Raw genomic sequence first — 57148 nt, forward strand, 5'->3', positions numbered from 1 at the left:
CACCTTCCCCGCCGGCAGCGACTCGGGCACCGCCAAGAGCTTCACGGTCACCACGAAGCGCGGCGCGAAGGCGTCCACCGCCAGAACCATCCCCGTGGAGCTGACCGCCGAGGGCGCGCGCGTCACCGACGACCTGCCGGTCGTCGTGATCAACGCGCACGGACTGCCGTACCAGAACGCGAAGCTCCCCGTCCGCAAGCGCGTCGCCGACCTGCTGTCCCGGATGACCCTGGACGAGAAGATCGGCCAGATGACGCAGGCCGAGCGCGGCGCGCTGGAGACCCAGGACGACATCGCCGGCTACGAGCTCGGCTCACTGCTCTCCGGCGGCGGCTCCAACCCGGCGCCCAACACCCCCGAGGCCTGGGCCGACATGGTCGACGGCTTCCAGCTGCGCGCCCAGCAGACCCGGCTGCAGATCCCGCTGATCTACGGCGTCGACGCCGTCCACGGCCACAACAACGTCGTCGGCGCGACGATCTTCCCGCACAACACCGGCCTCGGCGCCGCCCGCGACCCGCGGCTGGTCGAGGACGCCGCGCACGCCACCGCCAAGGAGGTCCGCGCCACCGGTGTCCCGTGGAACTTCAGCCCCTGCCTGTGCGTCAGCCGCGACGAGCGCTGGGGCCGGGCCTACGAGGCGTTCAGCGAGGACCCCGCGCTGGTCACCCGGCTGGCCACGGCCGTCGAGGGCTACCAGGGCGCCGCGGACGGCAGCGACCTGAAGGACGCCGACCGGGTGCTGGCCACCGCCAAGCACTACGTCGGCGACGGCGGCACCGAGTTCGGCTCGGCCGCCACCGGCACGTACACCATCGACCAGGGCATCACCAGGACCACCCGCAAGGAACTGGAGGCCGTCCACATCAGGCCCTTCGAGGAGGCGGTGGACCTGGGCGTCGGCACCGTCATGCCGTCCTTCTCCAGCGTCGACTTCCTCGACGACGAGGCGGGCCCGGTCAAGATGCACGCCCACGCCGACCTGATCACGAAGGTCCTCAAGGGCAAGCTCGGCTTCGACGGCTTCGTGATCAGCGACTGGCAGGCCATCGACCAGATCCCCGGCGACTACGCCTCCGACGTGCGGACCTCCATCAACGCCGGGCTCGACATGATCATGGTCCCGTACGACTACAAGACGTTCGTGACCACCCTGCGCGAGCAGGCCGACTCCGGCGCCGTCCCGCTCTCCCGGATCGACGACGCGGTCTCCCGCATCCTCACCAAGAAGTTCCAGCTCGGCCTCTTCGAGAAGCCCTACGCGGACCGCACCCACCTGGAGTCCGTCGGCTCCGCAGAGCACCGGAAGCTGGCCCGCGAGGCCGCGGCCGACTCCCAGGTGCTGCTGAAGAACGACGGTGACCTGCTGCCGCTGAAGGGCGACGAGAAGCTCTACGTCGCCGGCTCCAACGCCGACGACCTGGGCAACCAGGCGGGCGGCTGGACCATCACCTGGCAGGGCACCTCCGGCGACATCACCGAGGGCACCACGATTCTGGAGGGCATCCGCCAGGCCGCCCCGGACGCCTCCGTCACCTTCAGCGCGGACGCCTCCGAGCCCACCGGCGGACACGAGACCGGCATCGTGGTCGTCGGCGAGACCCCGTACGCCGAGGGCGTCGGCGACGTCGGCAACGGCCACGACCTTCAGCTCTCCGAGGCCGACAGGAAGGCGATCGACACCGTCTGCGGTGCCATGGACTGCGCGGTGCTGATCGTCTCCGGCCGCCCGCAGATCATCACCGACCAGCTCGGCGACATCGACGCCCTGGTCGCCTCCTGGCTGCCGGGCAGCGAGGGCACCGGCGTGGCCGACACCCTCTTCGGCGAGCGGCCCTTCACCGGCCGCCTCCCGGTGAGCTGGCCCCGCTCGGCCGAGCAGGTGCCGGTCAACGTCGGCGACGAGGAGTACGCCCCGCTGTACCCGTACGGCTGGGGCCTGCGCACCGACGGCGCCCGCGACCGGCTCGCGGACGTCCGCGCCGAGCTGCGCGAGAGCCGCGACGTCGCCTCCCGCGCGACGGCCGCCCTGCTGGGCCTCGCCCTGAACCGCCACCACTGGAAGGCCGACGGCACGGCGCGGCACGCGGGCGTGACCCTGACGGTGCTGGGCCAGGCGGCCCGGCTGCTGGAGAAGTCCCGCGGCGACTCCTACGTCCAGGCCGACGAGCTGGTCTCCGTCGCCCGCGACCTCGCCCAGAACGCCCTGCTGAAGGCGGGCGGCGACGCTCCGGAGCGGGCCCTGGCCCGCACCGCGGACGCCGACCGGGCCCTGGCGTCGGGCCAGTACGCGAAGGCGGTGAAGTACCTGGCGGAGGCCCACCGCCTGGCCAGTCGCCGCTGATCCCCTTCCCGCACCACCCCTGACCCGGTCCGCCGGGCACCCCGTCAGCGGGGCGCCCGGCGGACCGGCGCTGTTGCCGACCGCTCCCAGGACAGTCCCGGTAAGTAGTGAACTCCTCGCCGGTCCGGGCCGGGCCGGGCCGGGCCGGTCTGCGCCGGACAGGCGCCGGCCCGGCCCTGGTCGTCACTCCTGGGCGGAACGGTGACGGTGTCCGGCGCCGCCCACGGGAAGCCGTTCGTGCCGAAGGCTCAATCGCCGCGTGGCGACGTGTTCCCTTCGGGACTCACCGCGTAGCCGGGGTGGCGGCGCCGTCGGAGTGCAGCCGGCCGTGCGCCGGTCCGCTCTCACACCGCCGTGGCGGGGCGTGGCTCGCCGCGGAAGACCTGACGGAGGTGCCAGTCGCGGTGCGCGGCCGCGACAGGGCGCGTGCCGGACCGCGGGCCGAGGAGCGGACGGCCCGCGAGGGCCGTGACGTACTCGCGGGCGGCGGGGCTGCGGCCGGCGAAGCGCTGCGAGACCAGGACGCGGTGGTCCTCGCCCACCCCGAGGACGCCCTTGTCGAAGAGCTTGTGGTGCAGCGAGCACAGGCACAGCCCGTTCTCGACCTCGTCGGGGCCGTCGAACGCCCACCAGCGCACATGGGCGGCCTCCAGTCCGACCGGCACCGGGCCGAGCCTGCCGTCGTAACCGCAGAACGCGCACCGGTGTTCGTAGGCGGTCAGCACCAGTTCCCGCATCCGCCGGTCCCGCTGCCTGCGCGCCGCCGGGAGGTACCCGGTCCCCGCCGGCTCCAGGTCCAGGCCGACGGCCTCGCACAGCTCGCCGTGGAGGGACGGCGGGAAGTGCAGATCGAGCAGCGAGCGCGCGATCCTGCCGAGCAGCGCCGGCTCGCGCCGCAGCGCCGCTCTCAGCTCCGGTGCGAGCCGTCCGGTGGCACCCGCCCTCCGCAGCTCCCGCACCCCGCTTCCCGGGCTGCCGGGCCCGTGATCGGTGCGCACCTCCCACACACCGTCACTAACCAGGTGGTGGAAGGGATAGGCGGGCGTCGTCCTGTTCGGCGGGCCGTACTCGGCCAGGAGCCGTTCCAGGTCCCCCTCCACGGCGCTGTAGCGCAGGCAGTGCTCCGCGTCCTCCTGGAACCGGCCGAGGGCGTACAGGAGCAGCAGCGGCTTGTGCGGGGCGCGGACTCCGCCCCGGGTCCACTGCCGCAGGTTCGCGGTCCGCTCCAGCCAGTCCATGACGACTGATCGTAGGCGGGCTCTTCCGTCCGGCAGCCGGAGGGGAAGGACACGGGGCAGGTGTTCCGGCGCGCCCCGGCCGACCCGCGCCGGGGCGCCCCGGTCAGCGGCCGCAGCCGACGCGTTCGGTGGACAGCGCCAGGTCGTCCAGGCGCAGGTCGTAGGAGTCGGGGGTGGGGTCGCCCTGGTAGAGCTGCCAGCCGACGCGGACGGTGTCGAAGGCGGGGAAGACGAAGTCCACCGGGTTGCCGCCGTGCCGGGTGGTGGTGACGGTCATGTCGGGCTGGGGTTCGCCGTCGATCCACACCGCCACGCGGTTGTCCGAGGCGTCCATCTCCCACTCCAGGCACGTCCACCTCCCGGCCTCGGCCGGGGCGGACTCGCGCCAGTCGGTCCAGTCGCCCGTCGGGCCGCCGTCGGAGCCGATGCCCCACAGTTGCGTCCCGTCGCCGACGGTCGGCACGTACTGGCCGCCGATCGGCCGCACCACGCTGCCGTCGCCGCGGCCGCCGGCCTCGACCAGGGTGAAGTGGGCCCAGTCGGGCGCGGTGGGGAAGGCGTCGACCTTCACGCGCATCCGCCCGAAGAAGCTGTTGCCCGGCGCGGAGAAGTCGTCGACCTCCAGGAAGGCGTGACCGTTGCCCTCGGTACGCACCCGCAGTACCTGGTCCGGGCGGTGCCCACGGCTCCGCTCGCGCTCGACGGACAGCGCACCGTGCCGGGTGTCCACGCCCCAGTCCAGGCTGGTGCCCGTGCCGCGCGGCAGGTCCTCGAAGTCCTCGCAGAACAGCAGTGCCGTACCGGCGGTGTCGGCGGGGCAGCTGTCGTGCGGACGGTGGCCGGGCCGCTCGTGCGCGGGGGCGGCGGCACCGGTGGCGGCCACCGCGGTGGCGCAGGCCAGGGCGAGGGCGCCGAGCAGGCGCGGTAACCGGCGGGCGGGGGAGGAGGGGGAGGAGGGGGAGAGGGGAGGGCGCATGGATGTCTCCATCGGGTCAGGTCGGAGGGGCGTGCGGCCATGCTGGGAGCGCTCCCACCATGGCCGCCCGGCACCCTACGGCAACCCGCCGCCCGGCACCAGGAGTTGTCCGCGGCGAACCGGCGCCTCCCGGGGCACGCGGTATGTCCTCTTCCCCGCCGGACCACGGTGGTGATTCCGTACGGGGTGCGCACGTCAGCGCTTCCCGGATCACGCGTGGAGGAAAAGATGACGGAACGGCACAGCCATCCGACCCGGCGCACGGCCCTGACCCTCCTCGGAACGGCCGCCGCGGGAGCGGCGCTCGCCCCGTACACCACCGCCGCCGCTCGCCCCCGGCCCGGCGGCCGGCTCGACGGCGGGTTACGCGTCTACCTGGGCGCCTACACCGGCACCGACACCGCCCACGGCATCGGCGTGGCGAGCGGCGACGCCGCCACCGGCGCCCTGACGCTGGAGACGGTCGTGCCCACCGCGGACCCCTCCTTCCTCGCGCTGTCACCCACCGGCCGGGTGCTGTACGCGGTCAACGAGACCGTCGAGGGCCGGGTCTCCGCCTTCGCGCTCGCCGCGGACGGCACCGTGACGGAGGAACTGGGCGGGGCCGCCGCCGGCGGCGACCACCCGTGCCATCTGGCCGTCCACCCCGGCGGGCGCCACCTGTTCACCGCCAACTACACCTCCGGCACGGTCGCCGTCCTGCCGCTGGACCGCGACGGAGTCCCGGGCGACCCCGTCCAGGTGCTGGGCTACACCGGTTCCGGCCCCGACCCGGAGCGGCAGGAGGGGCCGCACGCCCACATGGTGCTGCCCGATCCCACCGGGGATCGGCTGCTCACCGCCGACCTGGGCACCGACACCGTCCACGTCCACCGCTTCGACCCCCGCACCGGAGAACTCGCCGACGGCAGCCGGGCGCCGATGCCGCCCGGCTCCGGCCCGCGTCACCTCGCCCTGTCCCCGTCCGGCCGCACCGTCCACGTCCTGGGCGAGCTGGACTCCACGATCACCTCGTGCGCGTACGACGCCGGCCGGGCGGTCCTCACCCCGGCCGCCACCGTCCCCTTCCTGCCCGAGGGCGCCGACCCGGCCGGCACCACCGCCGCCGAGGTGCTGGTCTCGGCGGACGGCCGCTTCGTGTACGCCTCCAACCGCGGCCACGACCTCGTCGCCGTCCTGGCCGTGGACGCCGCCGACGAGACGGTGCTGCGCCCCGTCTCCCACCACCCCAGCGGCGGGAGCTCACCGCGCCACCTGGCCTTCGACCCCACCCAGACGCTGCTGTTCGCCGCCAACCAGACCACCGGCACCGTCGCCGCCTTCCGGCGGGACCCCGACAGCGGAGGGCTGACCCCGGCGGGAGAGCCGCTGGCCTTCTCCCAGGTGGTGTGCGTACTGCCGGTGGCGGCGGGTACGCCCTGAAACCGGTGGCAGGTCACCCGACCGGGGAGGGAGCGGTGGTGCGGGAGCACACATGGGAATACCTGGCCTGGCTGGAGAGCCGGCTGGCGGCCGACGGCTGCGACCCGCGCCGGGAGGACTGGGCGGGCACGCCCGTTCTCACCGGCAGGCGGGCGGACTTCCGGATCTCCTGGCTGGCGACCAGCCTGCACCTGTTCACCTTCGCCGCCGCCGTTCCCGAGATCACCGCCCCGGCTGTCGAGTCCTTCACCCGCCAGGCGCTGGACCGGGCCCGGAAGCGCAAGGGCGGCCTCCCGCTGGGAGCGCAGACCGGGGTGGCGGTCTTCCCCGTCCTGGTGGGCGAGCGGGTCGAGCCGGCCGCCCTGCGGTGGGCGGGCCGGGGACAGCGGGCCCGGTTCGCCCGGATGGCGCGCCCCGTCGTCGCCGACGCCGGGCGGCGGCGGGTGGCCTTCTTCCGGGGAAGACCTTTCGTGGGGCGGCTCTACGCCTCCCATCTCGTCGAGAAGGGGGAACGCTGGTTCCGGGCCCCGGGGTGGGAGTGGGAGTCCGGCTGACCGCCGGGCCGCCCACCGGGTCAGCCGGATCCGCTCAGGGCCGCCAGGGCCGCGCGGACGGCGGCCACGGTGGTGCCGAAGTCGCCGTCCACCCGGACGGTGCGGTCGTAACCCATCTCTGACTCCCGGGATGCGGTGCCGTGCGGTGGTTCCGGGCTCTCGTCCCCGGACACCCGGGCGGGTACCCCCGGCAGGGGCGTCAGGCCAGGGAGAGGAAGAGCTTCTCCAGCCGGGCCCGCATCCGCTCCCGGTCCACCGCCCCACCGCCGTCCCGGCCGTCCGCGCCGTCCTCGGCCAGGCACTGCTGCAGGCCGGTGGCGATGACCGCGAAACCGGCCCTGTCCAGCGCGCGGGAGGCCGCGGCCAGCTGGGTGACCACCTCCTCGCAGTCCCGCCCCTCCTCCATCATCCGGATCACACCGGCGATCTGGCCCTGCGCCCGGCGCAGCCGGTTGATCACGGCCCTGAGTTCGTCGGCCGCCATCACCAGTTCCACGGCAACTCCTCTCGATACCCCGCCGGGTACCTTAGCCGCCGGCCTCACCCGGATGGCGCAACCCCGCGGTTTCCCGCCGTCCGTGTCAGGTGCGCCGGTGGTGTGTCCCGTCCCGCCGCGGGGGTACCGCGGAAGGACCACGGTCGCTACGGCACCGACCGACGGGAGGAAACACATGTCCCAGATGACAGCGGTACGGATGACGGCCTGGCAGAAATCCCCGGAGGTCGCCCGCGTCCCCGTGCCCGAACCCGGCCCGGGGGAGGTCCTGATCAAGGTGGCAGGGGCGGGGGTGTGCCACTCCGACCTGCACGTGATGGAGTGGCCCGCCGGAACGCTGCCCTACGGGCTGCCCTTCACCCTGGGCCACGAGACCGCGGGATGGATCCACACCCTGGGACCGGGCGCGCGGACGGCGGGCCTGGACGAGGGCGACGCGGTGCTGGTCTACGGCCCCTGGGGGTGCGGGGTCTGCCCCTCCTGCGCCCGCGGCGCGGAGAACTACTGCCGCCGTGCCGCCGAGATCGGCGCCGCCGGCGGCGGGCTGGGCGCGGACGGCGGCATGGCCGAGTACATGATCGTCCCCTCGCCCCGGCTGCTGACGCCGCTCGGCGACCTCGACCCGCGCCGGGCCGCACCGCTGACCGACGCGGCGCTGACCCCGTACCACGCGGTCAAGCGCTCCTTGCACCGGCTCGTCCCCGGCAGCACGGCGGTGGTGATCGGCGTCGGCGGCCTGGGGCACATGGCCGTCCAGCTGCTCAAGGCGCTGTGCGCCGCCGAGGTCGTCGCCGTCGACCTCTCGGCCGAGAAACTCGACCTCGCCGCCGGAGCGGGCGCCGACCACTGCGTGCCCGCCGGGGAGGGGGCCGCCGAACAGATCCGGGAACTGACCGGCGGACTGGGCGCCACCCTGGTGCTGGACTGCGTCGGCGCCGACCCCACCCTGGCCACCGCCGCCGCGGCCGCCGCCCCGGAGTCCGACATCACCGTCGTCGGACTGGCGGGCGGCACACTGCCGGTGCGCTACGGCACCCTGCCGTGGGAGGCGTCGGTGTCGATCCCCTACTGGGGCACCCGGCCGGAGCTGGCCGAGGTCGTCGCCCTCGCCCGTACCGGCCGTATCCGCCCGCATGTGGAGGTCTTCCCGCTCCAGGAGGCCAACGAGGTCTACCAGCGGCTGCGCGACGGCCTGATCGCCGGCCGGGCCGTCCTGGTGCCGGAGGAGTGACCCGCGCGGTCACTCCCCGTGCCGCCGAGCCATGCCGCCGAGCCGTGCCGCGGCCCGGGGAAGAAGGAGGTTCCGCCCGCCATGGGCCGGGCACCCACGGGTATCCGCACCAGGTGAGATCCGCACCCGACGAAGGAGGCGGTGGCCGTGGCCCGCAGAACAGACCGTGAATCGTCCGGTCCCGGTGACATCGGCCGGCGCCTGGCCCTCCAGCGCGAACGGCTCGGACTGACCCGTGAGGAGACGGCGACCCGGGCCGGCATGGCACCGGGCTACCTGGCGTACCTGGAGGAGCACCCGGCCTCCCCGTCCGGCCCCGCGCTCCTCAGACTGGCCGCCGCGCTGGAAACCTCGGTCGACTGGCTGCGGGGCGGAGGCACCGACCTGCCGCCCGGCCGCGGCCCGGCGGCGCACCACCCCCGGCTCGTCGAACTCGGCCCCGAGGACTGCCGCACCCGGCTCTCCTCCCACGGCGTGGGACGCATCGCGGTGACGACGCCCGACGGACCCGCCATCGTGCCGGTGAACTACCTGGTCTCCGACACCGGGATCGCCTTCCGCACCGCGCCCGACGCCACCCCCGCCGCGGCCGTGGGCCACGAGGTGGCCTTCGAGGTCGACCAGGTGGACGAGGCCATGCGGCGGGGCTGGAGCGTACTGGTCGTCGGGCCCGCCCGGACCGCCTCTCCGAAGGAGGCCGCACGGCTCGCGGAGCTGGCCCCCAGCGAGCCCTGGGCGGGCGGCGACCGCGAGCAGTGGGTGATCGTCCGGCCCGACCGCGTCACCGGACGCCAGATCCGCACCGGCTGACCGGCCGGCGGCACCGTACCGCACCGTACCGCCCGCACCCCGCCCGTGTCCCCGAACCGGGGCGCGGGCGGTACGGTGTACAAAAATAATGTGCCAAGCGGTCGACAAAAACCGGCAGAAGAGGGGGAAGCGGTGACAGCGGCGGGGAACGAGGCGGCAACGGCGGACGGTACGGACCGGGAGCGGTACCCGAGACCGACCGTGTCACCCGAGGAGGCCGAGTGGGTGTGGCGGACGCTGGCCTCGCAGGCGATGGAGGAGGATGCCAGGCCGGAGACGGTACGGCTGGCGGTGGTGGTGGGACTGGCCAGGGCCACCGGTGCCCGATACGGGGACCTGCTGCGGTGCACCGTGCGCTCGCTGGACCTGGGGACGGGACGGGTGGACGTCGAGCACGGCAAGCACCGTGTGCCGCGGCGCCACGCGCTGGACAGGGGCACGGTGCTGGTGCTGCGCCGCTGGCTGGACGTCCGCGCCGACCTGTGCGCGGAGCTGGAGGGCTCGGTGCCCGAGGCGCTGCTGCTGACGGTGCACCACACCCACGACAACGGAGTCACGGTCGCGGCCGGGCTGCCCATCACCCGGCAGGGCCTGGTGCTGTCCTGGCGCCGTTTCGTCCACCGCACCAACGCCGCCCACGCCGGGCGGCGCCCGCCGCTGCCCACCCGGTTCGAGCAGCTCCGCCGGGTCTGGAGCGAGGCCGCCGGGCCCTGACGGGCGGCAGGCGTACCGACGAGTACCCCGGTGCGGGAAACGGGCGGGGGATGCTTTACCGTTGAAACGGATGCGGATGCCGCCGGTGGACCGCAAGGTCCCGGTGTTCCCGCATGCCCCGGCCCCGGCCGAGTCTCCCCCGTCTCGGCCGGGGCCGGGGCCTTTCCCTGCCGGACGGCGCGCGCTCCGGTCCTCCCGGTCACCGGGGACCCGCCGTTTCCGGAGGCGTGGGAGGGGGCCGCGGGGGCGGTACGGCGCGGCGGGACCGCTCCGCGAGGGACTCCGGCACACTGGCCCGGGAGAGCGGACCGGACCCGATGGGCCCGGGGACCGCGCGGGCCGGGCGGAGCGCGAGGGAGACGGCGAACGTGGACAGCCGGGCGTGGGACGAGCGGTACGCGGCGACCGAACTGGTCTGGGGCGAGGAGCCCAACCGCTGGGTGGCCCGGGAGACCGGGAGCCTGCCGCCCGGGCGGGCACTGGACCTGGCGGCGGGGGAGGGGCGCAACTCCGTCTGGCTGGCCGCCCGGGGATGGCGGGTGACCGCCGTGGACTTCTCGGCCGTCGCCCTGGAGCGCGGCCGGCGGCTCGCGGCCCGGCAGCCCTCCGGGACCGCCGACCGCGTCACCTGGGTGGCGGCGGACCTGACCGGGTACCGGCCCGAGCCCGGGGCGTACGACCTGCTGCTGGTGGTCTACCTGCACCTCCCCGCCGGGCAGCGCCGTACGGTGCTGCGCCGGGCGGCGCGCGCCGTGGCCGCCGGGGGCACCCTGCTCGTCGTCGGGCACGACAGCGTGAACCTCACCGAGGGGATCGGCGGACCGCGGGACCCCGGGGTGCTGTTCACCCCCGGGGACGTACTCGCCGACACCGTCGGTGAGGCCGTCGGCCAGGAGTCCGTCCCGGATCTGGAGACGGTGCGCGCCGAGCGGGTCCGCCGTCCGGTCACCGGGCCGGACGGCGAGCCGGCGGAGGCCGTCGACGCCCTGGTGCGGCTGCGGCGCCCGCCCGCCCGCTGAGCGCCGTACGCATCCGGCGCGGCCTCACCGTCCGGCGACCTCCCGCAGCGCCCGCACGTCGATCTTCTTCATGCCGAGCATGGCCCTGGTGGCACGCGCGGCCACGTCCGGGTCCGGGTCGGTGACCAGTTCGACCAGTTCCCTGGGGACGATCTGCCAGGACAGCCCGTAGCGGTCCTTCAGCCAGCCGCACTGCGACTCCTCGCCGCCTTCGGTGAGCCTGGCCCACAGCTCGTCCACCTCCCGCTGGTCGGCGCAGTCCACCGAGAGGGAGACGGCCTCGGAGAAGGTGAACTCCGGCCCGCCGTTGAGTGCGCTGAACCGCTGCCCGCCGAGTTCGAAGGTGACCAGTGCGGCCGATCCGGGCTCGCCCGGCCCGGCCTCGGTGTAGCGCTCGACGCCCGTGATCCGGGAGTCGGGGAACAGGGAGGTGTAGAACTCGGCGGCCTCCTCGGCCCGGCCGTCGAACCACAGGCAGGTCGTGATCTTCTTGGTGGGGTTCATGGTGTGCTCTCCCGGGGTGCGGGTGTCGGACGTTCCACAGGGGTGGACCGGCCGGACCGCCGGAACTCATCGCCCGTGGCCGGATGACATCGCCGCCGCCGTCACCGCCGCGCTGTGGTGCGCGGGCCGGCGCGGGAAGCCGGGGAGGAGACCGGGCGGGGCCGTGCCCGGAGGGCCGGTTCCCGGTGTGCCCCGTACCGTTCCCCTGCTTCTGACGGGTGCGGACGTGCCGGTGGCGTGGCGGCTTCGAGCCGCCACGCCACCGGGGACGGGCTGATGGTGCGAGGTCGTGCTAGGAGGCGGTGCAGCTCACCACGCGGGGCAGGTTCCAGTTGCCGTTGGCCATCACGGTGAAGCCGAAGCCGGTGGAGGCCCCGGCGGCCAGTGTGCCGTTGCCGCTGGGCCGCACGGTCATGTTGCTGCCGCTGGTGGAGAAGGAGGCGCTCCAGGAGTTCTGGATCGACTGTCCTCCGTTGAGCTGGACGTTCACCGTCCAGTTGCTGATGGAGGTGGAGCCGGCCCGCACGGTGGCCTGGACGTTGAAGCGGTCGCCCCAGCGCTGCGACTCCTCCAGGGTGGCCGTGCAGGTGGCGTTGCCGGTACCGCCGTTGTTCCCCGCGGTGGTGCCGCCGTCGGTACCGGCGGTCGTACCACCGTTGGTGCCGGCGGTGGTCCCACCGTTGGTACCCGCGGTGGTCCCGCCGTTGGTGGTGCCGCCCGCGGTGGTGCCGGTGCCGTTGTTCAGCACCTCCAGGACGGTGTTGTACGCCTGCTTCTTGTTGTAGTTGCCGTCGAACAGCAGCGGGGTGTCACCCGAACGCCAGGAGTACTTGTCCGTCACGCCCCACACGGTGATGCCGGTGCAGCGCGCGACGTTCAGGCAGGCCTGGACGATCGTGCGGTAGTCGTTGGCCTGCTGGCTGCCGGAGCCGGCGATGTCCAGTTCGGTGATCTGGACGTCCACCCCGAGGTCCGCGAAGCTCTGCAGGGTGGTCTGGAAGTTGCTGGGCACCGGGTTGCCGCTGTTGAAGTGGCCCTGGAGGCCGACGCAGTCGATCGGCACGCCGCGCGACTTGAAGTCGCGGACCATGCGGTACACGCCCTGGGTCTTGGCGTGGCTCCAGTTGTCGGTGTTGTAGTCGTTGTAGCAGAGCTTGGCGTTCGGGTCGGCGGCCCGCGCGGTGCGGAAGGCCTCCTCGATGTAGCCGTCGCCGAGCTTCTGCTGGAAGGGGGACTCGCTGCGGCGGCCGCCGCCGGAGCCGTCCGCGAAGGCCTCGTTGACCACGTCCCAGGAGTGGACCTGGCCCCTGTACTGGCCCATCACCCGGTTGATGTGGTTGTTCATCGCCGAGCGCATGTCGTTCGCGGACAGGTTCTTGACCCAGTCGGGCAGCTGGGAGTGCCACACCAGGGTGTGGCCGCGCAGCATCATGCCCTGGCTGCGGGCGTGGTTGGCGATCCGGTCGGCGGTGGAGAAGTTGAACGAGTTGCGGGAGGGCTCCAGCGCGTCCCACTTCATCTCGTTCTCAGCCGTGATGGAGTTGAACTCCCGGTTGAGGACGTTCATGTAGTCCGACTCGCCCATGCGGCCGGCGGCGATCGCGGTGCCGAAGTAGCGGCCCTGCTCGGCCGCCGAGGCCCCCAGGGTGCTGGCGGCGCTGGCCGAACCGGACAGCGCGGTGAGGGTGCCCGCGGCGGCCATCGCCAGGCCCGCGCCCAGGACCACCGCGTTGCGCAGGGCGGACCGCGGGCGCTTCCGGGCCTGTCTGGGGTCCGCCGGGGTGTGGGGGGTGTCGACCATTGCTTTCCCTTCGTCCTTGCCTGCGGAGCACATGGGGGGATCCACGGGCGGTTGGGGTGTGCCATTCGCGGCTCTCCGGATCCGCCACCCGTATGGAGGAGCAGGGTGGGCGGACCCGGGCGATAGGCAACGATCGATGTGGAGTATGCGCGGTGTACAACCGACCGTCAATGTTTCTTTCCGGAAAGATTCCGGAGCGAACTCCCGTAACTTTTCGCAGGGTTGGAGACTCGGTCAGAGCGAACGGACCTGGTAGCGGGGGAGGTGCATCGGTTGACCCCGGTGTGAGGTGCCGGAAGTTCCGAGATCTTTTTCGAAACTTGTCAGGGGGTGACGGCGGGCACTCGCGCCGGACTCGCCGACACCGCGGGACGACGCGAAGAGGCGGCCGGTCACCCGGGCCGGGACGTCACGCGGCCGCGCCGACGACGAGGGGGAGGGGGACATCGTGGCGCGGCCGTACCGTGCGCGTTCCCGGGAATCCGCCGCCCACACCCGGCCGGCGCCACAAAGGGGTCCGGTTGTTCCCGGCCGGCCCACCGGGGTCCCCGCGCCGCCGGCGCGCAGGCGGGAGGAGGGTCCGGGGAGGGCCCGGGTCCGGCCGGGGAGCCGGCAGGGCACGATGGTCCCCGGAGCCCGGCACGCGCGCCGCCGGTCCTCCACCCACCCAGCGGACGTCCGGGCCGTGACACGCGGTCCGGAACCCAGTGATGTACGGAGAGTGTGTCGATGGCCCTGTGGGACCGTCTCAAGGAATCCGCCCAGGCGATGCAGGCCCAGCTCGAGGAACGGAAGAACGAACTCAGAGGCGGCGCCTTCCGGGACGCAGGCATGGCCATGTGCGCGCTCGTCGCCGCGGCGGACGGCGTCATCGACCCGGCCGAGCGCCGCCGGGTCGGCTATCTGATCGAGCACAACGAGGTGCTGAGGAACTTCCCCGCCGAGGACCTGCGGTCCCTCTTCGAGGACTGGCTGGACCGGCTCGCCGCCGACCCCGAGGGGACCAGGGCCGAGGCCCTGCGGGAGATCGCCAGGGCGCGGAAGAAGCCGGTGGAGGCCCGCGCCGTCGTCCAGATCGGCATCGTCATCGGCGGTGCGGACGGTCACTTCGACCATGTGGAGCGGGTCGTGGTGCGCGACGCCTGCCATGTCCTGGACCTGCCCCTCCACGAGTTCGACCTGTGAGCCGCGGCCGGTGACCCGCCCGGCCGGGCGGGTCACCGGCCGCCCGGCCGCCGCACCTCCCTCCCGTCAGCTCTCCCGTCACCCGTCGGGCCCGTTTCGCGCCGTGCGCGGCGGGCACTCCGAGCCGCACGACCAACCGACGTGAGGGACACATGCAGATCGGCTACAAACTGGCGGCCGAGGCGTTCGGCCCCGCCGAACTCGTCCGGCAGGCGGTCCGTGCGGAGCGGGCCGGATTCGACTTCGTGGAGATCAGCGACCACTACCACCCGTGGCTCGACAACCAGGGCCACTCACCGTTCGCCTGGACGGTCCTGGGCACCATCGCCGCGCGGACCGAGCGCATCGGACTGGCGACCGGGGTGACCTGCCCGACCGTGCGCTACCACCCGGCGGTCATCGCCCAGGCGGCCGCGACGCTGGCGCTGCTCTCCGAGGGGCGGTTCACCCTCGGCGTCGGCTCCGGGGAGCGGCTCAACGAGCATGTCGTCGGGCGCGGCTTCCCGGCGGTGAGCGTGCGCCACGAGATGCTCCGCGAGGCGCTGGAGATCATCCGGTTGCTGTGGCAGGGCGGATACCGCTCCTACGAGGGGAAGCACCTGCGGCTGGAGGACGCGCGGGTCTTCGACCTGCCCGAGGAGCCGCCGCTGATCGCGGTGGCCGCCAGCGGGGAGCCGTCGGCGCGGTTGGCGGCCGAGTTCGGCGACGGCCTGTTCGCCACCGAGCCCAAGGAGGAGATCGTCCGGCACTACCGCGAGGCGGGCGGCAAGGGGCCCGGCTACGCCGAGGTGCCCGTGGCCTGGGCACCGGACGAGCACACCGCGGCGCGGGCCGTGCTGGAGACGACCCGGTGGGCCCTGACCGGGTGGAAGGTGATGAGCGAACTGCCCAATCCGGTCAACTTCGAGGCCGCCACCACCACCGTCCGTGAGGAGGACGTCCTGGGGCAGTTCGCCTGCGGCCCCGACCCCGACCGGTTCACCGAGGTGGCCCGGCAGTACACCGACGCGGGCTTCGACCGGCTGGTGCTGATGAACGCCGGTCCGGACCCGGACGGCTTCCTCGACTTCTTCCAGGAGGAGCTGGCCGGGCGGCTCCGCGCACTCGCCCCGGGCGGCACGGGGAAGTGAGGCACGGACGGGAGCCGTGATGCGAGGGTCCGCGGCGCCCTCAGGTGCGCCGCGGGCCCAGCACGCAGAACTCGTTGCCCTCCGGGTCCGCCAGGACGACCCAGGGCTCCTCGCCGCTCTGCCCCACCTCGGCGCGGCGGGCGCCGAGGGCGAGCAGCCGGGCCACCTCGGCGTCCCGGTCATCGGGCCGGAAGTCCAGATGGAGCCGGTTCTTGACGGTCTTCTCCGCCGCCCCGGTGCCGAAGAGCAGCCCCGGCAGGCGGTCGGGCGCGGGCCGGATCTCGTACTCCTCGGGCGAGTCGTCCACCACCACCCAGCCCAGTGCCTCCGCCCACCAGCGCCCCAGTGCCACCGGGTCCGCCGCGTCCACCACGACCTGCTCCCACTCCAGTGCCATGCCCGGAGCGTAACGGCCGCCGCCGCGGGAGGGCACCCGGTTCGCCGGTGCCTCAGGCGTCCAGGAGGGCGTCCAGCCACAGCCGTTCGCGCCCCTCGATGTACTCGGCGTCGGCGCGCCAGACCGCGCCGTGGCCCGTGTGCCACAGGGTGGTCCATGGCTCGGCGCCGAGGGCGGCCCGCTCCCGCAGGAAGTCGTGCATGGCGCGGGTGCGGCGGCCCAGCAGCGGCACCAGACGGCGCCGCTCGTCCTCGTCCAGGCCGTAGGCGCCGGCGAACGCCCGAAGCCGCCCGGCGGCGTCGGCCCGCTGCCGGGCGGGGTCCGCCGACAGCGGTACGAAGGCGTGGGCGGCGTAGGCCAGGTCCGCCAGCCGGGAGCCGGGCGCGGCACCGTCCCAGTCGATGAACACCCAGCCGTCCCCGCCGTCGTGCACCAGGTTCCACGGGGCCAGGTCGTGGTGGGCGATGATCTCGTCCCCCTCGGCGGGGACGAGCACCCGCCAGCGGGCACCGGGCGGTGGGACGAACTCCGCGGCGGCGTCGTGGAAGTCCCGGATCAGCCGTGCGACGTGCGCCAGTCGGCCGACGGGGTCCAGCAGGTGGAAGCGGTCCGGCCACACGGTGGTGCCGGGAGCGAAGGCCAGTACCTCCCGGCCCCGCTCGTCGACGCCCAGCGGCCGGGGCGCCCCGCGGAAGCCCACCCGGTGCAGATGGGCCAGCAGGGCGTGCACGGCCGGGGTCCACGGTCCGGCCGGGCGGCGTACGGTGTCGCCGACGCGGACGACACCCGCGCTGACGTTCCCGCCGGTCAGCGGCTGTTCCTCCGGGCAAGGGGAGGGGCGGGGGAGCGGCATGCCGGACAGTGTCGCCGTCCGGGCACCCGCGCGCATCCGGATTAGGGTGTGGAGGCCCGACGCCCCCAGGTGAGGAGCCCCGACGTGCAGCATCCCGCCCGCAACGGTCCGGCCGTGCCGCCGGAGCCCCGGACGGCGGCACCCGTGCCCGACTTCCCCGGCAGCGGACGGCGGGTGCTGGTCAGCGGCGCCTCCCGGGGGCTGGGCCGGGCAGTGGCCGAGGCGTTCGCCGCCAACGGCGACCGGGTGGCCGTCCACTACGGCGGCGGCAGGCGGGACGCGGAGACCACCCTGGCGCGGCTGCCGGGCGACGGGCACGTGCTGCTCGGCGCCGACCTGGCGGACGCGCGGCAGACCGCGGAACTGGTGGACGCGGCGGCCGGCGCGCTCGGCGGCGTCGACGTGCTGGTGAACAACGCCGCCGTCAACACCGCGCACCCGCCCGCGACCACGGACTACGACGACTGGTGCGCCGCCTGGCAGCGGCATGTGGCCGTCAACCTGCTGGGCACCGCCCACCTCAGCCACGCCGCCGCACGGCGGATGATCGCGCAGGGCACCGGCGGACGCATCGTCAACATCGGCTCGCGCGGCGCGTTCCGCGGCGAGCCGGACCACCCCGCCTACGGCGCCACCAAGGCGGGGGTGCACGCGCTCGGCCAGTCGCTGGCGGTGGCGCTGGCCCCGCACGGCATCGCGGTGACCTCCGTGGCGCCGGGCTTCATCGACACCGAGCGGGTCGCCCACCGGCTGACGGGCCCCGAGGGGGACGCCTTGCGGAAGCAGAGCCCCTACGGGCGGGTGGCCGCGCCGGAGGAGGTGGCGGCGGCGGTGCTGTGGCTGGCCTCCCCGCAGGCGCAGTGGAGCGCGGGCGCGGTGCTGGACCTCAACGGCGCCTCGTACCTGCGGACCTGACAGCCGCGCGCCCTCCGCCGCGCGCCGCCCGCCCGGCGGAGGACGTGCGGCGCACGGCGGCGCACGGTGCGGGTGCTCAGGCTGCCCTCTCCACCCGTGGCCGGTCCAGACCGAACAGCCCCAGGTCGAGGGACTTCCCCAGCGCGGCGTGGCCCGCCGCGTTGGGGTGGTAGCAGTCCGAGCGGTACGCCTCGCGGATCCGGGTCGGATCGGCCGGGTCCCGGACGACGGCGTCGAAGTCGGCGACCCCGTCGAACACCCCGCCGGTGCGGATGAACTCGTTCACCGCCCGCCGGTTGGCCTCCGTCCCGCTGTCCGCGGCGGCGCACATGGGCATCAGGGTGGCCCCGACGATCTTCACCCCCCGGGCGTGGGCCCGCTCCACGATCTCCTTCATCGCACCGATGACCCGTGACGCGGGCGCGGGCGGCGCGTGGTCGCCGCCGCCGAGGTCGTTGGTGCCCTCCAGCAGGATCAGATGGCGGGCCCCGGCGAGGTCCAGGGCGTCGTACTCCAGCCGCTCCGGCACCGGAGGGCCGCAGCACCGACCCGTGGGATCGTACGGGTTGGGCTGGCGGCTGACGGTGTTGCCGGAGATCCCGGCGTTGGCCACGGCGAGTTGCCTGCCGGGCGGCAGCCGCGGGGTGATCACGCCGCGGCCGGTGCGGTGGCACCGGGCGGCGCCGCGCCGCGTACGGTCGCCCGTGGGACCTTCCCGAACGACTCCAGAGGGGCACGCCATGCGGATCGAGCACGCCGAGACCGTCGTCACCAGCCCGGGACGCAACTTCGTCACCCTGCGCGTCACCACCGAGGACGGCATCACCGGTCTGGGCGACGCCACTCTCAACGGGCGCGAACTCGCCGTCGAGGCCTGTCTGCGCGAGCATGTCGTCCCGCTGCTGACCGGACGGGACGCCGCACGCATCGAGGACACCTGGCAGTACCTCTACCGGGGCGCGTACTGGCGGCGGGGCCCCGTCACCATGGCGGCCCTCGCCGCGGTCGACACCGCTCTGTGGGACATCAAGGCCAAGGCCGCCGGAATGCCGCTCTACCAACTGCTGGGCGGCGCCTCGCGCCGCGGGGCGCTGGCCTACGGGCACGCCTCCGGCCGCGACGTCCCCGAACTGCTCGACTCCGTGCGCGCCCACCTCGAACAGGGCTACCGCGCCGTCCGGATCCAGACCGGCGTCCCCGGCCTGGGCACCGTCTACGGCGTGGCCTCCTCCGCCGCCGACGGAGAGGGCCGGTACGACTACGAACCCGCCCGCCGCGCCGCCGGGGGGCCGGCTCTGCCGGTCGAGGAGACCTGGGACACCCGCGCCTACCTGCGGCACGTACCGCGGGTCTTCGAGGCGGTACGGCACGAGTTCGGCCCCGAACTGCCGCTGCTGCACGACGGGCACCACCGGATGACCCCGATCCAGGCCGCCCGGCTGGGCAGGGACCTGGAGCCGTACGACCTGTTCTGGCTGGAGGACGCCACCCCCGGCGAGGACCAGGCCGCGCTGCGGCTGATCCGGCAGCACACCACCACGCCGCTGGCCATCGGCGAGGTCTTCAACTCCGTGCACGACTACACCACGCTGCTGACCGAGCGGCTGATCGACTACGTCCGCTCGGCGGTCACCCACACCGGCGGGGTCACGGGGATGCGCAAGCTGCTGGACTTCGCCGCGGTGTACGGGATCAAGTCCGGCATGCACGGGCCCACCGACATCTCACCGGTCGGCATGGCGGCGGCGCTCCACCTCGACCTGGCGGTCCACAACTTCGGCATCCAGGAGTACATGCGGCACTCGGCGGACACCCTGGAGGTCTTCCGCACCTCCTACCGCTTCGAGGACGGCCTGCTGCACCCCTCCGACACCCCGGGTCTGGGCGTCGAACTCGACACGGAGGCCGCGCGCCGCTTCCCGTACCGGCCCGCCTACCTGCCGGTCAACCGGCTGACCGACGGCACCGTCCACGACTGGTGAACTGGTGACGGGACGCGGCGGGGGCGTCAGCTCCCCCCGCCGCCCCCGGCCTCGTTTCCGGCCCGGTCCCCGGCCTCGTCGACGGAGTACCAGTCGTCGGCCAGCAGCCCGGCGTGCGAGGGCTGCACCCCGGCCTGCACGGTGCCGTCCGCGGTGACGAACCGCAGATGGGCCGCCAGCCTGCGGGTCCGCCCGTCGGGGGAGACACAGACCGACTCCGGCTCCAGGTACACGTACTTGCCCGGCTGGATCCAACTCCGGCGCGCCACGCGGCGGCCGCTGCGCAACAGCTCCAACGCTGCGGAGAAGTTCATGCCTCCGAGCGTATTCGGTTCCCGGGACCGGGCTCGACGGGCTTTCAGATGCGGTTCTGAAAACGGCAGTTCACATCCCGGTACGGTCCCGGTCGCCGTGCGTCCGGACAGAACCGGCCATCTCTTGGTTGTTGGCCTGTCCCGGCTTGTCGTCCGGCGGAACATGTGACATATCTCGCGACAGTTGTCGCAGAGCTTGCGAGCATCTGCGAGCACACGGCGCAGGTCTACGACGGCGGACTCACAGGGGGACGGCGATGCCGGACGGGCAAGAGGAGCAGGGACTCCGGATCCGGATCAGTGGGACACGCGATCCGGGGAAGGACCGGCACGACCTGATGGAGTGGCTCTCCCAGGAGGACTGGTTCCTGGAGCGGCGGAAGGCGGGGTGGGTGAGGATCGACCGCTCCGACGGTGGCTCTGACGGGCAGCACCGGTCCTCCGGCGGCGAGGGCGGGCCGTCGATGGGCGAATTCACCCACGACCTGTTGCTGGTCGTGGCCACCGCGGTCGTCCAGGAGCCCGTCCGCGACCTGTACGACCTGCTCAAGGTGTCGGTCGCCAACTGGCTGGAGAACCGCCGGGTCACCAGCGGCGACGGTGAGGACCCCCAGGCCGAAGTGGATCCCCCGGACGGCATGGACCCCCCGGACGACGCCCCCGGTGACGGCGACGGCCCGGACGGAACGGGACCGGGCACCGGCGGGGAGTAGGGCGCTGTGAGGCGGTACGGCCCGCACGGACCGGGCAGCAGAGCGGTCCTGTTCGGAGTCAGCGAGTACGAGAACGAGCACCGGTGCCGGTCTCTGGCCGCGCTTCCGGGGGTGAAGCACAATCTGGCCGAGCTGCGGGAGGCCCTCACCGACGAGAGGACCGGGGTCTTCCGGAAGGACCGGGTCGAGACGGTGCCCGCCACATCGTGCGACACCTTCCTCAGGGCGTTGCGGAGGGCCACCGAGAAGACCACCGGCCTGCTGCTGGTCTACTACTCCGGCCATGCCTGGCTCTCCACCGACGGCCACGAGCTGTTCCTGACCGCCGGGAACTCGGACGCCGGCACGGACCCGGGCGGGCGGTACCTCAACGCCGTGTCGTGGCAGCGGGACGTCTGCCCGCTGCTGCGGACGAGGCGGACCTGGACGGGACTGCCGGGGAGGAGACGCCGGGCGAAGCACATCGTCGTCGTCCTGGACTGCTGCTACGCGGGAAACGCGCTGTCCGGGTTCGATCCGGGCGGCGCCTCGGTGTCGGTGCTCACGGCGGTCCAGAGCAGACGCATGATCCCCTCCGGCTCCGGTGACGAGTGCACCCCCTACACCCGGAAACTCGTCGAGTTGCTCCGGAACCGGGACAGGGACGAGCCCGTCACGGTGGCGTGGCTGGCGGGTGCCCTGTTCGCGGCGTTCCAGGGCGTCACCACCTTCAGCTCGGGCACCACCGTCGGGGACAGGTGGTGTCCGCAGAGCCGGCTGAGCCGTGACGCGCACCACGTCGTACTGGCGCGGGGCGAGGAACCCCAGCGAGGTCCCTCGCTCCGGGAGCGGGCGAAGGAACGTGCCCGCGTTCTGGCCCGGTGGTGCGGGAGGAACGTACGCCGGCCGGCCGCCGTCGTCCCGGCCGCCGTGGCCCTGGCCCTGGCCGCGGTCGCCCTCGTCGGCTTCCTCCGGCCGCTCGGCGGCTCCGCCGACTGCCCGTCGCCGCTGGAACTCCGGCTGCTCGCCGACGCCGACGCGCGCCCGGCGGTCCAGAAGGTGGTGGACGGGTTCCTCGACTCCGGCGGGAACAAGGACGACGACGGCTGCCGGAGCAGCGGTGTCACCGTCTACGAGGCCAAGTCGACCGACGCCGTGGAGTTCCTGAGGGACGGGAGCACCGGTGGGGTGGCCGCCCAGCCCGACATCTGGATCCCCGGCGCCACGAGCACCTACCGGCGCGCGGCCGCGGGCGGGACGGGCGAGGCCGCCCTGGAACTCCTCGGACCGGTCGCCTACAGCCCGGTGGTGGTCGCGGTGCCGGACGTCCTGTCGCTCAGCCAGGCACAGCGCAACGCACATCCGCTCGCCCACATCCTGGAGTCGCTGCGGAAGTCCAATCCGCACCAGACCGTGCTGCGTGCCGATCCCGAGCACACGGACGCGGCGCAGCTGGCGACCGTGACCCTCTACGGCGAACATCCCTCGACGAAACCCATCGCCGATGACGAACTGTTCGACTACGAGCAGGACATGGCGGCGGAGCTGAGCCCCGTCCCCGAGACCTCCCACGCCCTGATGTGCCGCCTGGCGTCGGACGCCGGGCTGGAGAGCCGGGCACAGGTGCTGATTCCCGAGCACGTCATGGTCCGTTTCGGCCTGCTGTCGGACGACCTGGGACGTCCCGGCTGTGCCACGGCCACCCTCGGCAGCCACACGGCCCTGTACCCCACCGACGTGCCGATGCTCGACCACCCCTTCGTCCATGTCACCTGGCGGAAGGCCGACCGGGACACCGGGCGGAGGGAGGCCGCCGTCAGACGGCTCCACGAGTGGTTCACCGGTGACCGCGCCCAGCGGATCCTCATCGCGGACGGTTACCGGGGAGTGGGGGAGGACAACAGGCCGGCCGCTCCCCGCGGGGGCTCGCCGGTCGCCGAGAGCCAGACGGTGCCGAAGCCCGTCCTGAGCGCGCAGGAGGTCACGGGCGAGGCCGTCACCCGGACCCTCGGGCAGTACCGCGAGGCGCTCGGTTCCGGCCGGGTGCTGTACCTGCTCGACAGCTCCAGTTCCATGGCCGGGGTCTGGGAGGGCCGGGGCATGGCCAAGCACCTGCTGTCGCAGTCCCTGGAGTCACTCGGGCGCCGGGACGAGTACGGGATCTGGTCGGTCGCCTCCGCCGCACGGACCCGCGACATCGCCGCCTTCGGCAGACACGACCGCGAAGCCGCACGGGACGCGCTGGCGAAGGCGCGGACCCTCGAGCGGGACGCGGACATCGGCCGGGCGCTGGACGATGCGCTGGAACTGCTCGCCGCGCCCCCGGAGGGCGATCGCCCGCGGCTGGTCGTCCTGATCACCGACGGCGAGGACTCGGCGGACATCACCGGCGACGAGCGCGCCGCCCTGCTGGAGCGGGTCGGAAGGGAGCGGATTCCGGTCGTCGTCGTCGCGCTGCAGATCAGCGGTTGTGCCGACGGTGGGATCAACCGGCGGATCGCGGACCGGTCCCGCGGACGCTGCCTGGACTTCTCCGGCGACCGGCTCCGGGAGCTGAGGGACGAGGTGGCGAGGGTGGGGACGGGAGACGCACGGTGAGACACACGGTGGGACGACGAGGCGCCGCGGCTGCCGCCTGCCTGCTGACCCTGTCCCTGGCCACTGCCTGTGAGAACGGCGAGTCGGTGACCGCTCCGCCGCCGACCGGCGACGCGTCCGGCACCATCACCGTGGCCAGCGGCCTGGACCTGACGGCCGGAGGCGGCGTACGGCAGCGGCTGATAGCGGAGTGGAACCACAGGAACCCCGAGCACCGGGCAGAGCTGGTCGAGCTGTCCGGCGACGCCGACGAGCAGCGCAGCCAGTTGCTCGGTGCCCTGCAGTCGGGCAGTACCTCCTACGACGTGGTGAACCTGGACGTCACCTGGGTACCGGAGTTCGCCGAGGCCGGACTGATCAGCCCGCTCGACGGCGAGATCGACCTCGGCGACTTCATCGACCGCGTCGCCGACACCGCCACCTGGAAGGGGAATCTCTACTCCGTCCCCTTCAACAGCGATGTGGGGCTGCTCTACTACCGCCAGGACTATCTGAAGGGCGCCGGGATCCCCCACCTCCGCGGGGCGAACGCCGGATGGTCCTGGGACGACCTCGGCGACACGATCGACACCCTGGACAAGCAGGAGGGCCTGCCCGCCTCGTACCTGAACGGCTGGACCAGCCAGCTCGACTCCTACGAGGGGCTGACCGTCAACGTGATCGAGGCGTTCGCCTCGGCCGGGGTGCGGCTCACCGACGAGGAGGGGCGTTACACGGCGGACGAGTCGGAACTGCGGGAAGGGCTGGACAGCCTGCGGGACCGGGCGGGGGAGAAGCGCCTCCTTCCCCGGGCCCTGGAGTCCAACGAGGCCGACAGCCTGGCGGACTTCGCCGCCGGTCGGACCGCCTTCCTGCGCCACTGGCCCTACGCCTACGGGGTGCTGCGCGGAGCGCTTCCGAAGGGCTCGTTCGACGTCACCCGGCTGCCGGGCAGGGCGGCGCTCGGCGGCCAGAACCTCGCCGTCGCGGCCGACTCGCCACGGGGGAGATGGGCCCTGAAGCTCATCGAGTTCCTGACCGGCCCGGAAAGCGAGCGCTGTCTGCTGGAGGCCGGCTTCGCCGCGACGCGTGAGTCCGCCTACTCCGACTCCAGCGTGACCTGCGAACTCGCAGACGGCGCGGCCGACGGTACGGAGGGCGGTACCCCCGCGTCCCTGGAAGAGGGGGAGGAGGTTCGCCCCGTCCCGGTGGACGCGGCAGGCCGTCCCGTCTACGCGAGCGAGTTGCACGACGCGCTGACCGAGGCCGAGAGCCGCCCCAGAACCCCCTATTACGGGGCGCTGACACAGGTTCTCCAGTCGCATGTCCACCGCTGGCTGGAGCGGGACTTCCGGGACCCGGGGGCGGTGGCCGACAGCCTGGACCGGGAACTGCGAGAGGTGCTCAAAGGGCACTGACGGTCCCGCGTACCCGGTCCCGTACCGTCCGGGAGCCGTGCTCGCCGGTTCGGGCGCCTCGTGGACCGCACCGTGGTGCCGATCCGGGTGCCCGCCCGCCTTTCTGTGTGTCATGTCCTCGTCATGGCGAGGCCGTGCGCGGCGCGTCCGGGAACCGGCCGAGCGGGGGCACGCCCCGTCGCGTCGCGGGCGGCAGGCCCCGTGGCAAGCCGGCGACAAGTCGGCGACAAGACCCGGCCAACCTCCTTTGAGGAGGGTTGCCGCGCGGACCCGTATTCGCACCACCGGTGTCGGCACAGCCACGGACCCATCCGACCGACGGACGAGGACACCACCTATGAGGCGGACCATCGAGATCCAGCAGGCCGGACCGGTCCCGGGAACCGTCCCGGGACGGCCCGGCCCTGCCGGTGCCCGGTGCGAGGCGTTCATCCGCGGCCTCTACGAGGAGCACGGGGCCCTGCTGGTGCGGTTCGCCACCCGCCTCCTGGGCGGGGACCGCCACCGGGCGGAGGACATCCTCCAGGAAGCGGCCGTACGCGCCTGGCGGCACTCCGGGACCCTGGGCACCCAGACGAAGGGGCTGCGCCCGTGGCTGTTCACGGTGGTGCGCAACCTGGTGATCGACGACCAGCGCTCCCGCCGGGCCGCGTCCACCGCGTCCGAGCCCTTCGAGCAGGCCGAACTGCCCGTCGCGGACGAGGTGGAGCGCACCCTCACCTCCCATGTGGTGACCCAGGCCATGCGGGACCTCAGCGAGCGGCAGCGCGAGGTGCTCATCCACATGTACTTCCTGGGCAACAGCGTGGCGCAGACCGCCGAGGCCCTGGGCGTGCCGCCGGGAACGGTGAAGTCGCGCACCTACTACGCGATGCGGGCGCTGCGGGCCGCGCTGGAGGTGCGCGGAGTGGAGTGCTGACCCGGCCGCCGGCGGTGCCCGGCGGCCGGGGCACGGAGCGCTCCGGGGCGGGGGCCCCGGGGGACCCGCGGAATGAACCGGCCGGGCCTCCCGCACGTTGGGTCGGTGTCGGCGGCTGGACTCACGCGGGAGAAGAACCGTGCACTGCGAGCAGGTACACATCGACCTGGCGCCCGGCGCCCTCGGCGGCCTGAACGCCTCCGACGAGGCGGCCGTGGCCGACCACCTGCGGGAATGCGTTCCGTGCCGGACGGAGTACGCGGGATTCGTCGCGGTCGTCCGGCGACTGGCGACGGTCATGCCGCACGAGATCGAGCCCGACGGCCGCCCGGTGTCCGATCCCGTGCCCGACCCCGCGGGCGCCATCGAGGCCGTACGCCGGGAACGGACCGGGCGGTAGCCCGAGGGGCACCGGGAAGGCCCCGTCCCGGGCCGCCGCGGCCCGGGACGGACCGGTCCGGACGGCGGCCTGGACCGGCCTAGATGTAGCCCTCGCGCAGCGCGTAGGCCACGGCGTGGGCGCGGTTGCGCAGCTGCAGCCGGGTGGTCATCCCGTGCAGCACGTTCTTGACGGTGCGTTCGGAGTACGACAGCTTCCCGGCGATCTCCCGGGTGTCCAGCCCCTCGGCGACCAGCCGGATGACGTCGACCTCGCGCGGGGCCAGTCCCGCCAGCGGGCCGGGCCGGTCCGGGGCGCCGCGCTGCATCCTCCCCACCTGGGTGATCAGCCGGGTGAGCAGGTCGGGCGGGAGGTTGCCCTCGTTGCGGGAGGCGGCCAGCACCGCCTGGTGCAGCCGCTGCGGAGTGGCCTCGCGCCGCCACAGGATGGCGCCCACCCCGCACTCGATGATCTCCAGCAGCTCGGCCTCCCGTATCAGGCCCGCCACCAGCACCACCCGGGTGCCCTCGCTGCGGACCAGCCGGCGCAGCCGCAGGGTGGTGGCCTCGTCCAGCGTCTCGGTGAGCAGCACGGCCACCGTGCCGGGGTGGTCCTTCCCCTCGGGGACGATCTCGATCTCCGGGTGCTGCCTGAGGTGGCTGCTCACCCCGGCCAGGGAGATCGGGTCCGGAGCGTGGACGGTGACGGGGATCCGTTCCCCGGCCCGCCAGCCCTCCGTCTGCGCGCGCACGAGCGCCACCCTGTTTCCACCGGGCCCCCGGCCGTGGAGACGGCCTGCGGTCTGCGGTACGGCCCCGATGTGTCCGGTCGCGGTCATAGTGTTCCTCCCTGCGCTGGTGCGGCGGTGCGGCACGGCGGCCGTCGCGGTGCCCGGCACGTCGTTGGCACAGTCGGTACGGGTGGTGCGCCGGGCCGCCGGCGCGTGCCGGCGTGCCGCCCCCGTTCCGTCCCGGCGGCGCCCGTGGCGGGCGACCGTGGTCAATCGGGAAAACGGCACTGCCCCCGAGGTGGTTCATCGGGACCTTCCATCTTTTTCGCAACGGCCCCGGTGATCCTGCTCACAGCACCGTGCGCGGCCCGCGGCGCGCGCGCCGGCTCCCCGGGGCCCGCGGCACCCTCCCACCGGCGCGGCGGCCGCCGCCGGAGGAGGAACACGACAACTCACCCGGTGATCTCCGGTCGGTTCCGCGACCCGTGCGGGGACGGCGGTTCTGTCAGGCTGGAACCCGGGCGTTCCCATGGGGATCTGACCGGATGCGGGGAAGGCGAGAAGCACAGGGACCGGTGAGATGGCGGAACTGGAGTTCGACCTACTGGGGCCACTGGTGGTCCGGCAGGCGGGCACGGCGGTCGACCTGGGGCCGCCCAAGCGGCGGGCGCTGCTGATCCGGCTGCTGCTGGAGGACGGCCGGGCCGTCTCCCTGGACCGGCTGAGCGAGGACGTGTGGGAGGGCCGCCCGCCCTCCAGCGCCATCTCCTCCCTGCAGGTGCACATCAGCAGGCTGCGCACGGTGCTGGAACCGCGGCGCCGCCGCAGGGACCGGGCCGAGGTGCTGATCACCGAACCCACCGGGTACGCCCTGCACGTCCCGGCCGAGAGCCGGGACACGGTCCGGTTCGAACGGGCGGTGGCCCGCTCGCGGGAACTCCTGGCCGGGCAGCGGGTGCGCGAGGCGCGCCGGGAGGCCGAACGGGCCCTGGCCATGTGGCGGGGGGCGGCGCTCGCGGACGCGGCCCACCTCCTGTTCGCCGTCCGCGAGGCGGCCCGGCTGGAGGAGATCCGGCTGGAGGCCCTGGAACTGCACGCCGCGGTCCTCGTCCACGACGGCGAACTGCGGCAGGCGGTGGCCGCGGCGGAGGAGCTGACCGCCCGCCACCCCCTGCGCGAGTCCGGCTGGAGCCTGCTGATGCACGCCCTGTACCGGTCGGGCCGGCAGGCGCAGGCCCTCGAACGCTACGAGGAGCTCCGCAGGCACCTCGCCGGGGAACTCGGCCTGGAGCCCGGCCCCGAACTGCGCGCCATACAGCGGGCGATCCTCCACCACGACGTACCCGCCCTGGCGAGGACCCTGGGACACCGGGTCCCGCCTCCGGCCCGCGGCCCCGCCCCGCCGGCCGCGGGCCGGTCGGCGGGGCCGGACGACCCGGGTGCCGTACCCGCCGGTGCCGCGGACCGGGACGCGGAGAACGGCGAAACCCTCCGGGACGGTGCGGACGGCGGGTACGGCCCGGACCCCCTCCCCGTGACACGGCCCGCCCAACTGCCCCCCGAACTCGCCCACTTCGCCGGCCGCCACACCGAACTGGCCCAGGCCCTCGCCCCGCCCGGCGACGGCCCGGACGGCACGGCCTTCCCGGTCACCGTGATCGGCGGCCTGCCCGGCATCGGCAAGACCACGCTCGCCATCCACTGGGCCCACCGGATCGCCGGCCGGTTCCCCGACGGCCAGCTGTTCGTCAACCTCCGGGGGTTCGACCCGACCGGCGCCGCCATGGAGCCGGACGAGGCGCTGCGCGGTTTCCTGACCGCGCTGGGCGTCCCGCCGCAGCGCGTCCCCGCCGACCTCGAGGCCCAGGCCGCCCTCTACCGCAGCCTGCTGGCCGGCCGGCGCGTCCTGGTCCTGCTGGACAACGCCCGGGACGAGGAGCAGGTCCGCCCGCTGCTGCCCGGGGTGCCCGGCTGCGCGGTCGTCGTCACCAGCCGCAACCAGCTGTCCGGCCTCGTCGCCACGGAGGGGGCCCGGCCCCTGAGCCTCGGCCTGCCCACGGAGGCCGAGGCGCGCGAGGTGGTGGCGACCCGGCTGGGTGCCGACCGCGCGGCGGCCGAGCCGCGCGCCGTGGGGGACATCGTCGCCCGGTGCGCGCGGCTGCCGCTGGCGCTGGCCATCGTCGCCGCCCGCGCCGCCCTCCACCCGGCCTTCTCGCTGAGCTCCGTGGCCGCCGAGCTCCACGCCCTGCACGGCAGCCTCGACGCCTTCACCGGGGCCGACATCGCCACCGACGTGCGAGGGGTCTTCTCCTGGTCCTATCGGGCCCTCACCCCGGGCGCCGCCCGGCTGTTCCGTCTGCTGGCCCTGCATCCGGGGCCGGACGTCTCGGTGCCCGCCGCCGCCGGCCTGGCCGGCCTGCCGGTGCCGGAGACCCGGCCGCTGCTGGCCGAACTCACCCGGGTCTGCCTCCTGGGCGAACACGCCCCCGGCCGGTTCGCCTTCCACGACCTGCTCCGCGTCTACGCCGGTGAACTGGCCGGACAGGAGGAGACCGAGGCCGACCGCCGGGCGGCCGTCCGCCGGTGCCTCGACCACTACCTGCACACCGCGCGCTCCGGCGTTCCGCTGCTCAACTCCCAGCAGCCGCCCCTGGCCTGCGACCCGCCCGCGGCGGGCGTCACCCCCGAGAAGCTGACCGACCACCGGCGGGCGATCCGCTGGTTCACCGCCGAGAACCGGGTGCTGAACGCCGTCGTCAAGCAGTCCATCGACGCCGGCTTCGACACGCACACCAGGCAACTGGCCTGGGCCCTGCAGGAGTACTACGACTGCAAGGGGCAGTGGAGCGACTCCCTCACCGCGCACACCGCCGCCCTGAAGACGGCGGAGCGGCGCTCCGACCGGGCCGAGCAGGCACTGTTCCACCGGGCCATCGGACGCGTCCACACCTCGATGGGCAGCTACGAGGGCGCCATGGTCCACTTCGACCGGGCCGCCGAACTGTTCACGGAGCTCGGCGACGTCGTCGAACAGGCCCGTACCGACCACTCGGTCGCCATCCTGTTCCACCGCTCGGGCCGCGACCACGCCGCGCTGCGGCGGGCCGAGCGCGTCCTGGAACTGGCCCGGTCCCGGGGCGACCGGATGTGGGAGGCGGTGAGTCTCAACGCGGTCGGCTGGTACCGCTCCGTGCTGGGCGAGCACGAGCGGGCCCTGGAGGGCTGCCGGCAGTCCCTGATGCTCCTGAAGGGCCTGGACGCACCCCGGGAGGAGGCCTGCGTATGGGACAGCCTCGGCCACGCCCACCACCATCTCGGCCACCACGAGGAGGCTCTGATCTGCTACCGGCGCGCGCTCGCGCTGTTCCGGGAGTTCGACGACGGCCGGAACGAGGCCGGGACGCTCACCCGCGTCGGGGACACCCAGCGGGCCATGGGCGACGAGGGCGCGGCCCGGGCCTCCTGGCAGCGCGCCCTGGAGATCCGCGACGAACTGGGCCGGCTCGGCAGCGAGGAGATCCGCGCCCGGCTGGCCGACCTCGCGGCACCCGTGACCCGGCGCGCCCGGGAACGGCTCGTCCGCCACGGCGACGGCTGACCGGCCGCCCGCCGTACCCGTCAGGGGCCGCGGCCGGCCCCGCGGTACGCGCCCACCGGACGCGGGACGCCGGTGCCCGGCCGGTCCCGGCCCACCTCACAGACCGGTCACCGCGCCCGACGCCGAGATCTCGTACTCCAGGGTGATCTCGCGCCGCTCCCCGGGCGCGGGCCGGAGGACGTAGCGCACCATGCCGTCCGCGTCGGGCCCCTCGTCGGGCTCCGGTCGGCAGGCGTTCTCGCGCAGCCGCACCCCGACCGCGGAGACCTCGGAGACCGGGACGCGTTCGTGGACCGTCAGCTCCGGCGTCTCCCCGTCCGGCGGGGCGTCGAGCCGGGAGACGAACAACCGCACCCGGCGGGTGAGCACCGTGCGGCCGCCGAGCCCGGCCAGGCCCCCGGTGGCGCGCCGGTCCTCGACATGGCGCACCACCCGGTAGGTGTCCTCGCTGCCGAAGGGCAGCAGGACCTCCTCGCCGAGCCCGGCGAACGGCAGCTCGCCCCGGCCGGTGAACCCGCCGCCGCGCACCAGGTCCACCGGCCCGGCCAGCAGGACGTGCCCGGCGCCGTTGGACAGCCGGGCCACCCGGGTCACCAGCGGCGAAAGTTCGGGGGCGCAGACCAGCGCGGTGCGGCACGGCGCGGTGAAGGCCGACAGGCGCACCCGGTGGGGCAGTCCGTCGGAGCGCACGGTGACGGGGGCCGGGGCGGCCAGCACCCGCACCTCACCGCCGTCGGCCGGACCGGGCAGTTCCGCGGTGCCCTCTCCGCCGCCGCTGTCGCCGCTGCCGTCGCCGCCGTCACCGCCGTCCGTCCCGTCCGCGCCGACGGTGCGTACCTCCTCCTCGCGCAGCTCGACGCGGACCGTGTGCCGCTCCTCGGCGGAGCGGTCGCGCAGCACCAGCGCGTCCTCGCGCAGTGCCGGAGGGCCGGCGGCCAGGGCGGGCCGGGCGGTGGACAGCGACAGCCGCACCCCGTCCCAGTCCTCGCCGGTGCGCTGCCAGACCACCGTGTCGCACTCCAGCCGCACCGACCGCTCGTCCGCGGCCAGCGTCGCCCGGTAGGCGGGCCGCCACAGGGCACAGGGGACCAGATGGGCCACCTCCAGCACGGCCGGTCCCGGATGGTCGGCCTCGACGACCACCTCGACGACGGCGGTCAGCTCCGCGGGCTCCTCCTCGGTGCGCGCCAGGGTACGGCGCGTCCGCTCCAGTTCCTTCTCCAGACCGTGCAGCCGGCGGCTCAGCAGGTGCAGTTCCGCCGCGCGGGCTTCGGTCTCCCCGTCGAGCAGGGCCAGCCGGTCCGTCCAGCGCTCCGGCTCGGCGTCGCCCGCCCCGGCGCTCTCGGCCACGTCCCGGTACAGCTCCGCCCGCGCCTGTGCGAGGACCGCCAGCCGGCTCTCCAGCCGCTGCCGGAGCGGCCGGACCGTCCGGATCTCCTCCTCCAGGACGTGGACCGCGCGGCGCGCCGCGGAGGCGTCCTCCCCGGGGCCGCCGGGGCGCGGGGGCGCGTAGGTGCGCACCACCCGGGCGTCGACCACCCGGACACCGGGGGCGGGGGAGTCGTCCCGGCGGACCTCCGCGCGCAGGGAGCGGTCCACGGCCAGCGGGGTGACCGGCCCGACGCGCAGCCGCTGCGCTCCCGCGGCCAGCTCGACGGCCGCCTGCCGCCGGAGCTGGGCGCGGTCCTCCATACAGGTCACGGCGGTGACCGGCAGGGGAGTCGGGGTGCCCGCGCCCGTGCCGGCGCCACCGGTGCCGTCGTCCGTACCGGCCGGAAGCGTGGTGTCGGTGTCGGTCATGTCGTCCGGTCCCTCCGGTTCCCGCCGGCCGGAGTCTTCCCGGCGGGGACGCGGATCTCGTATCCGCCCCTGAGCACGGTGGTCCGGCCCGGCTCCAGCTCCACCCGCCAGACCCGTGCCCCGCGCACATGGCCACCGTCGTCGAGCGGCTCGTCGAGGACCCGCCACGCCGGTTCGGCCGGGCGTTCCTCGACGCGCACGTCCCGGTCGTCCGAGACCGGTACGCGCTCGCGCACCTCGACCGTCACCCGGTGGGCCAGGCGGTTGGCGAGCTCCACCTCGACGGTGTGGTCGAGCACCGTGGTACCGCCGCGCAGTCCCGCCGTGGACTCGTGCGTCCGGACGCGCCGCGCCACCCGTACGCCCTCGGCGGCGCCCACTCCGACCCGGCGGCACTGGCCGGGGGCGAGAGTGGGCAGCGACGTGGTCAGGACGTACTCGCCGTTGACGGTGACGTCGGCAGGTCCGGCCAGCAGCGCGTGGTGCGAGGTGTTGGTCAGCAGGACCGTGCCGTACACGGTCTGGTCCTCCGACGGTACGCACACGTACTCCGGCACCGTCTCCGCCGGGAGTTCGCACACGGGCACCGTGTGCCAGGTACCGTCCGCCGCCACGTCGACCGGCGCGGCCGTGTCGTAGCGGTGGTGGAAGGAACCGGCGGAGATCCGCACGTCCGTCGCGTGGGCGGGCCGCGGCAACCGGGCCACCGCCTCGGCCTGCCGGCGCCGCTCGGCGACGATCGTGCCCGGTTTCTCCGGCGCGGGCCGCAGCCGTCCGCGCCGGCCGGGCTCGTCCGGACCGGCCAGGGTCAGCCGGGAGTAGTCGAGCAGCTCCCCGGCCGGCCGCGGCGGCCCGTACGCCGTGGACGCCGCGGATGCCGTCGCCGCCGCGGACTCCCCGGGCGGCGGGCCGCCGCCCGGGGCCCGGAACGCCGCGGGCGCCGCCGCGCCGACGGCCGCGGGCGGTCCGCCGTGGCCGGCGAACAGCCCGGCGGCTTCCGCGCCGCCCGGTGCGGGCGGCGGCATCACGGACGGCGCGGGCATCGCGGGCGCCGGCGCGGGCACCGCCCCTGTCCGGGCCGGCCCGGCGGTACCGGGCCCGGCTCCGATCCGGGCCCGGGTACGGGGTCGGCCGCCGGCGGCCGCGGCCACCGGCAGCGGGGAAGGGGATGTGGTGGCGACGGCGGCGTCGTAACCGGCGAACAGCTCGTCGAGACCGGGCGGGGGCTCGCGCCATCCGGGCGCGGAGGGCTCCTCGGTCTGCCGCCGTCCCAGCCGCAGCGACCTCAGCCGGGGCACCTCCGCGCGCCGCAGCAGGTCGGCGGTGGACAGTCCCAGCCGCACGCCCGTCCAGTCCTCGCCGGTGCGCTGCGCCACACAGGCCCGCAGGACGAGCGTCCCGGCGGTGCCGGTGCCCGTGTCGTCCAGGCGCAGCCGGTACACCGGCGACCAGGTCGCGCCGGGCACGTGGTACTCGATCTCGAACTCGGCCTCCCGGAGCCCGGCCCCCTCGGACTCGGACTCGGACTTGGATTCGGCCCCGGCCCCGGGCTCGGTTCCGGCAGCCGTACCGCCGGGCTCCCCGGGCGGCACCCCGTCCCCGGCGCGGTCCAGCGTCAGCACGGCGGCGGCGGACTCCCGGACGCGTCCGTCCGGCAGCGCGCCGGAGGCCGCCGCGAGCCGGTGGGCGAGCACGTCGGTCTCGTGCTCGGCCGCGCGCAGCTCCTCCGACACGGTCCGCAGCCGTTCGTGGAGCCCGGCCAGCCGGGCGTCGAGAAAGTCGGCCAGCGCCAGCAGGGACTCCACCGGCGCCCGGCGGGGCGGGTCACCGCGGCGGGGCTGCGCCGGTACGGCCCGCAGTCCGGCCACCTCCTCGATCTCGGCCGTGAGCCGGTCGTGTCTCCCGCGCAGTCCGGCCACGCGGTCCTCGGCGGCCGTCAGTTCCACGCGCAGTCCGGCCGGTTCGCCGTCCGGCCGGTGCGCCGCGGCGCGGGTGAGGCGTATGTCGGTCACCCGCAGCCCGGGCGGACCGGAGACGACCCGGCCGCGCAGCGAGTGCTCCACCGCGGTGACCGGCAGCCCCTCGACCCGGATCCGTACCGCCCCGCGGGACGCCGCGAGGCCGGGCGGCAGGACGCAGCGGGCCCGGCGGACGCACACGGCTCCGAGGGAGTGCACCACCACGGACTCCAGCACGGACTCCGGCACGGACTCCTCGCCCGGCACAGGGTCCGTGTCCGGTGTGCCGCCGCCCCCGGCCGGCTCGTCCGTCATAACAGCCCCCCTCGTGAACCCCCGGGTGGCCCGATCCCCCGTGGCCACGCCCTGCGCACCGTCCGCGACGGTGACCGCACCATAGCCGCCGCGGGACCCGGGCAGGAACGGAACGCGGGACACCGGGCCGCCGGAGGGCCTGCCGCCGTGCCGCTCCGCCCGCCCGCCCCGTCGCCCGGCGCGCGCCGACGGTGTTCTAATGTCGCACTGTTGCCCGATTCCGGGTGTATCCGCAGGTCGTGCGGGGTGCTCCCGGGATGTCCGCCGATGATGCCGCAGACCGGTGAGGAGACGTGAATGAGTGAACCCGGTACCGAGGCGGCCACCGGGCCGGACGGGAGGACGCCTCCGGCGCCCCCCGCGCGGGAGACCGTACGGGCACGTCTGTCGGTCTGCCTGGTCTTCCTGATCATGGGCGCGACGATGGGCGGCTGGTCGGCCCGCATCCCCGAGGTGCGCCGCGAGGTCGGGCTGGGGGAGGCGGCCTGGGGGCTGGCCACCACCGCCTCGGTCGTCGGGGACTTCGTCGCGCTGGCGGTCATCACCGTGCTGATCGGGCGGGTGAGCCTGCGCCGGCTGAGTCTGGCGGGCGCGGTCCTGATCCTGCTGAACGCGCCCCTGATGGGCTCGGCCTCGGCCACGGCCGTGCTCCTGGCGGCCCTGGCCACCTGGGGCTTCGCCGCGAACCTGCTGTCCACGCCGATGAACGCCCAGGCGGCCGAGGTCGAACGCCGCTACGGACGGCCGCTGCTGTCCACTTTTCACGCCTGCTTCGCCTTCGGCATGCTCGGCGGCGGTGCGCTGGGCACGCTCGCCGCGGCGACGGGGGTGCCGCCGGGGACGCAGATGGCCGCCGTGAGCCTGCTGCTGGGCGGTCTGCTGGCGGCCTCGGGCCGCTGGCTGCCCGAGGAGGCGGAGGGCACCGACGGCACCGGCCGGCCGCGGCAGGGACAGGGGCAGGGGGAGGACGGGCTGGCGGCCCGGCTGCGGCGCCGGTTCACCCCGCAGCTCGCCCTGCTGGCCGCCATCGCTTTCCTGGACTCGTTCGCCGAGGGCGCGGCGGGCCAGTGGAGCGCCATCTACGCCGCCGACTTCCTGGGGACCGGGGAGGCCGTCGCCGCCGCGATCTACACCGGCCTCACCGCCACCGCCGCCTTCACCCGGCTGGTGGGCGACCGGCTGACGGGGCGGCTGGGCCACCGGCTGCTGCTGCGGGTGTCACTGCTGACCGCCGCCGCCGGGATGGGCGTCGCACTGGTGTGGCCGCATCCGGCGGTGGCCATGACCGGTTTCGCCGTCTTCGGGGTGGGTACCGCCTGCGTCCTGCCGACCGTCTTCGCGCTGGCGGGCAGGCAGCCCGGCCTCTCGGCCGGGGAAGGGGTGTCCGTCGCGGTCATCGGCCAGTGGCCGGGACTGCTGCTGGCGGGCCCGCTCGTCGGCCTGCTCGCCGGGGTGTGGGATCTGCGGATCGCCCTGCTCTCCCTGGTCGCCGCGGTACTGGCGGCGGCCCTCCTGGCGGGCCGCGTCGTGGAGTAGGCCGGCGGGGCGGGGCCCGGCCGTCCACCCGGCGCCCGCCCCGCCGGTGGGCGGCTCACGGAACCGGGGCGCGGAACGTCCTGCGGTACGCGGCCGGGCTCGTCCCCAGCCGGCGGTGGAAGTGCGCCCGCATCGACACGGCCGTACCGAAGCCGCACAGGCCCGCGACGCGCTCGACGGGCAGGCCGGTGGTCTCCAGCAGTTCACGGGCCCGCTCCACCCTGGCCCACAGCAGCCACCGCAGCGGGGTCGTCCCGGTCTGCGCCCGGAAGTGGCGGTTGAGGCTCCGTACGCTCAGCCCGGCATGGCCGGCGATGTCGGCGAGGGGCAGCGTGCGGTGCAGGTTGCGGTGCAGCCACTCCAGGGTGTCCTGCAGCCCGGCCGGCCCGGGCGCGGCGCCGGGCGCGGGATGGGAGACGAACTGCGCCTGCCCCCCTTCGCGCCGCAGCGGCACGACGAGGGCGCGGGCGGCGCGGGCCGCGACGGCGGCGCCGTGGTCCCGGCTGACCAGGTGCAGGCACAGGTCCAGGCCGGCGGCCACCCCGGCGGAGGTGAGCACCCGGCCGTTGTCCACGAACAGCACGGCCGGCCGGACCCGCACCCCGGGATACGCCTGCGCCAGCCGGTCCGCCGCCAGCCAGTGCGTGGTGGCCTCGGCCCCGTCCAGCAGGCCCGCCTCGGCCAGCAGGAAGGCGCCCGTGCAGATGGAGGCCACTCGGCGCCCGGCCGCCGCGGCCTTCCGCAGCAGGGCCACCACCTCCGGCTGCGGGACGGCGTCCGGCCCGGCGACACCGGGCACCACCACGGTGTCCGCGTCCAGCGCCGCCGCCAGCGGATGAGTCGGGGTCAGCTCGAAGCAGGGCATGCCCATGGCCGTGGTGGTGACCGGTGCGTCGGCGCAGACCCGCACCTCGTAGGGCGCGGACCCGTCGGGCAGCCGGACCGAGGCGAAGACCTGGCAGACCGTCGTGAGATCGAAGCCGACCGCCCCCCGCAGCGCCGGCACAGCCACCACGTGCATGGCCAGAACCTAGCGCAGCCGGTCACCCGGGCGGCTGTTTCCGGCCTGTGAGGGCTGCGACGCTGGCCGCATCCGTGCGGCGGAGAGCCGACGAGCGGTCAGGACGGATCAGGGAGCTCCGGGCCTGCCCGGAGGAACGAGCGGAGGTCACATGGAACGCAGGAACGTTCTTCTCGGCGCGGCCGCGCTGGGTATCGGTACGTCGGCCGGACAACTGGCCGGAGCGGGCACCGCGGCGGCCGCGCCGCGCACCGGGCCGCTGCGGGTCCACGTCGTGGTGTTCGACGGGGCGGACGAGCTGGACTTCATCGCGCCCCACGAGGTCTTCTCCCTGGCCCGGACACACAGCGAGCACGGGGTGGAGGTCTCCTACGTCACCACGGGCCGGCCCCGGCTGGTGACGGCGGCCCACGGCACCGGGATCGAAGTGGAGCACACCTGGGCGCCGCGCTCCGCCGACGTGATCGTCGTGCCCGGCGGAGGCACCATGCGCCGCGACGGTCCCGGGATCTGGGCCGAGATCGACAGCGGCGTCCTGCCCCGCGCCCTGGCCGCCGCGCCGCGCCGCGGCCTGACGATCGCCTCGGTGTGCACGGGCGCGATCCTGCTGGCGGAGGCCGGGCTCGTCCGGGGCCGCCCGTGCACCACGCACCACCGGGCGCGAGCCGAACTGGAGGCCCGGGGCGGGGTGTTCAAGAACGCGCGGGTGGTCGACGGCGGTGACGTGGTCACCGCCGGGGGCATCACCTCGGGGCTGGACCTGGCCCTGTGGCTGGTGAAGCGGGAGGCCGGGCCGGACGCCGCGACCGAGGTGGAGACCATGCTGGAATACCAGGCCCGCGGCACCGTCTGGAGCCGCTGACCCGGTCCGGGGCCGCCGCGGAGGCAGGTCCGCGGACCGTCCGGCAGCCGCTCGACGTCCTCCCCGCGGCCCGGCCGCCGGCCGCCGGAACCGGGTGCCGCCACCCGTTGCGCTGCCGCGCCCGGAGAAGCGGCGCCGGCGGGGAACCGCCCGATGAGAAGGGGACCACCGTCCCCGGCGGTGCGGGCCGGGACAGCGCGGGCCGGGGGCGGTGGCGCCTCCTCTCAGTGGCGTCGCCGTCGGCGGAGTGCGGTGGCACCGGCCGCCACCGCGGCGAGCACGGCCGCACCGCCCGCGAACAGGGGCCAGGCGGTACGCCCGCCACCACCGTCGGCGGCGGCGGCCGGTACCGCCGGCGCGGGGGAGCCGGCGGGCGGGGGCTGCGCGGTGCCGGGCGCGGCGGGGCGTGCCGCGGGCGGGGAGCCGGGGGAGTCGGCGGAGCCCGGGGAGTCGGCGGGCTCCGCGGTGAGCAGGACGTCGGAGCAGGAGTAGTACGTGTCCGGGGTGTCCGTGGTGCGCCAGACCGTGTAGAGCAGGTGCCGCCCGGTCCGGTCACCGGGCAGGGCGCCCCGGATACGGTACGAGCCGTCCTCCAGGGGCGGGTCGGTGGCCGTCGCCACCGGTTCGGAGCCCAGGTCGGACCAGTGCGGCGGCTGCCCGGCGTCGTATCCGTCCCCGGTCAGGTACACCTCGAAGGTGCCCTTGTGCGGGATGGTCGACCGGTAGGTCAGGGTGAGGGCACCCCCGGCGGTGAGGGGGGTGGCGGGCCAGCCGGTGCCCGCCGTGTCCAGCCAGCCGAAGCCGTCGAGTCCGGCGCTGCACAGCCGTCCGTCCGGGATCAGCCGCCGGTCCCGGCCGGCGACGTCCGGGAGTCGCAGCCCGTCCCACGCCTCGGCGCTCCGGCCGGCGGCGGCGCACACCGCCGGCCGGGGCTGCCCGCCTCCCTCCGGACCGCACACCGCCACCCGGCTGACCGGGTCCACCGGCGCGCCGTGGGCCAGGGCGGGCGCGGCGGCCAGCACGGGCAGCAGCAGCGGGACCGTGCAGGCGGCGACCGCCGCGGCGGTCCTGCGGTGCTCGGTGGTCATGGTGGTGAAACCCCTCCTCCGGCCGGCGGTCGGCCCGCCGGCCGGTAGTACGGGCCGGCGGACCGCCGTGTTCAGCCGGTGCCGGAGGAGGGGCCGGCGGAGCGGTCAGCGCACCGGCCGCCGTGCGACCAGCAGCACGTAGCCGATCTCCGGCAGTTCCCCGAAGCGCGGCAGGGCGTCGGCCGAGCCGACGATGTCGCCCTCTGCCTCCCCGCCGCCCGGGCCGTCCCCGCCGTGCGCCCCGGCCTCGCCCAGGGCCGCGGCGAACTCCCGGTAGGTGCGCCGCACATGCTCGCCGATGTCCGAGAACTCCAGCAGTTCCAGCCCCGCCTGCCGTACGGCCTCCCGGTACTCCCCGGGGCCCGGCAGCCAGGGGGCCTGGAAGGCCAGGCACATGTGGTCGACGAACTCCTTGACCTCCCCGGTCACCGGCCGCCGCAGCAGGACGTCGGCGACGACCAGCCGCCCGCCCGGCCGCAGTGTCCGGGCGATTCGGGACAGGGCGCCGGCCCGGTCGGACATGTGCATCAGGGACTCGATCGCCCAGGCGCCGTCGAAGGATTCCGCCGCGAAGGGCAGTTCCATGACGTCCGTGTGACCGAAGGCGACCCGGTCCGCCAGCCCGCCCTCCCCGGCGTGCGCCCGGGCCGCCTCGACCTCCTCCCGGCTGACGGAGATGCCCTCGACGAGGACTCCGCGCGCGGCGGCGACGCGCAGGGCGGGGCGGCCGGTTCCGCAGCCCACGTCCAGCAGGCGCTCGCCGGGGGAGGCGGCGAGCCGGTCCGCCACCAGGTCGGTGAGCCGGTCCGTGGCCTCGGTCAGGGAACTGCGGTCGGTGTCGTCCTCCCAGTAGCCGGAGTGGATGTTGCCGTTCGCCGCGCTGTCCACGACGCCGGTGCTCCGGTCGTACAGCCGGCCGACGTCGGCCGGTGTCGGTGTCGGTGTCGGCGCGGGCGGGACGGCGGTGCCGGTGTGGTCGGTCATGGGACTCCTCGTTGCTTCGGCGCCGGCCCGGCGGGTGGTCCGCAGGGCCGGCGGGGGGCGGCCGGGGCAGCCGTGGAAAGGGAGGGAGGAAGAGGGCGGGAGAGGGGGAGCGCGGGTCCGGTCAGGAGGCGAACAGGCCCGCCCGCGTCATCTCCCCGAGCGAGCGGTCGAAGGCGGCGACGACCTGTTCGACGTCCTCGTCCGTGTGCACCGCGGAGATCAGGAAGGCGTGCAGTTCCGGCAGGTAGACGCCGTGGGTGCGCATCCAGTGGGCGAGCGCTGCGGTCGCCCGGAAGTCCACCCCGTGCAGGCTGTCGCGGAAGTACGTGAGCCTCTTGTGCGTGAAGGCCAGGGAGAACACCGAGTGGGCGGCCTTCAGCCGCATGGGCGCCCCGTGGTCGGCCGCGGTGGAGCGCAGTCCGTCCGCCAGCGCCGCGGTGCGCCGTTCCAGCCCGGTGTACAGCTCCGGGTTCCGCCGCAGGTGGTCCAGCACGGCGAGTCCGACGCTGCAGCTGAGATGGTTGCCGCTCATGGTGCCGCCCAGGAAGGCGCGTTCCTCGGCGTCGCGGAACGGGTCGCCGGTGGACCGGCCGTACTCGACCAGCTCCGCGGTGCCGACGACCGCTCCGCACGGCAGCCCACCACCGATGATCTTGCCGAGCACGGTCAGGTCCGGGGCGATGCCCGTCAGGGTCTGCACGCCCCCGTACGCGACGCGGAAACCGGTGACCACCTCGTCGAAGACCAGGGGCAGGTCCAGTTCGCTGCACAGTTCGCGCAGGGCCGCCAGATACTCCCGGTCGATGCCGCCCGCCGTGGTCGGCATCGGTTCCACCAGGACCCCGGCCACCTCGCCGGCGCGGCGGCGCAGGACCTCCAGGCTGCGCGGATGACCGAACTGCAGGACCAGGGTGTCGCGCACGACCGTCCCGGCCGTCCCCGGCGAGCCGGCGATCGGCTCGGGGGCGTGCCTCGGCCCCGCCACCCGGAACCAGGAGCTGACCATCGCCTGGTCGGAGAAGCCGTGGAAGTGGCCCTCGAACTTCGCGATCAGCCGTGCCCCGGGGCGGCGCACCCGGCACAGCCGGACGGCCTGCAGCGCCGCCTCCGTACCGGAGTTGGAGAACACCGCGCGCTCCGCCGCGGGGAAGGCGCCGACCAGCAGCTCGGCCAGTGCCACCTCGGCTTCGTGGCCCAGGGCGTTGATGTTGCAGGTCGCCGCGGCCTTCTGGAGGGCCTTCTGCACGACGGGGTGCCCGCGGCCCAGGATGAGGGGGCCGCCTCCGCCGCCCAGGTCGATGTAGCCGTTCCCGTCGACGTCGGTCAGCCGGGAGCCGTGGCCCTCGGCGATGAACAGGGGGTAGGCGCTGGGGAAGAAGTACCGGTCCAGATGGGTCGGGGCGACCAGGGAGCGCGCGGCCCGCTCGCGCAGGGCCAGCGAGGTGGGTGTGGTCCTGCTGAAGTGCGCGTCGAACCGCTCTTTCAGCTCGCCCTCGACGAACGGCGAGTAGCGGTCGGCGAACCGGCGGGTGTTCTCCCAGATGTCCAGCTCCGGATCGATCTGGGCCATGTACCCCTCGCAGGACAGCATCGCCAGCTCCCCCTTGGTGTAGGCGGGGGTGTAGGAGGCGCCGTGGCGCCGCAGGACCTCGTTGACGTCCCGGAAGAAGGCCGCCCCCGACCACTGGTCGGACACCGTCTTGAAATGGTGCGTGAAGACCTCCTCCAGCTCGCGGACGTAGCCTGGGTCGGCCAGCAGGCGGGCGCGCGAGGAGCCGCGGGGGGCGTCGACGAAGTACTCGGTGAACCGCCGGACCGCCAGGTTCCACCGGTGCCCGGTGGCCGCGCTGTTGAACGAGGCCAGACCCCATTTCTCGGCCTCGGTGTAGTAGGCGGTGATACCGAAGTCGATCAGTACGAAGCGGCCGTCCCGGGTGAGCAGCACGTTCCCCGGGTGCATGTCGCCGTGGCAGACGCCGTCGAGGTAGAGCATCGTCAGCAGGATCTCCTGCAGCCGCCGGGCGAGGTCCTTGCGGGGCAGGTCCACCGAGTCGTACTCGGTGCCCTTCAGCCCCTCCACGAACTCCATGACCAGCACCCGGTCGTCGCTCAGCTCGGGGAAGGGGCGCGGTATCACCACGAAGGGATGGCCCGCGAAGTTCTCCGCGACGGCTGTCATGTTGGCCAGTTCCCCCGCCATGCTGAGCTGTTCGCGGAGCAGCCGGGCGATCTCCGCGATCCGCTCGGGCATCCGCATGCCGCGCAGCGGCGGCAGCAGCAGATGCGCGGTACGCACCAGGGCGGTCAGCAGGAACAGGTTCACCCGCAGGGAGGTGCGGATGCCGCGCTTGACCACCTTCACCGCCACCCGGGTGCCGTCGGGCAGGACCGCGGAGTGCACCTGGGCTATGGAGGCGCTCGCCAGGGGAGCGGTGTCGAAGGAGGCGAACACCTCCTCCAGCGGTCTGCCGTACCGCCGCTCCAGCAGCCGTACGACACTCCTGCCGGACATCGTCCGCCCGCCGTCCTGCAGGACGCGCAGTTCCGCCACGGCGCCGGAGGGGAGGAGGTCGGAGCGGGTGGAGAGGATCTGTCCGAACTTCGTCCACATCGGTCCCATGAGGACGCACAGCCGTCTGAGCAGGCGGCCGAGCCCGCGGCCCCGTTCCTGCTCCTGCCCCTGCCCCTGCTTCTGGTCCCGTGCCGCGGTGTCCGGCGGGGCGGAGCGCTCCTCGTGGAGCGGTCCCGCGGTCATCGCCTGCCGCCTTCCGGGACCGCCCTGCCCGGGTCGCCCGGGTCCGCCGCCGCGCCCGCCACCGCCTCCGTACCCGCCGCGGACCGGGGCCGGACCTCCAGATGGACGCCGCCGCCGGGCTGCAGTGTGGTCAGGGGTCTGGGCAGCACCGGGGGCTGCCCCGGCGGGATCGTGAAGCGGTAGCGCTGGGCGATGGTCATCAGCACGAGCTGGAGCTCCACCAGGGCGAAGTGCTGCCCGATGCAGATGCGCTCGCCCGCCCCGAAGGGCAGGTACGCGTGACGGTGCCGGTCCTTGGACCGCTCCGGGGTGAAGCGGTCGGGGTCGAAGCGGTCGGGATCCTCCCAGTGGTCGGGGTGGCGGTGCAGGAGGTAGGTGTTGAGGTAGATGTTGGCCCCGGCCGGGATCCGGTAGCCGCCCACGGTGTCCTCCTCGCGGGCCCGGCGCATGAACTGCCAGGCGGGCGAGTACATCCGCAGGACCTCGTCGACGACACGGCGGGCGTAGGGCGTGTGCCGCAGGTCCTCGAAGCCCGGCGGCCGTCCGCCCAGCACCCGGTCCAGCTCCTCGTGCAGCCGGGACTCGACGTCCGGGCGGGCGGCCAGCACCTGGAACGTCCACGCCATCGCGTTGGTGGTGGTCTCGTAGGCGCCCACGACGATGTTGAGCACCTCGTGGTGGAGCTGGCGCAGGTCCATTCCCCGGCCGTCCTCCTCGTCGACGGCGTTCATGAGGATGCCCAGCAGGTCCGTGCCGCCGGCTGTGTTTTCGGTGTTCGCGGTGTTCGCGGTGTTTCCGGTGTTTCCGGCGCTGTCGGCGATGAACGAGGAGACGCACGCGTCCATGCGCCGGATCGCGCGGCGCAGCCGCAGATGGGACGGGGTGGGAACGGACAGCGGGGGGAAGGGGAACCGGAAGAAGCGGCCCAGGATGTCGTTGGCCTCGGTGAACGCCTCGGCGAACCGCCGTGCCGTCTCGCCGACCTGGGCACTGAACAGGGTTCGGGTGGTGATGCGCAGGGTGAGCTCGCCGAACTCCCGGCTCAGATCGGCCACGTCGCCGGGGCGGTGGGCGTCCCGCCAGCCGTCCAGCATCCGGGCGGTCTCGTCGGTCATGCCCTCGGCGAACCGGGCCGCCACCGCGGGCCGGAAGGCCGGCTGCATCATGCGGCGCTGCCGCCGGTAGGGCTCACCGCCGGGGTGGGGGATCAGGCCGTTGCGGAGCACGGGACGGACCATCTTGTACATCAGCACTTCTTTGTCGTACTTGTGCCGCTGTCCCACCAGCACCTGGTGAATGTGGTCGGGGTCGTTCAGGACGATCACCGGCATCCCGAAGAGCCGGAAGCCGAAGACGTCGCCGTGCTCGGCGGCGGCCTCCCGCAGGAAGCGCAGCTGGTCGTTGCGGAAGCTGACCCGGCCGGAGTCCCCCCGCCGGCCGGACCGTACCGACGGCACCCTCCTCGGACCGCCGGATCCGGGTGCCTGTCGCCGGGCCGATGGTGCGGGCATGGCACTCACCTCTCCTGTCGTCTCGCGTCGTCTTGCGGTCGGCACCCTCCGGCGGCCCCGCCCGGCGAGGGGCGGGGCCGCCGGGAAGCGGGCAGCCGGGGCGCTATGCCGGGCAGGGGGAGAGGAAGCCGGTGAGCTCCCTCAGTTCGGCCAGACCAGGGGCGGGCAGCCGCAGCGCGTTCAGGTTCTCCCAGGCGCGGTCGTGCCACAGCCGGGCCGCTTCCAGGGCCCAGTCGCGCCCTCCCGCCTCCTCCACCAGGTCCGCTGCCAGCCGCGCATCCTCCTCGGACAGCGGACCGGGACCCGCGTAGAGGCCGGCCAGCCGGCGGGCCGGGGCGGTGCGCGAGGCCAGCGCGGCGACCACGGGAGCGGTCATCTTGCGCGCCCGCAGATCGGCGAGGACCGGCTTGCCGGTGTCGGCCGGCAGGCCCCAGATGCCGAGGAGGTCGTCCTGGATCTGGAAGGCGAGTCCGAGCTGGGAGCCGAACCGCTCGAAGGCCTCCTGCCGGCCGTCCGGTCCGGGGACGAGAGCGGCCCCCACCCGGCACGCCCACCCCATGAGGGTGCCCGTCTTGGCCTCCAGCGTCCGCAGGCACTCCTCGGTGCCGATCGTCCCGCGGCCGGTGGCGGTCAGATCGTCGCTCTGCCCCAGGCACAGCAGCCGCAGTGTCCGGGCCAGGTCCGCGGCGGCGGCCGCCGACTGCGGGGCGGGGAGCGCCCCGAGGACCTCGAAGGCCAGACCGAGCAGGCCGTCCCCGGCCAGCACGGTCAGCGGGACGCCGAACCGCACCCAGGCGGTCGGGCGGTGGCGCCGGGTGCGGTCGCCGTCCATCACGTCGTCGTGCAGCAGGGTGAAGTTGTGGACCAGCTCGACGGCGACGGCGCCGGGAAGCGCGGCCTCGGGCCGCGCGCCGAGGGCGGCGGCGGTGGCCAGCGACAGCGCGGGACGTGCCAGCTTCCCGGCGCAGCTTCCGGTGGGCACGCCCGCGGCGTCGCACAGGCCCATCTGGTACCCGCACAGCACGGACATCTCCGGTCCCAGCGCGGCGATGCGGTCCAGCAGGACGGGGGCGACCAGTTCCCGCGCCCGGATGATCGCGCGCGGCACCGCTCCCCCGTCGCTGCTGCCGCCGCTGCCGGTGCGGGTGCCGGTGACGCCGGCGAACTCGGTGGTGTCCGTCACGGCAGCACCTCCCCGCCGTTTGCCGGTGCCAGCGTCGCCTCCAGATAGGCCGGATCACCGTCGTGCTCGCGCTCCAGATAGCGCCGGGTCCGCATCGACCAGTCGAGATTGCCGCGCATCCACGACTCCATGCCCGCGGTGTATTCGGCCAGGGCCGCGCGGTGCCCGGGGAAGCGGCCGAGCAGCGCCTCCCGCAGCGACAGGTAGCGCCGGGTCTCCTCGCCGATGGCGGCGGCGGTGTGGTCCAGCGCCTGCCGGGGGGTCAGCCCCCGGGCGTGCTCCACGACGCGCACCAGGTTGTGGTACTCGCCCAGCGCGGTCTCCTTGCCCAGGGAGTACCAGTCGTTGGTCCACACGACCACGTCGCTGGCGGCCCGCAGGGCGGCCTGGAAAGGCCCGCTCGCATGGACGGACTCGGGCAGGTCGTTCTCCGCGACGATGTCGATGAGGTCCATGCACACGTAGATGGCACCGGTGTGGCGCCGCTGCTCGATGTACTCGGCCTCACCGGGGACGATCCCCGCGACGCGGTTGGCCGCCTCCCAGCAGGCGGCGTCCAGACAGGCGGTGAGGTGGTCGGTGAAGCGCCGCCGCCAGGCCGGGCCGGCGTGCGGGAGGGTGCGGTGCCACAGGTCCCGCAGCGCCCACACCAGTGGCGGCCGCCCGCCCCGCTCGCCGGCCGGTCCGTCCCCGTCCAGCACGCCCAGCAGCACGTCCATCGAGCGCCGCGCGCTGTCCAGGTCACGGCCCACCCGGCCGTCGTCGAGCTGGTCGTCGACGAGGAAGAGCCAGCCGAACCAGTCGGCGATCAGCTCCAGGCGCTCCCGGTCGGCGGCCGGATAGGTGAGGGCCGCGAAACGGCCGAACCCGGCGCGGGCGAACCGTTCGCGCGCCACGTCCGTGCCGACCACCTGGAACCGCCGTACCCAGTCGTCGAGATGGGCCTCGGCACGGGCGGCGTGCGGACTGATCCGGGAGGGGAAGGGGCAGTGGATCGCGGGCCGCCCGCCTGGGCCGCCCGGCCGGGGGACCAGCGGGGTCCCGGTCTCGGGAGTGGTGTTCACCGCGGCCGCACCTCCAGGTGGACGCCGCCCTCGGGATGGAGGGTGATCAGGGGCAGGGGCCGTACCGGGGGCCGTCCGGCCGGCAGCCGGAACCGGTAGCGCCGGGCGACGGTGAGCAGGACCAGATGGAGCTCGGTGAGCGCGAAGTGCTGGCCGACGCATATCCGTTCACCGCCGCCGAAGGGCATGTACGCGTGGCGGTGCCGGCCCTTGGAGCGCTCCGGGGCGAAGCGGTCGGGGTCGAAGGACTCGGGGTCGTCCCACAGGTCCGGGTGCCGGTGCAGCAGATAGCTGTTCAGGTAGATGTTCGACCGGGCGGGGATGCGGTGGCCGCCGATGACGTCCTCCTCCCGCGCGCGTCTCATGAACTGCCACGCCGGGGAGTACAGCCGCAGCGTCTCGTCCACGATGGAGCGGGCGTAGGGGGTGGCGGCCATGTCCTCGAAGCCGGCCGTCCGCCCGCCGAGCGCGCCGTCGACCTCCTCGTGCAGCCGCCGCTCCACCTCCGGGTGGGCGGCCAGCAGGTAGAAGATCCAGGCCAGGGCGTTGGTGGTGGTCTCGTAGGCGCCGATGACCAGGTTCAGCACCTCGTGGTGGAGCTGCTCCGCCGCCATCGAGGTGCCGTCCTTCTCGTCGACGGCGCTCATCAGGAGGGTGAGGAGGTCCACGTCCTCCGCCGACTCCACCGGTCCCCCCGGCTCCGCGGCGTGCTCCCGGACGAAGGACGAGACGAAGCCGTCCATCCGGGCGATGGCCCGGCGCAGCTTCAGATGGGAGGGGGTGGGAACGGACAGCGGGGGGAAGGGGAAGGTGAAGAACCTGCCCAGCAACGCGTTGGCCTCGGTGAACGCCGCGGCGAACTCCCGTGCGGCGGAACCCACCTGCGCGCTGAACAGCGAGCGGTTGACGATCCGCAGGGCCAGTTCGCCGAACTCCCCGTGCACGTCCACCACCTCGCCGGGCCGTAACCGCCGGTCCCAGCGCTCCAGCATTCCGGTGGTCTCCTCGGTCATGTTCCGGGCGAACTTCGCGACGACCGCCGGCCGCATGGTGGGCTGCACCAGCCTGCGCTGGCGCTGCCAGTGTTCGCCGCCCGGGCTGCCGATCAGGCCGTCGCGCAGGACGGGCCGTACGAGCCGGTACAGCAGGGCGTCCTTGTCGTACTTGGCTCGCGCCCCCACCAGCACCCGGTAGATGTGGTCGGGGTGGTTGAGCATGATCATGGGGATTCCGTAGACCCGGAACCTGAAGATGTCGCCCTGGGTCCGTGCCGCCCACCGCAGGAACTCCAACTGGTCCCGGCGGAAGCTGACTCCCTCCCTGAGCCGCTGGGGGAGCCGGATGGCGGGCACTTCGGTGGCCGGAGCCGGTGATCCACCGTTCCTGTCCTGTGACAGGTCCAACGTCATGCAGTCCTCCACTGTGCGAGCCGTGCCGAACAGAGCGTGCGGGCCGTGCTGAACAGGGTCGAACAGTTGTGCCGCGAAACGGCCGGACCGCGGAGACCGCGGTGCCGGCGGGGCTGACCGGTGTGCGGAACACCGGGCGGCCGACTCGTCCCACCCGGGGAACGGAGAGAAGCGGTAGACGGTTCAATCACCTCGCCGTCATCCGTGCCGCCCGTCCTCCGGGGGCGTGAGGCCGTCGCGGACGGAAACCGCCGGCCCGGGTGCCTGGGCACCCGGGCCGGGAGGTCCGGGCGGTCCCGGACGCGGACCGGTGGCCGGGACCGGCAGGGTCCCGGCCACCGCTTGCTAGGCGCTATCCCAGGGTGATCTCCAGGACCAGGTCCGAACCGGCCGGCTGTCCGCCGAACCAGTCGCCGTTGGTGGTGGTCAGCCAGAGGGCGTCGCGGCCGGGCACCGTCTCGACGGTGCGCAGCCGCCCGTAGTCGCGTACGTAGAACGCCTCGGGAGTTCCGGTGTTCTCACCGTCCAGCGGGATGCGCCACAGCCGCTCGCCGCGCTGGGCGGCCATGTAGAGGGCGCCGTCGGCGTAGGTCACTCCGCTGGGCGAGGCCTCGCCGGTGGCCCACTGCTCCTCGGGGTCCGTCATCCCGGCGGTCTCGCAGGCGCCCTCGCACTGCGGCCAGCCGTAGTTGTTGCCGGGCTCGATCAGATTGAGCTCGTCGAACCGGTTCTGGCCGAACTCCGCCGACCACAGCCGCCCCTGCTCGTCCCAGGTCAGCCCCTGCGGATTGCGGTGGCCGATGCTGTGGACCACCGTGCCGTACGGGTTGCCGGGAGCGGGCTGCCCGTCCGTGGTCATCCGCAGGATCTTGCCCTCCAGCGCGTCGCGGTCCTGGGACCGCTGCGGCTGCTGGGCGTCCCCGGTGGTGGCGTACAGATAGCCGTCGGGGCCGAACTTCAGCCGCCCGCCGTTGTGGTAGGTGGCCCGTGCGATGCCGGTCAGGATGGTCCGGTAGTCGCTGACCGAGGTGCCGTCGAAGGTCATCCGCGCGATGCGGTTGTCGGTCGGAGAGGTGTGGAAGACGTAGACGGACCGGTCCTGGGCGAAGTCGGGGGAGACGGCGATGCCCAGTACCCCGCCCTCCCCGCCGGTGCTCTGCGCGTTGGGCACGGTGCCCACCGGGGTGCGCTCTCCGTCGGCGGTGAGGTGGAAGACCTGGTGGCTGTCGCGCTCGGTGAGCAGCGCCGAGCCGTCCGGCAGCCAGGCCAGGCCCCAGGGGACGGTCCAGCCCTCGGAGAGCACCGAGACGCCGGTGGGGACGCTCAGCACGCCCGGTAAGCCGGAGCCGGGCCGCTCCTGCCCGTTGGCCGTCGCGCTGCCGGTACCCGCGGTGAGGAGCCCGGCGGTCAGCGCGACGGTCGCACCCGCGGCGAGGGCGGCGCGGAACTTCTGGAATGTCATGGAACCTCCAGTGATTTCTTCCGGAAATCTTTTCGATTTCCGGAATCGATACCACCAGTTCGGTGACAGACCGTCAAGACATCTCCAACGCTCCCGCCGCTCCGGCCGGTGCGACGGCTGCCGCACCGGCAGTGCCTCACGTCCGGGACTCCAGGTCCCGCCGGGTGTCGTCGCCGTACACGCCCTCCTCGTCGCCCCGTATCCCGTACCACTGCTGGAACCGGGCGACGGCCCGGGCGACCTCGCCGTCGTAGCGGCCGTCGACGTCCCCGCCGGGGTAGACCTCCGGGACCTGGCGCAGCCGCGCCTGCAGGTCCGACACCGCGGGGCCGCTGTCCCCCGGCCGGAGTTCGTCCGGCGCGCCGGACGGCGCGCCGGAGGCGGCCGGGTCGGCCGCCCGCGAGGAGGGCGCGTCGGTGGCCGGCCCCTCCGGTGCCGAGGTCGGAGCGGGCGCCGGTGAGGCGGCGGCCGGAGGCGGCGGTGCGGAGGCCGTCGGGAGGGACTCGGAGGAGGTGGGCGCCGCGGAGGCCTCCGCGGGCGGCGCGGGCGGCAGACCGGCGGGACCGGCGGGATCGGTGGGGGTCAGCACACCGGAGGCGAGCAGCAGGGCGGCCAGCGCGGAGCCGATCGCCCCGGTCGTCAGGAGCAGGGCGATGGTGCGCGGTCCGCGCCGCCCGGTCAGGAAACCCGTGTACGGTGCCGGGTCCGCCCCGGCGGAAGAGGGCGAGTCCTCTTCCGCCGGGGCGGACCCGGCAGTGCTGCCGTCGTTGTCGTCGTTGTCCCCCCGCAGGGGCGGGGCCGGGCGGAACGGACGGGTGCGGGACCGGAGGCCGGAGGCCGGAGGGCGGAACGGCGATGCCGGGTCCGGACGGGCCGTCACACCTCCACCTCCTGTCTCTCCTCGCCCCCGCCGTACGGTACGGAGGGGGCCGGGGAAAACCGCCGGGCGCCCGTCCTCCGCGCAGGCACGGTGACCGGAGCCCGATCGGCACGGCCGCACCCGAGAGTGCGCGGCCGTGCACGGATGGTTCACCGGACGACGATACTCGGTCGGCCCCGTTCCGGAACCCGTCCCGTCGCCATCCCGGCGGCGGCCGTTTCCGCGGGCGGGACCTTCGGTGGCGGTCAGTCCCCGCCGGAGGCGTCCAGATACACCCAGGCACCGGCATGGCGCACGAAACGGCTGTGCTCGTACAGGAACTCCTCGCGCCCCCGCTCCGCGTAGTGGGCGCGGAAGGCGACGGTGCCCTCGGTGTGGAACGGACTGCCGCCGGTGCCGGCGAGGACCTCCAGCCGCAGCCAGCGGATCCCGGGGGCGGGCACCGGATCCCGCGGCCGGGTGTCCGGGTGCCAGGTACGCAGCAGGTAGGCCCGGTCGCGTACGGCGAACGCGGCTGTAGCGCGAACGCATCAGGGCCTCCGCGGTGGGTGCCGCCAGGAGCCCCCGGTGGAACCGGGCGCAGCAGTCGGCGTAGGGGGCGGGCAGCCCGCACGGGCACGGCGCGGCCGGGGAGGACACGGCCGGGGGCAGGGCGGAGGACACGGCGGGGGACTCGGCGGGGGAAGCCGCCCGGGAGGCGGCCGGCCGCGAGCGGGATCGGCGTCGGGACACCCCTCCATGGTGCCCCGCGGCGACCGCCGCCCGCGGCGGGGGCCCGCCGGCCTACCGGGCGGCCGGGCCCGCGTCGTCCGCCTTGGACAGCTCCGCCAGGTACCTGTGGCACTCGGCGGCGCGCTCCGAGTCCTCCGCCATGACCTTGCGGAAGAACTCGGCGATCTCCTGGTGTCCGGCGTTCTCGGCGTCGCGGACGTACTGTCCGTAGTCGTGCCCGGCCTTCAGTGCGTGGTACTGCACCGAGATCAGGTCGTAGGCGACATCGCTGAAGCCGGTCTCTCCGGTTGCCATGGTCATCCTCTCCGGGATCGGGGACTGGACGAGGAACGGGGTTTCCCGTGACGGCACGGGGAAACGGCCTTCCGCCCACCGGCACGGGACGACCGGGCGGAAGAGGGCGGGAAGAGGAGCGGGAGGGCCCGGTGGTCCCCGCGCCACTGCCCCGTTCGGCCCTGTGTCCGGCCCCGGCCCGGACGGCAGGCTCGTCGTACGGCCGCGGGGGCCGGGTAGGGGAGCAGGATGGGCGGTCCGGGCCGGAGGGCCCGGACCGCCCCGCGCCGTACCACCGCTCCGCTCCGGGAGGACACCCATGGCACGACAGGAACCACGGCGGGAACGGGCGGACCGGCCCGCCCGGCTGCCCCGCCGCGTGTACGAGAAGGAACTGCTCCGGCTCCAGGAACAACTGGTGATCATGCAGGAGTGGGTGCGTGAGAACGGCGTCCGGCTGGTGGTCGTCTTCGAGGGGCGCGACGCCGCCGGCAAGGGCGGGGCCATCAAACGCGTCACCGAGTACCTCAACCCCCGGGTCGCCCGGATCGCCGCCCTGCCCGCGCCCACCGAGCGCGAGCGCACCCAGTGGTACTTCCAGCGCTACGCGGAACACCTGCCCGCCGCGGGCGAGATGGTGCTGTTCGACCGCAGCTGGTACAACCGCGCCGGGGTCGAGCGCGTCATGGGGTTCTGCACGGAGGAGGAGCACGCCCGCTTCCTGCGCCAGTGCCCGGTCTTCGAGCGGCTGCTCATCGAGGACGGGATCCTGCTGCGCAAGTACTGGTTCTCCGTCGGCGACGAGGAGCAGGAGCGCCGGTTCCGGGCCAGGATGGCCGACCCCATGAAGCGCTGGAAGCTCTCCCCGATGGACCTGGAGTCCCGCATCCGCTGGGAGGCGTACTCACGGGCCAAGGACGAGATGTTCGCCCACACCGACGTCCCCGAGTCGCCCTGGTACGTCGTCGACGCGGACGACAAGCGCCGGGCACGGGTGAACATGATCGCCCATCTGCTGTCCAGCGTGCCGTACCACGAGGTCGCGGGGCCGGAACTGACCCTGCCGCCCCGTCCGCCGTCCACCGGCTACACGCGCCCGCCGCGGGAGACGCAGACCTGCGTCCCGGACCACGCCGCCGGCCTGCCGGAGGCGGAGGGGGCGGGGGGCCGGCCGTAGCCGCGGGCCCGCCGGCCCCGTAGGGCGGTGCCGGCGCGTGCGGGCCGGACTCCTGTCGTCCGGCCCGCACGCGCGCACGTCCCGCGGACGGGGGCACCGCCGGACGCCGGGCCTCCGGAGGACCGCCCCGCCCGCGCGGTGCGCGGTCGTGGTGCCGCCTCCGGTGCCGTCTCCAGGACACCATGTCCGGCCCCGGGGCGGCAGGGTCCGCGGTCCCCCGCCGGGAGGCCGGCCGGCCTGCACCGGAGGCACGCGCGGCGCGGCACGCTCCCGGGGCGGAGCGGGCCCGCGCCACCGTCCTCCGGCGCACCACGGCCACCCCGGCCGGGCCGGGATCCGGCACGGTCCGTGCGGAACCGGCGCGCACGCGCGCGGAAACCGGCACCGGAGGGCGGGCAACCTCTCCGGGGCGGGCGGTGGTCCTCCTCTCGGAGGATCTGTCGCCCCCCGAAAAGAGAGAACCTTGAGACAACCACTGAGCAGGCGGGCCGCCGTCGGTGCCGCGGTACTGGCCCTCACGGCCGTCCCCGTGGCGACGGACGCCGCGGCGGACGCCCCCCGTCCCGCCGCACCGCGCTCCGTCGCGGCCGAACTGCCGCCGCCCGACATGCGGGCGGTGCAGGAGGTGCTGCGGCAGGCCGTGGAGCAGGGCGCGCCGGGCGGTCTGACCCGTGTCGACTCCGACGGCGTCGTGTACGGCACGGCCGTCGGGCTCGGCGACACCGCTGCCGGCGAGCGCATGAGGATCGGCAACCGCTTCCGCGTCGGCAGTGTCACCAAGACCTTCTCCACCGTGGTGCTCATGCAGCTGGTGGCGGAGGGCAGGGTGGACCTGGACGCCCCGGTCGGCGACCACCTGCCGGGACTGCTGCCCGACGGGCGGGTCACCGTCCGCCATCTGCTGAGGCACCGCAGCGGCCTGTGGGACTACACCAACGACATGTTCGCGCGGACCGTGCCCGGTTTCGAGGCGGTGCGCGACGAGGTGTTCACCATGGAGGAGCTGGTGAAGCGCTCCGTGGCGCACGGTCCCACGGCCGAGCCGGGCGCGGCGTACCAGTACTCGAACACCAATTTCGTGGTGGTCGGCATGATCATCGAGAAGGTCACGGGCAACCCGGCCGCCGAGGAGTACCGCAAGCGCATCATCGAGCCCCTGGACCTGCGGCACACCCACTACGTCCACCCCGGGACCACTGTCCCCGGGCGGCACAGCCGCGGTTACCTCAGGCCGGACGAGGCCGGGCAGCCGCTGGTGGACTCCACCGAGCAGACGGTCTCCTGGGGGCAGACGGCCGGCGCGATGATCTCGAACGCGGCCGATCTGAACCGCTTCACCTCCGCCCTGCTCGGCGGGGAGCTGCTGGCACCGGAGCAACTGGCGGAGATGCTCGCCACGACCCCCAGCGACAGCACCGGCAAGCGGTTCTACGGGCTGGGCCTGCGCCGCTACGACCTGTCCTGCGTCTCGGTGTACGGGCACACCGGCACCGTGCAGGGCTACTACACCTACGCGTTCACCACCCGCGACGGGAGCCGCAGCGTCGCCTCCTCCGCCAACACCTCCAACAACGGCACGGTGAACACCACGCTGGGCGGCACCCTGGAGGCCGCCTTCTGCGGTACGGACCGGGCCGCGGCCGTCGACCGCACCCCGAAGACGCTCCGTGAGGACATCGCTCCGAACGTCCGCACGCGCTGACGCTCCGTCCGGTCCCTCCGGCGCGGTGGTCGCACAGCGGTCGCACAACGACCGCTGTGCGACCACCGGCCGTTGTGCGGCGGGCGCGGCCGGGGACACGATGCGCGGCATGAGTCTGACGACCGCCGGAAAGGCGCCGGGCCCGGTGCGGTTCTACCTGGCCTGTGACCGGATGGGTTGCCGGGAGAGGGTCAGCTTCGACCTCGTCATCGCCGAGGAGCCCCCGGACCGCGAAACGGACCTGTTCGGATACCTGCTGCACGAGGCGGGGAAGGCCGCGCCCTACATCAGGGACCGCGGCTGGGTCTTCATCGAGGGCGGGGAGGGCTACTGGTGCCCGAAGTGCTCCACCCCGGCCTCCCGGGCCCCGTCGGCCGACCGGCTCTGATGGCGGGCGGTTCTGAGGGCGGACGGGTCGGTCACTCCACCGTTCCCGGTCCCGTTCGCGGCCGTCCGCCTGCCGGACGGCTTCCCCGGTCGCGCCCCCGCTGTTCCTCCCGCCGGGGCCCCGCTGCCTGCCGAGCGTCCGGGCACCCGGCCGCGGCGGGAGCCGACGCCCGCCCCCGGGGCCGATGGGCGGGAAGGGCGCCGGGCGGGTGCGGGGCGGTGAGGAAGGAGCGTGCCCGGGAGCCGGGCGTACCTCCCGAAGTCGCGGCCGGGAGCGGGAGCGGATGCCCTGTTCGGTTCACCCCTCGCCGGACTCCTGCCGTTCGACGGCGGCGGCGGCGCCGTCCAGGGCCAGGGCCAGCAGTTCGTGCAGCCCGTCGATGTCCGCCGGGTCGACATCGGTGCCGTTGGCGGCGTACAGACCGTCCGCGGCCGCCATCGTCAGCCGCGCCAGTTGGGACGGCAGAGCGGGTCGGGCCGCGCACGCCCCGGGCGGGAGGGCGGCCGTCCACCACTCGCCCATGGCTTTCAGCACCTCCTGACGCAGTGCCAGGAACCGCGCCCGGGCCGCCGGCTCCACAGCACGGCGCTCCAGCATCAGCATCAGACCGAGCCGCATGAACTCGGGCCGGTCGACCATCGCCCGGCCCGCCTGGCGCAGTATCGACCGCAGCCGCTCGCGCCGGTCGCCCGCGCCGTCGGCCGGTGGCTCCCAGGCGGGGATCTTGGCCGCCCACTCGCGGTAGCTGTGCTCGATGACCTCCGCCAGCAGCTCGTCCTTGCTGCCGAAGTGCCAGTACAGGGAACTGGCCGGCAGCCCGGAGCGCTGGGTGACCAGGGCGATGCTGGTGCCCTCGTAGCCGCGCTCCGCGGCGATCTCGGCCGCCGCCTCCAGAATCCTGCGGCGTGACTCGGCGCTCTGCTGGGTACGCCGTTCGGTCTTCCTCGCTGACACGGGACACCTCGTCGTCGCTGACGGCACGGCGGACCGCGCGGCGGCCACGCCTTTCCTGTAGTGGTCACTACAGGGTATCTCCGGGGAGCGACTGCCGCGTACCACCGGCGTCCGGCGGTCCCGGGGACTCCGGGCGGCCGGTCACGGCCACCGCCGGGAGCGGGCGACCCGGGTAATGTACGCCGTCCGCCCGGGGTGAGGAAGGCATCTCCGCCCGGATGTGCCCCGCGCCCTTCGCCGCGGCGCCGCGGCCGTGGAGGACGAGGGCGCCCAGCGGGCCGTACGGCCCTCGGGACAAGCACCGACCGGGAGCCGGACCGCGATGGGCGATGGGCGATGGCAGAGCATGTGCGTGTATGCCTCAACCGCGGACTGTAGGTGTCCGAGGAGGGGAAGCTGATCGAGCTGTCCCGCTGCCGCCGCGGTGTCTCCTGGGCCAGGACCTACCGGGTGGGCGAGGCGGAACCCGAGGGGTGACGCCGGCGGTCCGGTGCCACGGTGCCGGTGATCCGGGCGGCCCGGAGGGAGCCGGGCCACCGCCGGCCGGGGCCGTGCCCGCGCCGCCGGGCCCGGTGACGCACCCGGGCCGCGGAGCGTCCGCACCGGGAGGGCGGAGCCGGGCAGTGCCGCCGGGGAGCCGGGCCCGCCCGGCGGACGGGGGCGGCCGCACGAGCCGGCGCGGCTCCCCGAGGGGCCGTGTCAGGAGGGCGGTCCCGGTGGCGCCGACAGGAACTGGGTGGCCGCCAGCTCCCGGTACAGTGCGTCGGCGGACAGCAGTTCGGCATGGGTGCCCACCGCCCGCACCCTGCCCTCCTCCATGACCACGATCCGGTCGGCCGCGGCCACCGTGGACAGCCGGTGCGCCACGACCAGCACGGTGGTGCGCCGGGCGGCGTCGGCGACGGTCTCGCGCAGCGCGGCCTCGTTGGCGGCGTCGAGCTGCGAGGTGGCCTCGTCCAGCAGCAGCAGCCGGGGGGCGCGCAACAAGGCGCGGGCGATGGCGATGCGCTGCCGTTCACCTCCCGAGAGCCGGTCGCCCCGGTGTCCGACGGGCGTGTCCAGCCCCTGGGGCAGCCGGGCGACCAGGGCTTCCAGCCGGGCCCGGCGCAGCACCTCCCCGAGCCGCGCCCCGGCGGCGGCCGGGGCACCGAGCAGCAGGTTGTCCCGGAGGGTGCCGGCCAGTACCGGTGAGTCCTGCTCGACATATCCGATGGCGGCCCGCAGTTCGGCCGGCGGCCACTCCCGTACGTCCCGGCCGTCCAGCAGGACGCGGCCGGAGTCCGGCTCGTGGAAACGCTCGATGAGGGAGAAGACGGTGGTCTTGCCCGCGCCGGAGGGACCGACGAAGGCCGTCATGCCCCGGGCCGGAACGGTGAAGCTCACCTCGCGGTGCGCGGGGGGCAGTCCGGGCCGGTAGGCGAAGCCGACCCGGTCGAAGGCCACGGTCGCCGGGCCCGGACGGCGGGCCCCGGCGAACGCGGGAGCGGAGGGGGAGAGGGCGTGGAGTGCGTGGAGGGCGTGGAGAGGCGGGCCGTCCACCCGCTCCGCGGGCATCCGCTCCACCTCCGCCACCCGCAGGGCGGCGGCGCCGCCGGCCTGGAGCTGTCCCACGACGTCGACGAGCTGGTGCACACGCGGGGCCAGGGAGAAGAGGTAGAGCAGGAAGGCGACGAGCTCGGACACGTCCGTCGCCCCCGAGGCCACCCGCGCCCCGCCCACCCCCAGCACCAGCAGGAACGCGATCTGCACGGACACCGCACCTGCGGTGCCCGAGACGGCCTCCCAGCCGGCGGCCCGGAGTCCGGCCCGTCGGGCGTCCGCCGCCGTCCGGTGCAGCCGGGCGGTCTCCTCCCGCTCCGCGCCCGCCGCCTTCACGGTGCGGAAGGCGCCCAGGAC

The 57148-nt window shown here is 74.5% G+C and carries 47 protein-coding genes and 1 pseudogene (2 of these 48 running past the window's edge); 22 read left to right on the top strand and 26 right to left on the bottom strand.

The features are described from left to right. Nucleotides 1-2344, top strand: partial view of a glycoside hydrolase family 3 N-terminal domain-containing protein gene (locus tag CUT44_RS23955; RefSeq protein WP_100203990.1) — the 3' portion only. The gene continues 830 nt to the left of window position 1, outside the view; only the last 2344 of its 3174 coding nucleotides appear in the window; its start codon lies off the left edge, out of view; the stop codon is at nt 2342-2344. 344 nt (nt 2345-2688) lie between these two features. Here the strand turns inward: CUT44_RS23955 and CUT44_RS23960 are convergent, their stop codons facing one another. After that, on the bottom strand, nt 2689-3582 hold the full coding sequence (locus CUT44_RS23960) for a phosphorothioated DNA-binding restriction endonuclease (RefSeq protein WP_100203991.1): 894 nt from the start codon (nt 3580-3582) through the stop codon (nt 2689-2691). A gap of 103 nt (nt 3583-3685) precedes the next feature. Next, nucleotides 3686-4558 carry a hypothetical protein gene (locus CUT44_RS23965; protein ID WP_233221608.1) on the bottom strand — a complete coding sequence of 291 codons (873 nt, stop codon included), beginning with the start codon at nt 4556-4558 and terminating at the stop codon, nt 3686-3688. Nucleotides 4559-4786: 228 nt separating this feature from the next. On the opposite strand from CUT44_RS23965, the gene CUT44_RS23970 reads away from it, so the two are divergent. Both CUT44_RS23970 and CUT44_RS23975 read left to right on the top strand, forming a co-directional pair. Then, nucleotides 4787-5980 (top strand): lactonase family protein, encoded by a 1194-nt coding sequence (locus CUT44_RS23970; RefSeq protein ID WP_158239658.1) that lies wholly within the window; start codon nt 4787-4789, stop codon nt 5978-5980. A gap of 38 nt (nt 5981-6018) precedes the next feature. Further along, nucleotides 6019-6534 carry a levansucrase gene (locus tag CUT44_RS23975; RefSeq protein ID WP_233221609.1) on the top strand — a complete coding sequence of 172 codons (516 nt, stop codon included), beginning with the start codon at nt 6019-6021 and terminating at the stop codon, nt 6532-6534. A 199-nt stretch (nt 6535-6733) separates the two neighbouring features. Here CUT44_RS23975 and CUT44_RS23980 read toward each other — a convergent pair whose 3' ends face one another. Further along, nucleotides 6734-7030, bottom strand: coding sequence for a metal-sensitive transcriptional regulator (locus CUT44_RS23980; protein ID WP_100203994.1), 297 nt, complete (start codon nt 7028-7030; stop codon nt 6734-6736). Between the two features lie 184 nt (nt 7031-7214). Between CUT44_RS23980 and CUT44_RS23985 the strand changes: the two genes are divergently transcribed. From CUT44_RS23985 to CUT44_RS24000, 4 genes and pseudogenes are all read left to right on the top strand, one after another. Next, nucleotides 7215-8261: an NAD(P)-dependent alcohol dehydrogenase gene (locus CUT44_RS23985; RefSeq protein ID WP_100204081.1), complete on the top strand. Its 1047-nt coding sequence runs from the start codon at nt 7215-7217 to the stop codon at nt 8259-8261. Further along, nucleotides 8258-9059 (top strand): annotated as a pseudogene (locus tag CUT44_RS23990) (helix-turn-helix domain-containing protein); the annotation flags it as partial. The gene CUT44_RS23985 and the pseudogene CUT44_RS23990, both read left to right, overlap by 4 nt. Nucleotides 9060-9272: 213 nt before the next feature. After that, the gene (locus tag CUT44_RS23995; RefSeq protein WP_233221610.1) at nt 9273-9785 is read left to right on the top strand and encodes a tyrosine-type recombinase/integrase; all 513 of its coding nucleotides are present in this window, start codon (nt 9273-9275) and stop codon (nt 9783-9785) included. 368 nt (nt 9786-10153) lie between these two features. Next, a complete protein-coding gene (locus CUT44_RS24000; protein ID WP_233221611.1) occupies nt 10154-10804 on the top strand; it encodes a class I SAM-dependent methyltransferase in 651 nt (216 codons plus the stop codon). A 24-nt stretch (nt 10805-10828) separates the two neighbouring features. Here the strand turns inward: CUT44_RS24000 and CUT44_RS24005 are convergent, their stop codons facing one another. Continuing rightward, complete coding sequence (locus CUT44_RS24005; RefSeq protein ID WP_100203997.1) at nt 10829-11308, bottom strand: VOC family protein; 480 nt, start codon at nt 11306-11308, stop codon at nt 10829-10831. A 292-nt stretch (nt 11309-11600) separates the two neighbouring features. Next, nucleotides 11601-13109, bottom strand: a complete 1509-nt coding sequence (locus CUT44_RS24010) for an endo-1,4-beta-xylanase (RefSeq protein WP_100203998.1) — start codon at nt 13107-13109, stop codon at nt 11601-11603. Between the two features lie 729 nt (nt 13110-13838). Between CUT44_RS24010 and CUT44_RS24015 the strand changes: the two genes are divergently transcribed. Both CUT44_RS24015 and CUT44_RS24020 read left to right on the top strand, forming a co-directional pair. Beyond that, nucleotides 13839-14294: a tellurite resistance TerB family protein gene (locus CUT44_RS24015; RefSeq protein ID WP_100203999.1), complete on the top strand. Its 456-nt coding sequence runs from the start codon at nt 13839-13841 to the stop codon at nt 14292-14294. Nucleotides 14295-14446: 152 nt separating this feature from the next. Beyond that, nucleotides 14447-15424, top strand: a complete 978-nt coding sequence (locus CUT44_RS24020; protein ID WP_100204000.1) for a TIGR03557 family F420-dependent LLM class oxidoreductase — start codon at nt 14447-14449, stop codon at nt 15422-15424. Between the two features lie 40 nt (nt 15425-15464). Here CUT44_RS24020 and CUT44_RS24025 read toward each other — a convergent pair whose 3' ends face one another. Both CUT44_RS24025 and CUT44_RS24030 read right to left on the bottom strand, forming a co-directional pair. Beyond that, nucleotides 15465-15821 carry a VOC family protein gene (locus tag CUT44_RS24025; protein ID WP_100204001.1) on the bottom strand — a complete coding sequence of 119 codons (357 nt, stop codon included), beginning with the start codon at nt 15819-15821 and terminating at the stop codon, nt 15465-15467. Between the two features lie 52 nt (nt 15822-15873). Then, nucleotides 15874-16674, bottom strand: a complete 801-nt coding sequence (locus CUT44_RS24030; protein WP_100204002.1) for a phosphotransferase — start codon at nt 16672-16674, stop codon at nt 15874-15876. A 144-nt stretch (nt 16675-16818) separates the two neighbouring features. Here CUT44_RS24030 and CUT44_RS24035 point away from each other — a divergent pair, with 144 nt between their 5' ends. Next, complete coding sequence (locus CUT44_RS24035; RefSeq protein ID WP_408646789.1) at nt 16819-17589, top strand: SDR family NAD(P)-dependent oxidoreductase; 771 nt, start codon at nt 16819-16821, stop codon at nt 17587-17589. Nucleotides 17590-17665: 76 nt separating this feature from the next. Here CUT44_RS24035 and CUT44_RS24040 read toward each other — a convergent pair whose 3' ends face one another. Next, nucleotides 17666-18412 carry a GDSL-type esterase/lipase family protein gene (locus tag CUT44_RS24040; RefSeq protein ID WP_100204084.1) on the bottom strand — a complete coding sequence of 249 codons (747 nt, stop codon included), beginning with the start codon at nt 18410-18412 and terminating at the stop codon, nt 17666-17668. On the opposite strand from CUT44_RS24040, the gene manD reads away from it, so the two are divergent. Next, complete coding sequence (manD, locus tag CUT44_RS24045) at nt 18330-19571, top strand: D-mannonate dehydratase ManD (protein ID WP_100204003.1); 1242 nt, start codon at nt 18330-18332, stop codon at nt 19569-19571. The two genes, CUT44_RS24040 and manD, sit on opposite strands and share 83 nt — an antisense overlap. A 26-nt stretch (nt 19572-19597) precedes the next feature. Here the strand turns inward: manD and CUT44_RS33210 are convergent, their stop codons facing one another. Further along, nucleotides 19598-19885 (bottom strand): Thoeris anti-defense Tad2 family protein, encoded by a 288-nt coding sequence (locus CUT44_RS33210; protein WP_158239659.1) that lies wholly within the window; start codon nt 19883-19885, stop codon nt 19598-19600. A gap of 257 nt (nt 19886-20142) precedes the next feature. Between CUT44_RS33210 and CUT44_RS24055 the strand changes: the two genes are divergently transcribed. The 5 genes from CUT44_RS24055 to CUT44_RS24075 all read left to right on the top strand — a co-directional run bounded on the left by CUT44_RS24055 (nt 20143) and on the right by CUT44_RS24075 (nt 25891). Continuing rightward, nucleotides 20143-20598 carry a hypothetical protein gene (locus tag CUT44_RS24055; protein ID WP_100204005.1) on the top strand — a complete coding sequence of 152 codons (456 nt, stop codon included), beginning with the start codon at nt 20143-20145 and terminating at the stop codon, nt 20596-20598. A 111-nt stretch (nt 20599-20709) separates the two neighbouring features. Next, nucleotides 20710-23175, top strand: a complete 2466-nt coding sequence (locus CUT44_RS24060) for a vWA domain-containing protein (protein WP_233221612.1) — start codon at nt 20710-20712, stop codon at nt 23173-23175. Beyond that, nucleotides 23172-24572: an extracellular solute-binding protein gene (locus CUT44_RS34595; protein ID WP_158239660.1), complete on the top strand. Its 1401-nt coding sequence runs from the start codon at nt 23172-23174 to the stop codon at nt 24570-24572. The genes CUT44_RS24060 and CUT44_RS34595 overlap by 4 nt, the downstream gene beginning before the upstream one ends. Nucleotides 24573-24909: 337 nt before the next feature. After that, nucleotides 24910-25491, top strand: a complete 582-nt coding sequence (locus CUT44_RS24070) for a sigma-70 family RNA polymerase sigma factor (RefSeq protein ID WP_100204008.1) — start codon at nt 24910-24912, stop codon at nt 25489-25491. A 139-nt stretch (nt 25492-25630) separates the two neighbouring features. After that, nucleotides 25631-25891 (top strand): anti-sigma factor, encoded by a 261-nt coding sequence (locus CUT44_RS24075; protein WP_100204009.1) that lies wholly within the window; start codon nt 25631-25633, stop codon nt 25889-25891. Between the two features lie 79 nt (nt 25892-25970). On the opposite strand, the gene CUT44_RS24080 is transcribed toward CUT44_RS24075, so the two are convergent. Continuing rightward, on the bottom strand, nt 25971-26708 hold the full coding sequence (locus CUT44_RS24080) for a helix-turn-helix transcriptional regulator (RefSeq protein ID WP_100204010.1): 738 nt from the start codon (nt 26706-26708) through the stop codon (nt 25971-25973). Nucleotides 26709-27180: 472 nt separating this feature from the next. Here CUT44_RS24080 and CUT44_RS24085 point away from each other — a divergent pair, with 472 nt between their 5' ends. Beyond that, the gene (locus CUT44_RS24085) at nt 27181-30198 is read left to right on the top strand and encodes an AfsR/SARP family transcriptional regulator (protein ID WP_100204011.1); all 3018 of its coding nucleotides are present in this window, start codon (nt 27181-27183) and stop codon (nt 30196-30198) included. A gap of 96 nt (nt 30199-30294) precedes the next feature. Here the strand turns inward: CUT44_RS24085 and CUT44_RS24090 are convergent, their stop codons facing one another. After that, nucleotides 30295-31998, bottom strand: coding sequence for a DUF4139 domain-containing protein (locus CUT44_RS24090; RefSeq protein ID WP_100204012.1), 1704 nt, complete (start codon nt 31996-31998; stop codon nt 30295-30297). Beyond that, nucleotides 31995-34271, bottom strand: a complete 2277-nt coding sequence (locus tag CUT44_RS24095; RefSeq protein ID WP_100204013.1) for a DUF4139 domain-containing protein — start codon at nt 34269-34271, stop codon at nt 31995-31997. Before CUT44_RS24095 ends, CUT44_RS24090 begins: the two co-directional genes overlap by 4 nt. A 297-nt stretch (nt 34272-34568) precedes the next feature. On the opposite strand from CUT44_RS24095, the gene CUT44_RS24100 reads away from it, so the two are divergent. Beyond that, on the top strand, nt 34569-35807 hold the full coding sequence (locus tag CUT44_RS24100) for an MFS transporter (RefSeq protein ID WP_100204014.1): 1239 nt from the start codon (nt 34569-34571) through the stop codon (nt 35805-35807). Between the two features lie 55 nt (nt 35808-35862). On the opposite strand, the gene CUT44_RS24105 is transcribed toward CUT44_RS24100, so the two are convergent. Beyond that, nucleotides 35863-36828, bottom strand: a complete 966-nt coding sequence (locus CUT44_RS24105; RefSeq protein WP_100204015.1) for a GlxA family transcriptional regulator — start codon at nt 36826-36828, stop codon at nt 35863-35865. Nucleotides 36829-36979: 151 nt separating this feature from the next. Between CUT44_RS24105 and CUT44_RS24110 the strand changes: the two genes are divergently transcribed. Beyond that, nucleotides 36980-37690, top strand: coding sequence for a DJ-1/PfpI family protein (locus CUT44_RS24110; protein ID WP_100204016.1), 711 nt, complete (start codon nt 36980-36982; stop codon nt 37688-37690). A 224-nt stretch (nt 37691-37914) separates the two neighbouring features. On the opposite strand, the gene CUT44_RS24115 is transcribed toward CUT44_RS24110, so the two are convergent. From CUT44_RS24115 to CUT44_RS24165, 11 genes are all read right to left on the bottom strand, one after another. After that, nucleotides 37915-38778 carry a lytic polysaccharide monooxygenase gene (locus CUT44_RS24115; protein ID WP_100204017.1) on the bottom strand — a complete coding sequence of 288 codons (864 nt, stop codon included), beginning with the start codon at nt 38776-38778 and terminating at the stop codon, nt 37915-37917. A 105-nt stretch (nt 38779-38883) separates the two neighbouring features. Next, entirely contained in the window at nt 38884-39762 is an 879-nt protein-coding gene (locus tag CUT44_RS24120) for an SAM-dependent methyltransferase (protein ID WP_100204018.1), read from the bottom strand. 121 nt (nt 39763-39883) lie between these two features. Beyond that, on the bottom strand, nt 39884-42517 hold the full coding sequence (locus tag CUT44_RS24125) for an aminotransferase class III-fold pyridoxal phosphate-dependent enzyme (protein WP_100204019.1): 2634 nt from the start codon (nt 42515-42517) through the stop codon (nt 39884-39886). Beyond that, a complete protein-coding gene (locus CUT44_RS24130) occupies nt 42514-43974 on the bottom strand; it encodes a cytochrome P450 (protein WP_158239661.1) in 1461 nt (486 codons plus the stop codon). The genes CUT44_RS24125 and CUT44_RS24130 overlap by 4 nt, the downstream gene beginning before the upstream one ends. 157 nt (nt 43975-44131) lie before the next feature. After that, nucleotides 44132-45211, bottom strand: a complete 1080-nt coding sequence (locus CUT44_RS24135) for a polyprenyl synthetase family protein (protein WP_100204021.1) — start codon at nt 45209-45211, stop codon at nt 44132-44134. Beyond that, complete coding sequence (locus CUT44_RS24140) at nt 45208-46275, bottom strand: terpene synthase family protein (RefSeq protein WP_100204022.1); 1068 nt, start codon at nt 46273-46275, stop codon at nt 45208-45210. Before CUT44_RS24140 ends, CUT44_RS24135 begins: the two co-directional genes overlap by 4 nt. Continuing rightward, the gene (locus tag CUT44_RS24145) at nt 46272-47684 is read right to left on the bottom strand and encodes a cytochrome P450 (RefSeq protein ID WP_100204023.1); all 1413 of its coding nucleotides are present in this window, start codon (nt 47682-47684) and stop codon (nt 46272-46274) included. The genes CUT44_RS24140 and CUT44_RS24145 overlap by 4 nt, the downstream gene beginning before the upstream one ends. A 352-nt stretch (nt 47685-48036) precedes the next feature. Beyond that, nucleotides 48037-49146: a PQQ-dependent sugar dehydrogenase gene (locus CUT44_RS24150; RefSeq protein ID WP_100204024.1), complete on the bottom strand. Its 1110-nt coding sequence runs from the start codon at nt 49144-49146 to the stop codon at nt 48037-48039. A 136-nt stretch (nt 49147-49282) separates the two neighbouring features. Beyond that, on the bottom strand, nt 49283-50026 hold the full coding sequence (locus CUT44_RS24155) for a peptidoglycan-binding domain-containing protein (protein WP_233221613.1): 744 nt from the start codon (nt 50024-50026) through the stop codon (nt 49283-49285). A gap of 245 nt (nt 50027-50271) precedes the next feature. Beyond that, the gene (locus CUT44_RS34935) at nt 50272-50511 is read right to left on the bottom strand and encodes a YchJ family metal-binding protein (RefSeq protein WP_408646790.1); all 240 of its coding nucleotides are present in this window, start codon (nt 50509-50511) and stop codon (nt 50272-50274) included. Between the two features lie 298 nt (nt 50512-50809). Beyond that, nucleotides 50810-51052, bottom strand: coding sequence for an acyl carrier protein (locus tag CUT44_RS24165; RefSeq protein ID WP_100204086.1), 243 nt, complete (start codon nt 51050-51052; stop codon nt 50810-50812). Between the two features lie 298 nt (nt 51053-51350). Between CUT44_RS24165 and ppk2 the strand changes: the two genes are divergently transcribed. The 3 genes from ppk2 to CUT44_RS24180 all read left to right on the top strand — a co-directional run bounded on the left by ppk2 (nt 51351) and on the right by CUT44_RS24180 (nt 54298). Further along, nucleotides 51351-52208, top strand: a complete 858-nt coding sequence (gene ppk2 / locus CUT44_RS24170) for a polyphosphate kinase 2 (RefSeq protein ID WP_100204025.1) — start codon at nt 51351-51353, stop codon at nt 52206-52208. 463 nt (nt 52209-52671) lie between these two features. Next, nucleotides 52672-53910 (top strand): serine hydrolase domain-containing protein, encoded by a 1239-nt coding sequence (locus CUT44_RS24175; protein ID WP_233221614.1) that lies wholly within the window; start codon nt 52672-52674, stop codon nt 53908-53910. A gap of 109 nt (nt 53911-54019) precedes the next feature. Then, nucleotides 54020-54298 carry a hypothetical protein gene (locus CUT44_RS24180; RefSeq protein WP_100204026.1) on the top strand — a complete coding sequence of 93 codons (279 nt, stop codon included), beginning with the start codon at nt 54020-54022 and terminating at the stop codon, nt 54296-54298. Between the two features lie 297 nt (nt 54299-54595). Here CUT44_RS24180 and CUT44_RS24185 read toward each other — a convergent pair whose 3' ends face one another. Both CUT44_RS24185 and CUT44_RS24190 read right to left on the bottom strand, forming a co-directional pair. Beyond that, nucleotides 54596-55252: a TetR/AcrR family transcriptional regulator gene (locus CUT44_RS24185; protein ID WP_100204027.1), complete on the bottom strand. Its 657-nt coding sequence runs from the start codon at nt 55250-55252 to the stop codon at nt 54596-54598. A 699-nt stretch (nt 55253-55951) separates the two neighbouring features. Further along, nucleotides 55952-57148 carry the 3' portion of an ABC transporter ATP-binding protein gene (locus tag CUT44_RS24190; RefSeq protein ID WP_233221615.1) on the bottom strand. It continues 732 nt past the right edge of the window, so only the last 1197 of its 1929 coding nucleotides appear in the window; the start codon falls outside the window, past its right edge; it ends in the stop codon at nt 55952-55954.

The organism is Streptomyces carminius, assembly GCF_002794255.1.
Taxonomy (GTDB): domain Bacteria; phylum Actinomycetota; class Actinomycetes; order Streptomycetales; family Streptomycetaceae; genus Streptomyces; species Streptomyces carminius.

What these genes read in the sequence shown, in the direction of transcription:
- CUT44_RS23960 (WP_100203991.1), bottom strand. Translation starts at nt 3,582, where the DNA reads ATGGACTGGCTGGAGCGGACCGCGAACCTGCGGCAGTGGACCCGGGGC.
- CUT44_RS23985 (WP_100204081.1), top strand. Translation starts at nt 7,215, where the DNA reads ATGACAGCGGTACGGATGACGGCCTGGCAGAAATCCCCGGAGGTCGCC.
- CUT44_RS24005 (WP_100203997.1), bottom strand. Translation starts at nt 11,308, where the DNA reads ATGAACCCCACCAAGAAGATCACGACCTGCCTGTGGTTCGACGGCCGG.
- CUT44_RS24040 (WP_100204084.1), bottom strand. Translation starts at nt 18,412, where the DNA reads ATGCCGTCCTCGGTGGTGACGCGCAGGGTGACGAAGTTGCGTCCCGGG.
- CUT44_RS24070 (WP_100204008.1), top strand. Translation starts at nt 24,910, where the DNA reads ATGAGGCGGACCATCGAGATCCAGCAGGCCGGACCGGTCCCGGGAACC.
- CUT44_RS24100 (WP_100204014.1), top strand. Translation starts at nt 34,569, where the DNA reads ATGAGTGAACCCGGTACCGAGGCGGCCACCGGGCCGGACGGGAGGACG.
- CUT44_RS24145 (WP_100204023.1), bottom strand. Translation starts at nt 47,684, where the DNA reads ATGACGTTGGACCTGTCACAGGACAGGAACGGTGGATCACCGGCTCCG.
- CUT44_RS24020 (WP_100204000.1), top strand. Translation starts at nt 14,447, where the DNA reads ATGCAGATCGGCTACAAACTGGCGGCCGAGGCGTTCGGCCCCGCCGAA.
- CUT44_RS23970 (WP_158239658.1), top strand. Translation starts at nt 4,787, where the DNA reads ATGACGGAACGGCACAGCCATCCGACCCGGCGCACGGCCCTGACCCTC.
- CUT44_RS24030 (WP_100204002.1), bottom strand. Translation starts at nt 16,674, where the DNA reads ATGCCGCTCCCCCGCCCCTCCCCTTGCCCGGAGGAACAGCCGCTGACC.
- CUT44_RS24055 (WP_100204005.1), top strand. Translation starts at nt 20,143, where the DNA reads ATGCCGGACGGGCAAGAGGAGCAGGGACTCCGGATCCGGATCAGTGGG.
- CUT44_RS24015 (WP_100203999.1), top strand. Translation starts at nt 13,839, where the DNA reads ATGGCCCTGTGGGACCGTCTCAAGGAATCCGCCCAGGCGATGCAGGCC.
- CUT44_RS24165 (WP_100204086.1), bottom strand. Translation starts at nt 51,052, where the DNA reads ATGGCAACCGGAGAGACCGGCTTCAGCGATGTCGCCTACGACCTGATC.
- ppk2 (WP_100204025.1), top strand. Translation starts at nt 51,351, where the DNA reads ATGGCACGACAGGAACCACGGCGGGAACGGGCGGACCGGCCCGCCCGG.
- CUT44_RS24180 (WP_100204026.1), top strand. Translation starts at nt 54,020, where the DNA reads ATGAGTCTGACGACCGCCGGAAAGGCGCCGGGCCCGGTGCGGTTCTAC.
- CUT44_RS24025 (WP_100204001.1), bottom strand. Translation starts at nt 15,821, where the DNA reads ATGGCACTGGAGTGGGAGCAGGTCGTGGTGGACGCGGCGGACCCGGTG.
- CUT44_RS23965 (WP_233221608.1), bottom strand. Translation starts at nt 4,558, where the DNA reads ATGCGCCCTCCCCTCTCCCCCTCCTCCCCCTCCTCCCCCGCCCGCCGG.
- CUT44_RS24105 (WP_100204015.1), bottom strand. Translation starts at nt 36,828, where the DNA reads ATGCACGTGGTGGCTGTGCCGGCGCTGCGGGGGGCGGTCGGCTTCGAT.
- CUT44_RS24125 (WP_100204019.1), bottom strand. Translation starts at nt 42,517, where the DNA reads ATGACCGCGGGACCGCTCCACGAGGAGCGCTCCGCCCCGCCGGACACC.
- CUT44_RS24080 (WP_100204010.1), bottom strand. Translation starts at nt 26,708, where the DNA reads ATGACCGCGACCGGACACATCGGGGCCGTACCGCAGACCGCAGGCCGT.
- CUT44_RS24115 (WP_100204017.1), bottom strand. Translation starts at nt 38,778, where the DNA reads ATGACCACCGAGCACCGCAGGACCGCCGCGGCGGTCGCCGCCTGCACG.
- manD (WP_100204003.1), top strand. Translation starts at nt 18,330, where the DNA reads ATGCGGATCGAGCACGCCGAGACCGTCGTCACCAGCCCGGGACGCAAC.
- CUT44_RS24010 (WP_100203998.1), bottom strand. Translation starts at nt 13,109, where the DNA reads ATGGTCGACACCCCCCACACCCCGGCGGACCCCAGACAGGCCCGGAAG.
- CUT44_RS24110 (WP_100204016.1), top strand. Translation starts at nt 36,980, where the DNA reads ATGGAACGCAGGAACGTTCTTCTCGGCGCGGCCGCGCTGGGTATCGGT.
- CUT44_RS24095 (WP_100204013.1), bottom strand. Translation starts at nt 34,271, where the DNA reads ATGACGGACGAGCCGGCCGGGGGCGGCGGCACACCGGACACGGACCCT.
- CUT44_RS24120 (WP_100204018.1), bottom strand. Translation starts at nt 39,762, where the DNA reads ATGACCGACCACACCGGCACCGCCGTCCCGCCCGCGCCGACACCGACA.
- CUT44_RS24150 (WP_100204024.1), bottom strand. Translation starts at nt 49,146, where the DNA reads ATGACATTCCAGAAGTTCCGCGCCGCCCTCGCCGCGGGTGCGACCGTC.
- CUT44_RS24085 (WP_100204011.1), top strand. Translation starts at nt 27,181, where the DNA reads ATGGCGGAACTGGAGTTCGACCTACTGGGGCCACTGGTGGTCCGGCAG.
- CUT44_RS24090 (WP_100204012.1), bottom strand. Translation starts at nt 31,998, where the DNA reads ATGACCGACACCGACACCACGCTTCCGGCCGGTACGGACGACGGCACC.
- CUT44_RS33210 (WP_158239659.1), bottom strand. Translation starts at nt 19,885, where the DNA reads ATGAACTTCTCCGCAGCGTTGGAGCTGTTGCGCAGCGGCCGCCGCGTG.